Origin of the sequence: Novipirellula caenicola (assembly GCF_039545035.1) — a bacterium.
Lineage (GTDB): Bacteria > Planctomycetota > Planctomycetia > Pirellulales > Pirellulaceae > Novipirellula > Novipirellula caenicola.
This window is the reverse complement of record NZ_BAABRO010000015.1, coordinates 57,672-115,342: the sequence shown is the minus strand read 5'-3', so window position 1 is coordinate 115,342 and position 57,671 is coordinate 57,672. Positions and strand designations below refer to the sequence as shown.

The window sequence follows — 57,671 nt, the reverse complement described above, 5'->3', positions numbered from 1 at the left end:
CACCGACACCAACGCCAGCGGCGAAACGACCGCCATGGATGCTTTGTTGGTGATCAATTCGCTTGGTCGCCATGGTGGCGGCGAAGGTGAATCGATCATTCCCCGGTTCCTGGATGTCAATCGCGACAACAAAGTCACCGCACTCGATGCTCTGCGTGTGATCAATCAGCTTAACCGCACTAGCGTGAACACGACTGCGACCAGTGAAACGTCGCCATCGCTTCCTGCATTGTTGCCCTCGACGGCCACCGATGACAGCCCCGACTCGGTGACGAACGATGCTGCGGTCGACACGCTCTTTGGCGACACGCCGTCTGGCTCACTGCTCGTCCGATCCAATGCGGCGAACGATACGAGCGAGCCTCAGTCGACGGTTAATCTCGACGCAGTGGACAAAGCGATGGCAGAAAGCGAAGTAGCGACACCATCGCTGCTCGACGATTCCCTGCTCACGCTTCTGTCGTAGGCAACATCGCGAAAGCCCAAAGCGAGTTCCGATGGGATGCATCGAGACTCGCCACCGGAGCGAACGACGCAGAACTGCGTGTTCATCAACCATCATGAACGATGAACACGCAGTCGCGGTCGTGCTGAGTCAACGGTCTGTTGAGAATGCGAACAGGTTGACAATGGACAGCCTGCAAGTGGCGTGCGAGCTTGGTTTCGTGGCACGCAAAATGCGAAGTGTGCAAGGTGTGCTGATACCGTTTGGCGAAAACGGGCTGCGTCGGCACCACTCTCATTGCAACGACGTACAATTGAAGGTTAGTTCATGAATCACAAAGAGAAAAACGTGACGGACAGCGTTAAGGAATCCATTCATTCCGAAGATCAACCGCTTGGTAAAAAAGCACCCGGAGCCCCCTTTGCGGTGGTCGGTTTGACCTATCCACTCATTTTGATTGGGATTCTAGCGATCGCAGCCGCCTACTATTTTTTGACAAGGTAACCCCATCGTCGATCACGCGGACGATTCGATCGAATCGATTATTTGACGACATACTGCCGTTCGTTGGGAGTGAGCGGCTGACGTGATGCAAGTTGGTGTCGCAGCACCTCATGATCGGCATCCGATGCATCGCCGTTGCCACGAGCCCGATCCGCCACACGTTGATACAGCGTGTCGGTGTCGGCGGAACAATCCAAGATTGCAAAGGTCGCAGATTCGCGAGAGGCTAGCTCTCGAAAACAGGAACGCTGGGATTGCTGCAGAAACGTCGCGTCGACGACCACCGAATACCCCGCTCGCAGAATCAATTTTGCGAGGTGCTGCAATCGCTGGTATGTCGCGGCCGTGGCTTCGTCACTGTACAGATCACTTCGCGAGAAACGTTCCGTCGGCTGCATCCCATAGATGCGTTTGCGTTCGACATCGCTGCGAATCCGAAAACAGTCGTCTTGCTGAACGATGCGTTCGCTTTTGGTTGTTTTCCCACTACCGCTAACTCCGTGGGTGATCCAAAGGGTGGGCGTTTCCTCGGTCGTGAATCGATGGGCTAATGCGATATGGCCGCGGCAATCCGCTTCTGCATCTTCACGTTCGGCTGCGGACGCATCAGATTGTTTAGCACGGATCGACGCGACCAAACCGCGAACGATGGCGCGGTAAACAAGAAACCAGCGAAGGGTGCGTAGCGATTCGTAGTCTCCGGTGCGTTGGAGATAATCATTCATAAAACTGCGACCGAGTTCGAGGTGCCCGCGAGCGGCGAAATCCATCATCAAAAATGCAGCATCGCTCATCACATCGATCCAACGCATCCGCGAATTAAACTCGATCCCGTCAAATGGAATGAACCGGCCCTGCCAATTGACGACATTTTCCAAATGCAGATCGCCATGGCATTCACGAATGAACCCTGCTTTCGCACGCTGAGTGAACAGCTCTGCATGTTCTCGGATGAGCGATTCGGACCACTGCTCTACCGCGTAAATCGTTGTCACCGTCGGTGCCGAGCAAACCTGTTTTAATTGACGCAGCATGGATCTCATGTTGTCGAACACGAACTCAGGCCAACTGATTGCATCGGCTTCTTCGCATCGTGCGGCTGAGTGATGAAAATCGGCAATGGAATCGCTCAATTGCGACACCTCGCTCAATGTCACTCGGCCTGCCTTGACCCGTTCGCTTAGCAGGGCGTCACTGGGAAAGCGACGCATTTTGACCGCGTACTCCACCGGTTCGCCGTCACCTTCCACCCGAAGTTTTCCATCGACCTTACAAATGGGCACGACGTCTAAGTACAAATCGTCGGCAAAACGGCTGTCCAATCGCAGTTCTTCTTGGCACAGCCGTCGGCGTTTTTCGAGCGAGCTGTAATCGAGAAACTCGGTTTTCACCGGTTTTTTAATCTTGTATGCATAGTCGCCCACAAGGAAGACCCACGAGATGTGGGTCTCATGAAATTCAACGGTCGCATTGGAGTCGGGAAACGCATCGAGACGATGCAACGAGTCAACCAGATTCACCTCGGTAGTGTCCATCGATCCAACGGCGGGGTTACAAGCGTGCGGTAGACGGGGAAGACGCGAACTAGGTCGACGCCGTCTCCGCATGCGGCGTCTTTTTGGGGATTCCTTGAACCATTCGGTTTCGAGTAATCCAAACGCTGCAGGGCGCGTGCCGCAGAACGAATCGCGACGTGCTTCCCATCAAAACTCGCCCTAACCGTGTGCGAGGCGTCTCGCCGACCACCACGATATCACACTCGTTTTCTTCGAGATAACGGACCAATCCTTCGCCAATATGATCGTGCACAATCGACTCGACACGAACGTGGGCTGCGGTCTTGCGCAATCGATCGGCTGCTTTGTCAGCGGCACGTTCGGTCGATTTTCGTCTGACGGATTCGTCGATACCACCAGCGAACAACGCGGACACGACACGCAGATCGGGCTCGGCCCCCCAGCGAACCTCGGCGATTTCTTCGAGTGCGGCTTCGGCTGGCCCCGTCTCTTCGTACGCAATTGCGATCCGTATGGGATGATTCGCTTTGCGGACTCCGGTGGGCCGGACGACCAACACGCTACAGTTCGCATGCGTCGCAACGTAATCACTCGCGCTGCCCAAGATCAAACGTTCGACCTGGGAATGCCCCCGCGCCCCCATCACAAGAAAATCGGCCTGTTCACGTTTCGCGACCTCTACAATCGTCTCGCTGACATGCCCCTGTTGGATCCGATGCTTTAGCGTCACATTGGCGCCATCAAACATCAATTCAATCTTGGCAAAGGTATCGATGGCGCGTTCACGCTCTCGCTCCAAAATCGTATCCACCCAGTCACCCAGTCCGCTGACGCTACCCGCCGTGGGCACATGCAGTACCGACAACACCGTGATCTCCACTTTGTCTCCGTGAGGCAAATGAGCTAAGAACCGCGTCGCATCCTCTGCGTGAGGTGAACCGTCGGTAGCCAACAGAATCTTTTTCATCAGAATGTCTCCACGGGTGCAATCAGATGTGCTTGTGACCAAACACATCTCCGGTATCAGTCGTCACGACAGGGGTCGGGTTAAAATAGTGCTCCGAGCAAGTCAGTGGATCCCCTGAGGGAAGCCTCATCAAATGCTCGGGGCCCAATTTGACGTTCGCTCGGGCTTGCAGAAAATCGGCCAGCGATTCATAGGGTCCGGTGTCCAAGAATTTTGAAATGCCTTGGACGATGTTGCGGATCACGCCAGGCCCATCGCGGTAGATTGCGGACGTTACCATCACCACATCCGCACCGGCGATCATGGACTTGATCGCATCTTCGGCAGTTCGCACTCCACCGCTAGCCGCGATTTGTAGATCCAACTCGCCAGCACGGGTTCGCACAATTCCTTCGAGAATCGATCCGATCGAATTGACCGCGGATAATTCCCAGCGGATCGACCACTGCATACGATCGATCGAGACATCCCACTGGGGCAGATGCGTGAATAAAACCATGCCGTCAGCGCCGGCAATTTGTAGTTGACGAGCCATCGAGGCCAAATTTGTGAACCGCGGGCTCAATTTCACGGCGACCGGGATTGACACACTCGCACACAAATGGCGGACGATGACGCACACCCGCTCTTCAATCTCCTCGGCCGACTCGCTTGGACTGAAGACCGAAGGATGCCAATTGAACTCCAACGCACTGGCCCCGCTCGCCTCCATTTCTTTTGCATAGTCGATCCAATCACCGTCTTCGAGTCCATCCATACTGGCGATAATGGGAACCGACTCGGCGGCTCGCAAGGCCTCGATCGTCCGCAGGTATTTCTCGGTGCCACCGTTGTACTTGTCCTGCTGGGGTTGGTACCCGCTACGCTGAATCGCATGCTCAGGGCTGGTTTGCATCCACTTCCTGTGCTGAATTTGCTCCTGCAATATCGACGGCAACACGATCGCGCCGGCACCGGCATCGACCAATTGACGCACCGTCTCGTGTTCCATGGTCAGCGGGCAAGACCCAACCATCACAGGCGAGTCCAATTCCATTCCCAAATAGCTACACGCCAGTTCCGAGGCCATGATGGACAAATCCAAAAAAGAGGAGAGAAGAGAAATCGTGGGCCCCCGATTCGAATCAGAGGCAAACCTCGTGCCGGAGCCCCTCGGTTTCGAGAACCAAGGGTCTGCCATCCTCTGCGTTGTCCCCCTTGGACTTAGTCGACAATGACGTCGTCCAGCGGACGTCGCGGAGTCGGTCTGACTTGTTTGCCGTAGCCCAATCGCAACAGAATCTGCGGCACTCCCTGATTGCCGGTCAGTTCCATCAAACGCTTCCGTAGCGTCTCAACTTCAATCGCCTGGTTCAAATACGATGCGTCCACGGACCAGGACGCCGCTCGCAACAACATTTTTGCCAGTGCTTGCCCACACGCGATCCAAGCGTCCATCGTATCGGTGCGGGTCCCAATCACCGCCAACAACGGCGATCCTTCGGCGAGTTGACGATCGATTGCCGCCTTTCCGTCCCCCCAATCAAACGTGCGTACGAGAAAGCTCTCGAACGTCGACGCAAGATCGCCGGCGCCATGGGTGTAGCCGGGAAGCCCATCCCGACGCGAACTGTTGTTGGAATGGCCCCATTTGGCAAGCTCGCGGCGAAAATGGCGATCGCTCGCCTGAAGTCGATCCCCTTCGGAAACGAGATCCGCCACCGCATGCTTCTGTTGGTCCGTCTGAAAATAGTGGATCCAGGCATCTTCGGATCGAACATCATTCATCCATTCCACCTGTAGCTGTGGGTCGACTTCGCGAGGCTCAAACGCGAACCGATTTGTTCGTCGTTTCGCAGCAGCATCCAGAAGCGTCCGTTCATCGAGGGACGGAATGTGCGACCCCGCGACAAGCACGCGTGCCACCAAATCAGGATCCGAACGACATGGCAAGATCGTCACCAAGGTAGCCAACCCATCTGCCTTCATTGCCAACCGCAGATGGTACAGCGCCGCACCGCAACTGATGTACAACTCGCGATCCTGGGGATCGACGACAGGGCACGCTCGTCGCTTGTCGGCAATCACTTCGACTCCGTCATTGCGTATCCGAAATAACCAAGGCTGTGTGTTATGACTTGATGGTGCTTGAGTTGCTTGTTGGACCGCATGACGAAGCCGGGCGGTGAGCAGAGGTGGGGACAAGGTATTCGTAGTCATCGCATTACAACCTATTCGGACAAGAGAAGAGTATTTCGGTGAGTTACCGAGCACTCGAAATAGGGTGCAAACAATGGGCCGTCACGTCGTGGTGCGGTGCGACAGTTGGACATGCACTCGCAGGGGCAGCGTGGGGCTCAATGCCATCGAAGTGGTCGCCGACGTGGTGAGCGGGACGGGCTCACAGTACGGACTACAGTACGGGGCTAAACAACCGTGCGACAGCGGTCCCCATGCGTGCGAAAATGGGACGCAGCGATTCGCCCGCTGCGTTGCTGAGCGTCGATTCGGCGAAATCGTGCTCTAACATCTCCGCGACGTCGGCGATCAGCTTGGGGTCCGCAATCGCAACCATCAACTCGAAATTCAAGTACAGCGACCGATTGTCGAAATTGGTGGACCCGATCAAAACCAAGTCGTCATCGACAAGGACACATTTCTGATGCATAAAGCCTTTTGGAAAACGGTAAACCGGAATCCCGACTTCGGCCAATTGTTGTTCGTAGTAGTAGCCTGCTAGAAAGACCGCCCACTGGTCAGCGATCGAAGGAATCAACAAGCGAACATCGACTCCGCGTGCACGCGCCATTGACAACGCAACGATCAAAGCGTCATCGGGAACCAGATACGGAGTGCTGATCCACAAACGGCGTTTTGCCGTCGCGGCAGTGGACGCAAACATCATCGTCGCGCGGGGTCGTTGATCGGCTGGGCCCGTTGCACAAACCGCCGCGAAGCTCGAATCGATGGCCCGAGACTCGCCGTCGCTGCCCTCCGCTTCGAAATCCCCCTCCGCTTCGAAATGCCGATCTGCTTCAAAATGCCCCTCCAGTTCGACTTGCTCGTCCAGTTCGAAATGCCACTTTGCTTCGGGCAAATCGGTTCGAGCGGCCCAGTAATAGTCGCCGGCAAACACCGCTTGCACCTTGCGAGCCAACTCGCCCGCAATTTCGAGCCCCGTGTCTCGCCATCGTGTGCGGCCGGCACTGATCCCAAGGTACTCGTCGCCGACGTTCAACCCGCCAACGAAGGCGACCTTGCCATCAATCACTGCCAATTTGCGATGATTACGAAAGTTGATTTGAAATCGGTTTACAAACCCCTGCCGGGTATTAAACGCTCGCACGTCAATCCCCGCAGCGACCAATCGCCGGATGTACCGTCGTGATAATCGCAGGCATCCCACTTCGTCATACAGCAAACGCACCTTCACCTGACGCTCGACACATCGCAGTAACGCATCGGCAAGTTTTCTGCCGATCTCATCATCGCGAATAATGTAGAACTCTAAATATACATAATGTTCGGCAGCATCGATCCGCTTCAGCAGCGAGTCGAAAAACGAGGCTCCGTCAATCAGCAATTCATACGAATTGCCAGCACACAGCGGTGTATCCAAGACGTCGGCGAGATACTCGAGCGATGTGTTCAGCGTGGTGGTGCGAACATTAGCATCGGTGATCAATTCGCGACGAACCGAGGCTACGGATTGGACATGCCGCTCGCCCACCGCTCGGATCGCTTCCCGGTATCCCTCGAAACGATGCCGTGCGAACACCCAGTACATCGGCAACACCAGAAACGGAATCGTCACCAGACCAATCACCCACGCCACCGCCGCCTGCGACGTGCGAACATGCCGCAACGCATGGAACGCCGAGAAAATGGCCAATATCTCAATCGACACCACCAGGTGTGGAATGAAGGTGATGAACCAAGATGGTTGTGAGAGGGAATCGAAGATCTGCATGATCGATGATTCTACACCGCGAGCGGAGTTTAACGAAGTATCGGTGCATTTCTCTTTATCCCGGTGAATCTAAGTCGTGCTAAGCTGCAACCACTGTGGGCGAAATAGCATGACCAACCCAAGTAAAAGAATCACCAAACCGCTGATCAGTTTCAGCCATCGCCCCTCACGTTCTTGCAATTTACGATGCGACAACGTGGTGACCACGATCGCGACCAGCAGGGCATCGTCAAACATGTAGGCAACGATGTACAGCCCGAGGTACAAGTAATTTCCCCAAGCCGGAAGATTTTGCAGCGTCAAAATCTGCGTGTACAACGCGGGCAAGCCGGCGGTACAGAGCAATTCGATCATGTTGACGATCACCGCCAACGCGACGGCACCACTTAACGCCACCGTGAGGTATTTCGCGGCCACAATTTCACGCACACGTCGATACAGCCCCGGCTTGTGACGCTCGGGAATCGATAAGGAGATCCCTTTCTTGAATGCAAAAAAATCCTTCACATTGACGCCTCCAATGAATAACGCCAATCCCCCTAAGACGATCTGCACCGGACGGATAATGCCGACCAAAATGAACAGGTTCAACCATGCTGCCATAAACGCGAAGTAGGCCAATCCGCTTACCACCACAAAGGTCCCGGCAATGATCAGCATTTTTTTGCGGTCCTTGATGTTCACCAGCACGGACAACAAGAAAACCAAGATCCACATCGCGCATGGATTGAAACCATCAATCAATCCAATGACCAACGTGAACAACGGCAGACCTAGCTCATCGACTTGCAATCGTCCCCAGAATGGAACCTCGATCGCCTCCTCGACCGTCTCGCTGCCAAGGATCTCGGGCTCGGTTTCGATTTCGCCTACCTCGGAAACATCGGCCTCGCCCGGTAGCTCCAGTTCATCGAGCGTCTCGGCATCGCCGGAGGACTGCGGCGCCAGCAGAAGTGGGATCGTCATCGCAGGCTGCGGCGTGAACGAGACCAAGCTGACGACAGAACGTTGCCCCGAGTGCCAACGCGATTGATCCTCAGGCTGGGGACGTGATGATGAATCGCCAGAAACCTGCTGGATCAGCGATTCGAGTTGAGCTCCTGTGACATCATCTCCCTGGTAACCAATGATCACGCGACGGGCAAAATCGATCGTGGGCAACCCCGGCGGCACGCCGCTGCCACGACACAATGCTTCCCAGCGGCCACGAGCACTCGAGTCATCGTCCACTTCATAGATACGAAACCGGATGGCAGGCCACCGTTTTTGCAACCCCGGCAGAAATGCCTTTAGCTTTTGACAGCGGGAACACGTCGCTCGGGTGTAAACCTCCGCTGTAAACAACGCTTCAATTTCAGGGCCGCTGCGGTCTTCGGTGACAAAACCAAAATAAGTACGCTGACAGCAGTGAAAGGTGGGCAACACCGGCTGCGCTCGTCCGGCCGCTTTGCTGATTTCAACCAGATAGGGAAGTTGGCTGCGATCTTTGATCAGATCGTGAACGCGAATATCCAATCCGCTCACTCGCCGCTTTAACGAATCGACATAATCCAAAACACGTTTCGTCGATTGATGATCACTGCGGACAAACACATCGAATCGCACCTGGTGAACGATGTCGCGACGGGGATCCTCCGCCAAACTCACCGCTGCCGAAAGGAAACACAGTGCCAATGCGATCACACGGGTCAATCGGATCATCGAACCTTACCTCAGGCAAAAATCTCGAAGCGGGATGGAGCGTCGTGATTGCAAAGCAAAGAATGTTCCTTGCCACTTTTAGGGTGGGCGGAACCGATTTGCGTCGACATTCGGCCTTTGTCTGTGCAGATCGTCACGGGTCTAAGCTCGCCAGCGGTTTCATTTGTCACGCTTCGAGTGGTTGGGGCAGCGAGAACGCGACCATTTCGGCTCGGCCCAGCGTTTGCAAATACTCATTCATGCCGACTCGTCGAGACCGCGATCATCCTTCGGCGTTTCCATCCCCTTTCCATTGCAAATCATGGAGCCCACAACATGTCTGGACTAACCGCAAAACGGATCGTCGCGCCGGTCGATTTCAGTGACTTGTCATTTGATGCCGTTGACAAGGCACGGCAGATCGTTGACGAAGGGGGCTCGATTGACGTGATTCACGTGCTGCCTATTTTGCCGGTGATGGAGTACGGCAACCTGTATGGCACGGTCACGGACAAGTCGCGAATCGAACATGTCAAAAACAATCTTCGCGAACGATTGCCAGACGCCAAAGGGGCTACGATCACGATCCATGCCGTCGTCGGAGATGCGGGCCGCGAGATCACCCAGTTTGCCGAAAGCGAGGAAGCCGATTTGATCGTGATTCCCTCGCACGGCTATGGTTTTGTCAAACACATCCTTCTCGGCTCGGTTGCCGAACGCGTCGTCCGACTTGCTCATTGCCCCGTGCTGGTGCTGCGGAGCTAGTGGATGTCGTGGATCGCCCCTGCGATCTCGTCGTGTGGCGCAAGCCGCCCGGCAAATCTCGAACGTTTCACTCGCCGCCACCGGACGGACCCCGCGCCGCCCCGCGCCCCACAGTCGATGGCATTGGACTAAGCAGGTCGGTTCACACGATCGGAAGGTTTCTAGCTCGCTTGCAACCGTCGCTTGAGCGCCGTGCTGCACACGCCGACCGCGACCCGAGTGATCGGGCTGATCGATTGGATGGGCTCGAGCGTCTCGGCTCGCCCCAACCACAACACGACCTGGTCTGTCGACTTGCCGAGTGATTCCGCAATCAGCAACACCTCGTACAGATCGAGATTATGAGTTCCTTGAGCGGGGATCGTCTGGATTTGCGCACGATGATCCGGGTTAGCAAAATCGAGTCGCCACAGCGAAACGTTGGCGGGCAATCCCACAACGGCATCGACGATGTGAATGTCCGCGTCCACATCAAGCCATGTAACGATGTCGATGGGGCTGCGGATTTTGCGAAGCGAATCACTTGCGTCCCCCTGCATCAGTTCATCGATGACGGTCCATCCAAATTGATCGTCGCCATGGGAACTGCCTAACCCAAGCACCACTTGGCGACGCGGCTCGGCACCCTGCAAACGTTTTTTGTTAGTTCCGTACCACATGGACCGTCAAGAAGTGAGAAGAACAACTGATGCATGGGTCATAGGTGCGAATCAGTTTTTCGCATTCATTGGCAATCGTCTGATCCGATTCGCGGATCAATTGAGGCAGGTAACCACGCAAATCAAATTCGATCTGCCGTTGGTTCTGTGACGTCGGAGGCACAATCTTCGCACCGGCCACCCGTCCATCGTCGCTGATTTCATAATGGTGATACAGCAATCCACGTGGGGCTTCGGTCGCCGCACATCCAAATCCGGATTGCACCACATAGGGAACAAACGCTTGGTTCGCGGTTTCATAGGATTGGATTGTCGCGATCGATTCCTCCAGACAACTGACGACTTCAATCATGCGTGCCAGAATCGAAGCGAAGCGATTTTGGGTGACCGATACAGGACAGATTTTCTTGGCTAACGCAAACGCCTGAGGCGACAACTGATCCCGATTTAGTGCGACACGAGCCAGCGGTCCTAGCAAATAGGACGATGTTTGGCCGCGACGCGTCGATTGCAGCGCGGTACTGTGAGCCACCTGGTCTTCGGAAAAGTGCTGCTCGTACTTGTCGACATCGAAAGTCGGAAATTGGGTCGAGGCGATTTGGCCTTGGTTCATCGAGTATTCATCGGGATGATGCATCGCGATCAGTTCACAGGTTGCGTCGAAGGTTGGAAACGAGAACCCCGCGACCCAATCGGCCAACTCGATCGCTGCTGCAAGTGCCCACTCCAGCTCGGACAACAGCGGGGTCAATTCCTCGCGGGATGGCATCCGATGAAAACCACCGACGCGAACGTTCACCGGATGGATCGCTCGACCACCGAGGATCTCTAACAGGGCGTTCCCGACTTTTCGGACACGCAACCCATCATTGATCTGCTGTGGAAACTGCTTTGTCAACTCAATCCCGCTGGCACACCCGAAAAAATCGGGAGCACTGAGCAAGAAGACGTGCAAAGCATGACTTTCAATCCATTCGCCGCAGTACAGCAATCGCCGCAACGCCCTGATTTCAGGAGTCACGGTGATGTTCAAGGCCGATTCCAAGGCATGCACCGAGCTCATTTGATATGCCACCGGACAGATTCCACAAATCCGCGCCGTGATGTCCGGCACCTCCTCGATCGATCGCCCTCGCAACAAGGCCTCGAAAAACCGAGGTGGCTCATAGATCGACAATCGCACGTCGTCGATTTCGTCGCCATCGAGCCGAATATGCAGTGCCCCTTCTCCTTCGACGCGAGTCAATGCATTGACGATGATCTTGCGTTCTCGGCTCATTCGTGAGCCCTCGCCGCTGCGGGTTTCGCTTCAATTCGATTGCTCTCGATTTGAAACAACCGTGACGCTGCATTCACATTTCGTAGCTGATGAATCATCTGAAGCGGCGTTGTTCCGTCGGCAAGATAATGCTCGGACAACGATGGCGGATTGGCTTGAGCACAGGGACCGAAACAACCATAACATGCTCGATGATACGCAGGGCAAATCGCACCACACCCTGCTTGTGTGATCGGCCCAAGGCATGGTTTGCCTTCCGTCACCGCGATACAAATGGTACCGCGGCGTTTACACTCCAAACAAACACTGTGCGACGGGATTCGGGGGCGGCGACCGTGGATGAAGGCCATCACCACTTCGAGCAATTGATATTTATCGACCGGACAGCCACGCAATTCAAATTCGACTGTAACGTGATCGCTGATCGCGGTGCTGGTGGCGAGCGAATCGATGTAATCGGGATGCGGGTACACATAACGGAGGTATTCGTCGTGATCGGCCCAGTTTCGCAGCGATTGGATGCCGCCCGACGTCGCGCACGCACCGATCGTCACTAACGATCGCGATTGATGGCGAATCTCACGAATCCGTTCGATGTCTTCGCTGGTCGAAATCGAACCCTCAACAAGTGCCAAGTCAAAAGGCCCCGGCAGCGTAGCACTACTCGCCTCTAAAAAATGGGCAATCTCGACCTTCTCGGCCAACGCGAGCAATTCGTCTTCGCAGCTTAGTAGCGAAAGTTGGCATCCGTCGCACGAAGCAAACTTGAACACCCCCAAACGCTTTTTCTCGGTGCTAGGCAAATGGCTCATAGATCCGTCACCTCCATCAATGAGTGGACCTGATCAAACCGCAGCACCGGTCCGTCTTTGCACAGAAAATGAGGTCCAAATTGACAATGGCCGCAAGTGCCCACGGCGCAGTTCATATGGCGTTCGAGCGATAACCAGATATGGTCACGCGTCAAACCTCGCGAAATCGCAGTTTGAATCGTATACATCATCATCACCTCGGGGCCACACGTCATGAGCAAGGTCTGCGCCGGATCACGCAGTTTCAAACGCTCGAGTAACAAGATCACGACGCCGATGTTGCCGGTCCACATGGTGCTGGCCCGGTCCACGGTGGTGTGCACGTGGATGCCCTGTGAATTCCACTGCGAATACTCGTCTTGGTAGAGCAAATCCGAGGGGGTGCGGGCTCCAATCAATAGATTCAGTTCTCCGAATTGATTTCGGCGACGAATGAGCTCGTGTACCAACGTTCGCATCGGGGCGAGCCCAATGCCTCCACAAACCAGCACGACATCATGACCGACACAGTCATCCAGTGGCCAAGCGGAACCAAATGGGCCGCGCACTCCGATCGTATCGCCGACCGCCAAGCGAAACATGGCGCCGGTCACATTGCCAACCTCGCGGATGGTGTGCACGACCTGGTCCGATCGGATTTGCGAGTCGCTGACGGAGATGGCCACCTCGCCGACCCCCGGCAAATACAGCATGTTGAATTGGCCTGGTTGTGCCGCAACTCGCGAGGTCACGTGGTTGTCCACCCAAGCGAACCGAAACGTCGCCACGCCGGGTGTCTCTTCACGAATCTCAGTCAACCTTGCCGCATCGATTTGCCATGGATCGTTGCGGATTGCCGTAACCGGTGTCTGAGGGACAGCCTTGGCTTGCCGCTTGATTGCAGACACGTCGTCAGCCCCCGGTTCGTTCATCCGTCGTCCTCTTGTCGATTCGTTTCGATGCATCGACTCGTCGAATCGGGCGGACTTCGTTCGAGTCGTTTCAATCGAGTCGCTTTCAATCGCGTCGCATTCAATCGAGACGGTGCGATGATTGGCAACGATGTTACTGCATCTGCGATGCCAAAGCGATTTTGCGATGTCGATCGGCTCCGATGGAGTGAATCCATTGGCTCGAGCGCGCTGTCGTGCTCATCGCAAGTGTGCAGCCAGGAGCATTTAGGAGCGAAAGTGCTGGGGCAAGTGGACGGCAAAGGTCGTCCCCACCCCAAGCTGGCTCTCGACTTCCAAGTGACCATGGTTTTTATCAAGAATCGCCGCCGAGACGGCCAAGCCTAACCCCATGCCTTGTGCCTTGGTGGAAAACAAGGGTTCGGTGATCCGCCGGATATGCTCGTCTCCGATTCCAACTCCGGTATCAATCACTTCAACGATGATTTGGTCATCGCGGACATGGGACGCGAGGGTGACGGTGCCTCCTTCGGGCATCGCGTCGCCGGCATTTCGCAGCAGATTATGAAACACGATCGAAATTTGATTCGGATCGACCATCGCGACGGGCAGATCCGATGCGACTTGGTTTTCAATGTGCACGTTCTCGGGAAGCGAGACTTCCGAGATGACATCGTGAATCAAGTCGCTGACGTTGCATTTGCTTAGACTTGGCTCGGGCAGTCGGACAAAATCGGAAAGCGCTGTGATGACTTTTTCGATCAATAACACTTGACGATCGATACGTTCCAGGTGCTCGCTCGTCTTTTCCGGGGTCAATTTTTTGGCGTTGCGAAGGTAATAAGCCGACGTGCGTACGGCATTAAGCGGGTTGCGAATCTCGTGAGCGATCCCACCGGAAACCTGACCGAGCGTGGCCAGTTTACCGGCCTTTAGCAATTCCGCTTGTGTCGCGTGCAACTCGCTCGTCCGCTCGCGGACGCGTTGTTCAAGTTGATCATTGATTTCTTTTAATTGTTGTTGAGCATTCTTTAGGTCACTGATGTCGCGAACGATCCCGGCAAACAGTTTCTTGTCGCCTAGCGGCACTTCGCTGACGGCCAAGTGCATCGGAAAGGTGGTTTCATCTTTCCGCTTTCCCGTGACTTCCCGGCCAATGCCAATGATTTTGGCGCGTCCTGTTTCGTGGTAACTGCGGAGATAGCCGTCGTGTTCTTCGCGATAGGGCGACGGCATCAGCAATTTGACGTTTTCGCCCACCATCTCTGCTTCGCTATAGCCGAACAATTTGGTGGTGGCGGGATTGACCGACTGCATGATCCCTCGTTCATCGATCACAATGATCGCGTCGACGGCCGTCCTCAACAACGCGGCAAGGAGGACTTGGTCTTGGTTGTACATGGGTGAACGCCTGACATCGTTTATCGTCGAGAATCGAGCCACTGCGCAGCGAGGCACCACGCACATCAAAAAGGAATACGCAGCAACACGTCCCACCGCAGCGGCGCAGAGGTGCCACGTGCTTTATTCGAGCGACGCGAGTTGAGATGGGTGTGAGATGTCATTGCAGGCACGACGTGGCATCCGAATCACCACACATGCCCCCGATGTGCAGGGCTCAACCTCAATCGTGCCTCCATGGGCTTCGACGATGCGTTGGCAAATCGACATCCCCAGCCCCGTCCCGGTTCGCTTAGTTGTGTAGAACGGCTCGAACAACTTTTGCTGTTGTTCCACGTTAAAACCGGGGCCGTTGTCGGTAATTTTGACTTCGACCTCGTCGTCTTCGCTTCCCAACTCGATCTGGATTCGCACAGGATCCGTGCATGCGGCGAGCGAGTTTTCGAACAAGTTTCGAAACACCTGCTCCATACGGACCGTATCGATCTCGATCTCTAAATCTTCGGAATCACACGACACGATCAACTCGGCATCTCGTCCTTTGCGAGTGGCGGCGATATCCGCCCAGGCACGATTCCAAACATGGCCTAGCGAGGTGGTGTGATAATGCACGTGAATGGGTGCTGCGTAGGAACGCACCTCTTCGAGCAAGCATTGCAAATCGTTGGTCGCGCGTTGAATGGCATGCAGGTCGTCTTCGGCGTTTTTGTTTCCAGCCACTTCCAACGAAAGCACGTCGGATGCTGCTTTGATTCGCTGCAGTGCATTGCGACTTTCGTGGCTCAGCGCCGTCATCGTCTGGCCGATCGCGGCAAGTCGCTCCGACTGCAGCGCCCGTGATTGGGCTTCGACCAGATCACTGACGTCCACGCCGACCGCCAAGATGGCCTCTACCTGCCCCTCGGAATCTTTTAGGGTCGTATTGGACCATCGAATGCGGTGATTCCGCCCATCTTTGTCCATGACATCGTTCACCACGCCACGGGTAAACTCGTGATGCGACGTGGCAATGAAGACCTCTTTCACGCGATCCCGGTCGTGTTCAGGGATACAGTGCTCAAACCAATCCCGCCCCTTCAACTCGTCCTGCGTCCAACCGGTCAACTGGTGAAAGAAGGGGTTAAAGCGAATGACCTGACCGTCGAGATCCAGCACCAACACGATCGCTTCGACGGTCTTGAGCACCTCGTTGGTGAAATAATGCTCTTCGGCCAATTCTGCTTGCAACAGCTTCTTTTCCGCAATCCGCTTGACGATCGAGCGGATGTCATCGGGGATAATCGGTTTGATGACATAATCGGTCACGCCCAACCGCAGCGCCGCAATCGTGCTATGCATGTCGCCGAAACCCGTGACCACGATGATGTCGGCGTCGGCCGAGTTTTCTTTCACCTCAGGCAGAAACTCTTCGATCATTCCCTCGGGCAGCCGCCGGTCGGTGATCACCAACCCAATCTTGGCCGTCTTGGCGATTTCCCTGGATTCACTAAACGAAGCCGCTACCACCACCTCGTGCCCGTCGAGCTCAAGGATGTCACGCAGATTGGCCCGCGTATCGGGATTGTCCTCGATGATGAGGATTCGAAACGGATGGTCCATCAAACGACGATCAAACATAAACGAATGGGAGGCCGACACGCTGTCATTGCCCATGGCACAATCATACCGAATCGCTGAGACGACGGTCCAGCCATTCCCCCCACGCCAAGGGATTGGCAACCAAAATTCTCAATTTTTTGGGAGCCGGGATGATTTCGCCCCTCTTTGTTGCAGCTTTCGCCGTCGGTGCGGCCTCCGGTTGAACGTTCTGCAATCGGCTTGACGCGAATAAGTCGATGACTGCCGCGGTATTTGGGAAAAGAACTTTGTCCTGACATCGCAAATCGGCATCACGGTTGCTGGTGAATACGCTCGTCCATTCACGAGGCGAGCGCAAATGATGACGAAAACCATATCCCAGCTGCTGGCCGACGCACCGCTGGTTCGTCGGCTCTTACAGACATCACCTGTCGCTGCTGCGGTGATCGACTGCGACGGCACGGTCCTTTTTGCGAATGAAAAACTCACGCAATTACTGGGGTACCCCAACCATGCATTGGTGGGAAAGTCTGCAAAAATGCTCTTCGACGATGCGACCGATTGTCTGTCCCAGGCACAGTCGGCGCGCTGTGTGGCACAATCCGATCACGAAACTCAGCACCATGAGCAAGCGATCATGGTCAAACGCAAGAATAAGCAGAAACTAGCTGTGAAATTAACACTACAACCCATCACCGGTTCGGACGACACCCCTTTTCTCTCGCATTTTGTTCAAGCCAACGAAACGGCTCAGGCGGACGAACCAATTCAGGCAGAGAGGGCATCGGTATCTCCTGACTTGCTTCAATCCGAACGACTCGCGGCGATCGCTCAAATGGCGAGCGGATTGGCTCACGAGAGCCGGAATGCGTTGCAACGCGCGATGGCGTGCTTGGACCTGCTCGAACTCGACCTGAAAAACGATCCCGAACAAATGCACCTGTCCCAAGGGATCCGAAACTCACTTTCGGATCTGATGGGAAACTATGAAGAGGTCCGCCGCTACGCCGAACCGATCACGCTGAAACCGCAACGGGTTGGCTTGTTGCATCTGTGCCAAGTCGCATTTGATGAAATCGCGGTCCAACACGAATACTTTCCCCATCAACTTCGTTTCTCGCGTACGAGTGAAACGTCCGATCTCATCGACGTCGATCGCGAAAAGATGAAACTCGTTTGTCATCACGTGATCGAAAACGCACTCGATGCGTGCCACGATGTCGCGGAAATCGATGTCCACTGTGAACCGATTCAATGGCACGACCACGACGCAGTCCAATTGACGATCCGCGATCACGGCCATGGATTCGACCCGCAATCATTGCCGCTGGTATTTGAACCCTTTTTCACGACGAAACAGCATGGCACCGGACTAGGATTGGCGATTTGTCGACGTGTTGTCCAGGCGCATCGAGGCAAAATTGTCGCCACCAATCATGACGAAGGGGGAGCGGTGATCCAAATCACGATCCCAGCCGACATCCAGCCCGCCTCGTCACTCCACTGAATTCCCACTTTCTGGCTCGCAAAAAATCTCGCCAAAAGCACAAAAGCGCGACATATCGCACGCCCTTTTGCGTGACAGTTCGCACACAATGGGAGTTTGAACGCGGTTTTCTTCGTAAAACCGCAATTGGAACAATGTTCGCTTAGAGCTGGTGGACGGACGTAAGTTTTCCGCTCGTTTGGACCGCTCTCATTTGGGTTTGTCATGATGTCGCAACCACCGATCAAGTTGCTATTGGTTGATGATGAAGATGATTATCGCCACAGCTGTATGAAGTACATGGAGCGAAAGGGGCACATCGTTCAGGGTGCCGCCAGTGGGGCGCAGGCGATGATGCTGCTGGAGCGGGACACGTTTGATGTCGCGGTGTTGGACATCGACATGCCCGGCATGAACGGGCTGGAATTGATGCAGCGAATCTGCGAAGCGAAGCTGAATCTGGAAGTCGTCTTTCTGACAGGGCACGGCAGCATCGAAACGGCGGTTTCGGCAATGAAGCTTGGCGCCTGCGACTACCTGACCAAGCCCTGCTCGCTTGGCGATCTGGAGCACCGTTGTCTGCTAGCCCGCGATCGCAACCATCTTCGCAAAGAAAATATCCAGCTCAAAGAGCTGGTATCCCGCTCGACCCCCAAACAAACGTTGGTTGGCGAGTCGGCGGTGATGCGAGATGTGATGCGAATGATCGAGAAGGTCGCACCGACGGGCAAGCCGGTGTTGATCGAAGGCGAGAGCGGCACCGGCAAGGAGGTTGTGGCGCGTTCCATTCAAGAGCGCAGCTTGCTCGCGGACAAGCCGTTTGTCACGATCAACTGCGCGGCGTTGCCTGAGAATCTTGTCGAAAGCGAACTGTTCGGCCATCAAAAAGGCTCGTTTACCGGCGCATCAAGTGAAAAACTGGGCCTCTTTGAGATCGCCGATGGAGGCACGTTATTCATTGACGAAATCGGCGAACTGCCACTGTCGCTGCAACCCAAACTGCTACGGGTTCTCGAAGACGGTTCGCTGCGACGCATTGGATCGCATCGCGAGCGAAAGGTCAAAGTGCGAATCATTGCAGCGACGAATCGAGATCTAACACAGGCCGTCAAAGAGGGGACCTTTCGCGAGGATCTATTCTATCGCATCAACGTCTTCTCACTGATGCTGCCGCCGCTTCGCCAACGCGAGGGTGACGTCGGACTTCTTGTCGACCACTTGTTGCCGCAGGGGTGGTCGATCGAACCGGACGCGCGTGATGTCTTGATGCGTTATCCATGGCCGGGCAACGTGCGTCAGCTGATCAACGTGATCGAACGAGCCACGATCCTGGCGGATCATCATGAAATCACGCTCGACGATCTGCCCACCGAGATCGCACACCCGACGGGGCTGCACGACGTCGTCTGCGACGATCAACGTGGCGAGACAGACGGAACCGGCCACGCTCGTTTTGTCGTCGGCTCGCCTGATGTGAAAGTCGACGATCTGGTGAAAACGCATGTGCTGGAGGTGCTTTCCAAAGAGAAGGGGAACAAAGCACGTACCGCAAGAAAATTGGGGATCCACCGCCGAAAATTGTATCGATTGCTCGAACGTTACACCCAACCCTCGTGCGCCGACGAAACCCAAACGTCCGAAAGCGAATCCATTTTGAATTAAAGTCCAGCGACGCGGCTCGCGAACACCAGAATCGAGAGAAGGGCGACAGCGATCACGGCGGCCCAAAAGATTTTTTCGTGCGGAGTGTCTTTCCATTTGGTTCGGCGCATCGGTCTGTCTCCAGTGGATTGAACAACCGTCATTGTAAGTCCAACATCAAAATGCACGTTCTGTGCCAATGTATCCCGCATCCAGCGGTGCGTTCGGGGACAGGAGAAGATGCGACGGACGTTGGGGTAGCGCCGGCGGGCTAGATTGAGTTCTTGATCAAACAAAAGGAAAGTCAGATGCGAGTCTTAGCGGCAGTGGATCGATCCGCTTATTCAAGCTACGCGTTGGATTGCTTGAAGCGAATGCCCTGTCATGACGAAGTGGATCTGTTGCTTGTGACCGTCTCACCTCGGGTGCCTGAATACGATCTCAGCGGCACCATGTTTGCCATGGATGCGGCCAGCGTGATGCAGCGTGAAATCGAGGCCATTCAGGAATCGCTCAATGCAATGGCCGCGTTCGCACGCAATGAGTTTCGGTCCATTGAAACGCTGTCGCCAATCGGTCCCCCCGGACATGAAATCGTGCGATTGGCTCGAGAGAAACGAGTCGATTTGGTGTTGATGGGGGCGACCGGGCATTCCGCACTCGCCCGCGTGTTGTTGGGCAGTGTGTCGGATTACGTCGCGACCCACGCCGACTGTTCGACTTTGGTTGTACGTCCGCAGGGAAATCAGCTCCCCGATCCCAACATCGCCTCGCCAGCACCGTCGCGTATTTTGATTGCGATTAGCAATGCGGAATGCGACGTTGATTTAGCGGCATGGATTGCCCAGTTGGATTTGTCCCCGTCGACCGAAATCCATTTGGTTTATGTGCAACAGATCTTACATTTCTATGATCAGGAATTGTTTCATCAGGCATCGAAGTATCGTCAAGACCTGCGACCGATTGCCGTCGAAACGATTGAAACGATCAAGGAAGACCTGCAATCCAAAGGCTTTACGACTCATACAAAAACGATCGAGTCGAATCACATCGGGCATGGCATCGTGGAATATGCCGAACAGCAAAAATGTGATTTGATCATTACCGGCGACCAGCGTGAAACGTTAATCCAGCGACTGCTATTGGGCAGCAATTCACGCCATGTGCTGAGACATGCTCATTGCAGCGTGTTGATTTCACGGACGAGCGTCACCGCCGGCGTTGGCGACCAAGCGGACAAAGTCGCTAGCGGATAACATTCCCCGCAATTTGTTGTCTTTGGTTACGGCCAAGTGGTCGAAACCATCGTCGACCATCTGTTTGGCAGCATCATACATGGTGGTTTCTGGTTGTACCGACGCAACATTTTCGCTCATCACCTCGGTGACTTTGTCGGTGCCAAATCGTCGCTGGATCAATTCCACGGCCCACAAGCAGTCTTCGAAATGTGGGTAATCGCTGTCAAGCAATTGATCGGTCGAAAGGACCACGCCAGCGAGGTCGCTACGCGTGACGATCCCAACCACGTTGCCCGCGGCGTCGACCACGGGAATCGAAGAAAAGTTTCCGGTTTTCATTAACTCTAAAACATCGCGGACCGTCGAATCACGTTGGACGGACGAGATCGATTTGGACATCCAATCTCCTACCGCTTCGTCGCAACTTGCTAATTTGGTCATCGCACGCTCCTTTAGTCGAAAGGGCACTTTGGTCTAACGGCCTTGGTGTAAGACGGCCTGTCGAAAAGGCCTGTCTAAAAAGGCCTTGGCTGAACGTGAATTCAACCGAGTCTGTTTGATTGCACGGGCCTGGTTTCATTGCACGGGCCTGGTTTCATTGCACGGGCCTGGTTTCATTGCACGGGCCTGGTTTGATTGCACGGGCCCCCGGCGAGGTGAAATCCACGATCAAAGTCCCACCGCTAGCGTCATCATGTCACTAGGCAAAGTCCGTACCATTGCCGAAAAAGCCACTCGCGAATGAGTGTGTCATGACGCGGATTGAAAGATCCCGCGAGGCTCTTGGTCGCTGCAACGATGAACGCCCATTGATTGACACCTGGTGAGTAACATGTCCGGCATTGACGCCGCACGACGATCGACACGACCCAACCATGAGTTCTCGTGCACAACAACCAAGCATGACGATCTGGCACGACGTTGTGACGAAATGCACACTCACCGCACCGAGTATGCAGTCCAGAATCCCACGGGATCGATTGAATGAGTCGATCTGCCGGGCCGGCTTGTCGGCGTGTAATACCTCTATTGTACCGTGTGGTGATCGCGAGCGTTTGCATTTTGCGTTTGCTTGGCGTAAGCGATCTGACTTGGCATTTGCTTTGCGTTAACCCGACGTGTTGCGTTCCAATTCGCAGATCGCCTATTCGCGGGGGTCTTTTTTCGATGAGCCAGAAAAACCTCGACACGATCGGACTCGATAGCGAAGGCTCTCCGTTTTTGATTCAGCCGTTGGCGGATTTAGCGTCGCTAGAGACTTACCCTGCTCAGCGGTTACTGTTTCGTGAAGGCGAAGTCCACGCCAAGATCTACTGGATCAAAGAAGGCCGAGTGCGGTTAGAGATGTCGTCGGCGCGAGCCGGAGCCAAGGCGATGTTAACGGCCGGCCCCGGCGATTTGTTGGGGTGGTCCGCCGTGCTGGGCGATCAACGCATGACCGCCACCGCGGTTGCCACGCTCGAAACGACCTTGATTGCATTTGATGCGGCTGCGCTTTCACAGCTTTGTGAACAAAACCACGACATTGGTTACAAGGTGATGTACACGATCGCCAAATCACTTTCGAAGCGATTGGTGGCGACTCGCTTGCAACTACTCGATTTGTTCTACCAACCGCAGGGTACGATGGAATGAACCAGCCCGCCGAACGCGAAATGTGGTGGTTGCCGCGAACGCAGTTACAACAACTGATCGATGCAATGCATCGCCGGGGATACCGGGTGGTCGGTCCGGTGGTGCGAAGCGGCGCGATCATCTACGACACGCTTGACCACGTGGACCAGTTGCCGACGGGATGGACCGACACGCAGTCGCCCGCCACCTACCAAATTCAAAACACACATCACCAGCGGCAATTCGAATTCAATTCGAGCCCCGATTCGTGGAAAAAGTATCTATTCCCCGCGTGGCAAGAACTCAGCGGTGCGAAGCTGACCAATGACGGATGGCAGTTTTCGAGCAAGATCGACCCTCCTGAAAAGCTTGCGTTGTTCGGCGTCCGCGGCTGTGATCTCGCCGCAATCAAAATCCAAGACCGGGTATTTTTGAATGACGATTTTGTCGACCCCGTTTATTCGCGACGGCGAGAATCTGCCCTGATCGTCGCGGTTCAATGCTCTACCGCCGCAGCCACCTGCTTTTGCACGTCGATGAACACTGGTCCCCACTGTGAAGCGGGGTTCGACATTGCATTGACCGAAACGGACGAAGGTTTTTGTGTCGAGTCTCAGAGCGACGAAGGGCAAACCATCATTGCCGAACTCGAATTGAGTCTTGCAGATGGGGACCAAAGGCAAGCGGCCGCAAACGAGTTAGAAAAAGCAAAACAGGCGATCCGCAAGCAGATGGATACGCGGAATATTCACGACGATTTGCTTGACAATCTTGAACATCCGCACTGGGACGAGGTTGCCGCCCGTTGCTTGTCGTGCACCAATTGCACAATGGTTTGCCCCACCTGTTTTTGCTCGACCGTCAACGAGGTCAGCGATTTGGACCAGCACGACGTCACCCGCGTTCGCCAATGGGACTCGTGCTTCAACCTTGACTTTAGTTACACCGCCGGCGGCACCGTTCGCAACGATATCCGCAGTCGATATCGCCAATGGCTGACGCACAAGTTAGCGACATGGCAGGACCAATTCGACACGATCGGCTGCACGGGTTGTGGGCGGTGCATCACATGGTGTCCGGTCGGCATCGATTTGACCGAAGAAGTGGATGCGATTCGCAAGCCGTCAACTCAGAACGCACCAACGAAGCAGACTACGGCTGTCGAAAACAAGTCGTAAATGCAAACGAACGCGTCCCCATGTTGTGCATGATGAGTTCGCTCGCCGCGGGTCCTCCGTTACCGCCGGTGTTGTGATCCCTTCGCGCTTTGGCAATCGTGTTTCCAACATTGATGAGGGTTATTCACCGAATGCGTTGGGACGAACGACACTGAGCCGTGCCGAAAGCGCAGCGACGTAATGAACACGTGCTTCCTCGTCCGCAAACTCGATCGGACGATTGAGTTGAAGATCATTGATCGAATTGAATTGATGTTGCTTCATAAACTCAACCAGACCGTCGATGAGTTTTCCGATCACGTCGGGCCCGGAGCGATACAACTCGCTGGTCACCATCGCCACATCGGCTCCCGCCAACAGCACCTTGATCACATCTTCGCTGCTGGCAATTCCTCCGCTGGCGGCAATCGACATCGCAGGACAATTTGAATGGATTCGCATGATTGGATCGATCAATTGGATTGCCGATCCCGGCGACGTCAGACTCCACATCGATTTCAATTTCAAATTCTCGAGACAGATATCGGTGTCGGGTCCCCTACCGTACACCACAAAACCGCTGGCGCCCGAACAGACACGTCGGGCCAGATGAGGCAAACTAACGCCGATACGCTCGATTTTGACAAACAGCGGGATGGCGATGGCTTGATCAATTTCTTCGATAGCCGCCACAATCGACTCTTCGATTTGCCCTGATCCGGAGTATTCATTGACGGGCGGATGATGCACATTCAATTCGATGGCCGCCGCATCGGCTTCTTGTAACTCGCCCGCGTAATCGAGCCAGCCGTTTGCCGCGTATCCATTCATACTGGCGATCACCGGAATGTCCAATTGCGAAGTCGCTCGTTTGACTAACGCTAGGTAGCCGTCGGCATCGGTACAGGTCGATCGAATTTTCAGACGCTCACTTCGCGCGAGCAGCTTTCTTTCACGGTAGGTGATGGGACGTCCCACTTTCTTTGTCCAATCAATCACCTGTTCCTCAAAAATTGAGGGCAAGACAATTGCACCGGCCCCGGCGGCTTGCAACCTTGCTCGCATGTGATCATCGGTCGATAGCGGACATGCTCCGACGACAATGGGTGAACGCAGCGTTAGACCGCCGTAGTGGGTCGCTAGATCAATACTCATCGAAGCACTCAAAAGTGGAACAACGGAAGTGAAAACAAGGGGAAACCGTCTGACGCCATCCGCCCCACCAGAAAGGAGGTCGTGCGGGAGCAGGGCAAGGCGTCAAACACGAGCGGCAATCTGGACGGGGGAAAGGAATCCCGCGGGCTTGATGGCAAGCATCGAGCAGCTAAGTTCTGAGAAAATGGTATCGGCGGTATTTCCCACCAACGCGCCGGACACACCGGTGCGACAGACGGTGCCCATCACCATCAAATCGGCTTCGATCGTATCGGCAACACTGCGAATGACTTCCGATGGATCGCCTTGATGCAAGTGAATTTGAATCCGATGGTCGTCGTACCTTCCGTGGGGGATCAATTCGTCGAGCGAACGACGCACCTTCATTTGCTGCAGCGTCACCATTTGGTCCACCGTTTCGTCGCCCATCCGTTTTCGCAGCGGACCTTCCATCCACAATCCCCAAGCGGCGACAAGATGCAGTTGAGCCTGTTCGGATTGTGCGATTGACAACGCGAGTTCGAGAATGTCTTGATTGAGTTTCTGGTGGTCCGGCTCATCCGCGTCCAAATCGATCGCGGCGAGGACCCGGTCAAATTGGCCGTGAATTTCAGGTTTAAGCAACCAAACCGGGCACGGACACATCCGCAGTAGCGACCGTGCCACGCTTCCGAACATCCCCCCAAGAGCCGAAGCACCATCGGCATTTTTGATCACCAAATCAATCTCAGCCATGATCACTTGGCGGATGATTTCGGTCGCGGGATCGCCGGTACCGACCACCAATTCGATTGGAACAGCAGTATCCGCATACTCCGCCATTCGTGCCAACAACGCTTGTTCGTGGTCATGGACCATGATTCGCTGCAGTTCATCCGCCTCGGTCTCGTGATCCACCATCGCGATCCCTTTGGGAACGGGTTTGATCACGTCCATGATCGTCAACGACGCTTCATTTTGGATCGCCAAACTCACCGCTCTGGAGAGGGCCGCTTCGTTAACGTCCGTTCCGATGTAGCATAAAATTCGTTTGAAACGTTTCATGAAGCCCCGGCTCCGATCGATTGCGATTCACGATAATGATGTCACGGCGATAATGTCACGGCGATGCCGGCTGCCATTCCGCCGACACTTCTTCCTCGGTCTGCGTCAGTGGTTTTCGAGCAATCCAGACACTGCAGTTGGCGTGACGCAACACATAGCGAGAGGTGCTGCCCAGCAAAAAACGGCTCATCCCACTGCGTGGCTTTTCGCCAACGACCAACATGTCGATGGCATTGCGTTCGGCAAACGTCACAATCCCTTCGCCCACATGCTCGTTTTCGACCAAGTGAGTTTTTGTTTCCGAGGATACCGCGAGCAATTGATCATGCGCGTGACTTAAATTCTCGCGATATTGCCGAACGATTTGTGAATCCTCGGGCAAGACTCCGAAAAAGTCATGCAGGTACGAAGCGATCGACAACACATGGAATACCGTATCGCTACGCCAAGCAATTTCGGTCATTTCACGCAGTGCCGTTTTCGCCGGAGCGTCGATACCAAAAGCCAAGCAGACTCGAAACCCATTCTGGTATTCGTGTCGCCCCGCGGCTCGCACCACCAAAACGCTGCAATGAGCATGCGTCGCCACGTGGTCACTGACGCTGCCCAACAACATACGACTGATCTGCGAGCGGCCTTTGGCGCCGACGACAATCAAATCCGCCGCAATGGCTTTGGCGGTCTCGACAATCGTTTCATCCGGAGATCCTGATTCGATGCGATGAGAAACCGAGACGCTTTGGTCATCGAACATCGCCGCAATTTTGCCGTAGTGGTCCACGGCATCTTGGCGGTCTTGAGCACACGCCTTTTCGTACGCGTCCAAAAGCGGATCGTCGTCATGCACCATCGGATGCTGAACCACACTTAGAATCGTCAAATCCCAGTGATTGCGATGTGGTAGTGTGGATACCCAACGGGCAGCTTCGTCGGAAATGTCCGAACCATCTACAGCGAGCAGGACCTTACGCATCGGCGGTCTCCTTGGCGGCTTGGCTCCATTTTAGCAAGCAACTCTGGTGCCAATGCCCTACTCGCCCGCCAGAGACGGCTGCGCAGGGCGTCTAAGCCTCGGTCGTTTCCCCCGAAGCGTGCTGATGGTCGCAATCGAGCGAGACATATCGCACGCTATCAAGCGTTTGGCACGGGTGCCGCGTCGCCTGCCGCAGTGACATCGCTCGCAGTGAAATCGCTTGCAGTGACATCGGCCGCAGCGCCGCGGGTGTGACCCACGGGTTCAAGCGAGGGTTCATTTTGGACGAACCGATTCGCTGAAATTGCCTTTGCGAGACTTGCAACGCTGCAGGGAAACGTGTGAACCGCGCGATGGGCCGACGGGCGAACCGCTTGGCCGCTGCGTACCAACATCACCCCACGCCGAGGCTCGCGTGCAGCGGGATGTTTGGCGAATTGGCGCCGCGTGACATCCATCGCGTTGATCACCATCGCTGCGTTTTCTTGCGAATCGGTCTCCGCGGGCGTGAACCCAACCGCTGGTAACATCCACTGAAGGATATCCCAATCACGTTCTCCCACACAGTGATAGAGACAGGGTGTTTGATCCGATGATGATTCGCACAGACCACCGGAATCGCCAAACTCGGCCATCATCTCGAGCAGTGCTTCGCGGGTTCGTTTGACGAGCTCCGAGACGGGGCGGCAACCATGTTGACGCAGAACACTTACTGGCGGAATCTCAACCAGATCCCATGGTTCCCAATGACCGACGGCAAGCCATCCAATCAAAACGGCGACTTTGACCAACTCGGCGTCTTCACGATCCGCAGGATCGAGGTCCTCGAGTTGCCGATACGATTTATCGATGTATTGGAGCGGCCCGATGATGTCTTTGGGAATTTGACACTTGTTCAACAAGCGGGCGAGCATCTCGGACTGAGTCGCTGACAATGCCCGCTGTTCCAGCACCGTCAAAGCCTCACCCGAGTCGTTGGCGTGTTGGATCATCGTCGCCATATCATCGGGAAACGCCTTGGCGAGCACAAGTCGCCCGAGCGAGTGCATCGCAGCACTGAGCAAGATCCCTGCGTTTGAACTGGAGTTTTTTCGCAGCGAAATCAGAATCTTTGCTGCGGCGCGGGCCGCTAGGCTGCGTTGCCACGCCAGCGGGACATTCATCGAGGTCACCGCCATCTCACGTATCGATGAACTCGCGTTCAACGCTAACGCCAACTCACCGACATGGCGTCGTCCTATTCGCACGACCACCTCTTCCAATCGCAGATTGGATCCCGACCGATTATAAAAACTGCTATTCCCCAAACGAGTCAGCTCCGCGCTCAAACCGGGCTCGCGGCGAATCGCAGCACTGATGTCATGGACTTCGGAATTGGGATTACAGGCCAGTCGGCATGCTTCGATCACACCGTCGGAAAATGGCAGCGATTCGCCGCCCAGCGTATTGACCGAACGTGCGGTCAGCGGCTTGACGGTCTTCGCTTGTCGCCGAGACATGCGATTCCGCTCACCTTCGTCTGCCGCGCCGGCCAAACCTGCGAGGGTCCCGCTGGACGCTTCATCCGTTGCGACCATCATGTCGGTCGTCCCGCTGCGATTTCGTCGCTCGACCAGAGCCACCATTTTGGCAGCGAAGGCAGCGTAGTGGGTCGGTTTGTAGACGATGTCATCCACCCCGCGATTCATCAAATCTTTGACAATCCGCGGCTCGACCACCGATGTGTGAATGGCAATGGTCGGACGCTTTTCGAGTTTCAACAATTCAACGGCGAGTGCGTGTCCATTTTTGTGCGGCATCGCCAAGTCCGTGACAACCAATTGGTAGTCGCCGGATGTGATCTTTTGCATCGCCTCGTGCCCATCGCTTGCCTGATCACACTGAAAACCTTCATGCTGAAGAGCAAACATCAACATTTTTCGAGCGATCGCTTCGTCATCAACGACAATGGCCAACCGCTTCGGCTTTTGCTCACTCACCACACTGTCCTTGTCACAATCAATTTGTTAGCGAAACTAGTCAAAAAATGGGGATCAAACCGGTTCGTGTTTCAGCCACCGCTGGGTGCGTTTTTTCATGATCGGGACGTAGCTGAGGCATTCGTCCACGACGTTCTTCAGATCGCCCACCAATTGATGCATCACCTCGATTTCGCCCGCCTTGCCCGCCGATTCGATGCGGGCAGAGATGAACTGGACCTCCTGCGCCGCAACAATGCCAGCGATCCCCTTTAGCGAGTGAGCCACCTTGGAAGCAGCCAACACATCCCCCTGGTCGGTCAATCGGATGATCTGATTCATTCGATCGCGTCCGTCTTCGGCAAACGAATCAAGCAGCGACGTAGCAAAGCTGACATCGCCCATACAGCGATCATAGAGTGAATCAAAATCGATCGGCGGAAGATCCGATTGGTTCTCGTCGGCCGACGGCGACGCTTCAGCAGCGGCGTTCACGAACGAGACCGACTCTCCCTCTAGCAAAGCTCGAATCATGGCCACAAGCTGGCTGGGATCGAACGGCTTGGACAAATACTCATCCATCCCCGCGTCCAAGCACAGCTCACGATCTCCTTTGATCGCGTTGGCCGTCAGCGCGACAATCGTTCGATGCCCCGCCAGCCGGCCATCGGATTCCTGTTTTCGTATTTGGCGTGTGGCCTCATAGCCATCGACCTCGGGCATTTGGCAATCCATCAGAATCAAATCATAGTTTGATTTCCCAACCGCCTCGACTGCTTCGCGTCCATTGTTGGCGATATCGCACTGCCATCCTTCTCGCAGCAAAATTTCTGCGGCATAAAGTTGGTTTGTGGGGTTGTCTTCGGCCACCAAGATCCGCACATCGCTTTGCAGTTGGACCTGTTCCAATGTCTCCGCTAACGTCTCTGGCACTACGTCTTGTCGCTTTCTGCAGCAGGAATCGACAATCGTATCCAACAGCAGCGATTGACCGATCGGCTTGGTCAGAAACCGATCGAACACGAGATTGGACGGAGGAAAATCGGCGTCCATCGGAGCCATCAAGAACAGCAGCAGATCATCAAAGGCAAAATCCTCGCGCAATCGGCGTCCCAATTCGATCCCATCCTGGCCCGGCAACGTCTTGTTGATCAAGGCGATGTCAAAGGGTGATCCTTTTGCACGAGCTTGTTTTAACCGCTGCACGGCGTCCTCGGCGTTTCGAACGCACTGAACCTTGATTTTCCAACCTTGCAGCATACTGTGAAGCGTTCGCCGGCATTCGTCGTTGTCTTCGACCACCAGCACTTTCAAATCATGAACTTGTTCGTTGCTGACCCGTTCGGCTGCAATCCGCTCGCGGGATTTAACAACGTGCAACCGTTTGAACGTCAACGTAAACCAAAAACGCGACCCCACTCCTTCCTCGCTCTGGACCCCGATACTTCCGCCCATCAGATCGACAAGCCCTTTGCTGATCGATAGTCCCAGCCCCGTGCCGCCATATTGGCGACTGGTTGAGCTGTCCATTTGTGAGAACGCTTGGAACAACCGGTTGATTCGATCTTGCGGGATCCCGATGCCGGTATCGGTAATCGAAAACCGGATCGTCGCCTCGCTCTCGGTCAACCGTTGCGGTTCGGCCAGTAGCGTGACTTCGCCTCGATCGGTGAATTTGATCGCGTTTCCGATCAGATTAAACAACACTTGGCGTAGTCGGTGGCTGTCACCAACCAAGGTCAACGTCGCAGGGTGGTCTAGATGGTAAAGCAACTCGATCTGTTTGCCCTCCAAACGAACGGGCATCGACGTCATCACATCATCGAGCAACTCCAGCAAATCGAAACGATGCTGGTCCAGTTCGAGATGACCTGCTTCGATTTTCGAAAAGTCGAGAATGTCATTGATCAGCGTCATCAATGCCTTGCCACTTGTTTGACAAGCGTTAACAAATCGTTGTTGCCGCGCATCGAGTCCCGTTTCCGCCAGCAATTCCGTCATTCCAATCACTCCGTTGAGCGGCGTGCGTAGCTCGTGACTCATCGCAGCAAGAAATTCACTCTTGGCCAAATTCGCTTTTTCGGCCACACGTTTTGCGGACTGCAATTTTGCTTTGGTTTCTTTCTGCGACGTTGCATCCAATACAAAGCAGAGTGTCAGATCGTCTTCGTCATCAAGATGGGTGGCGCCGATCACAATGGGCACCCGCGATCCATCGAGACGAATAAGTTCTTTTTCGTAGGGTTTGACCGCGCCCGAGGCTAACAATTCCGTCATCGCCTGTTCGTCACGAGCGTAATATTCGTCGGGGGTCATTGCTCGCCAATTGACGAGTTGGTTGTCGAGTTCCCCGCGAGTATATCCAACGATGCGAAGCATTTCGTCGTTGGCTTGAACCACCTCGCCACTTAAACGAACGATGGCAATACCGACAATGTCGGATTGCAAGAACCGCTGAAAGCGTTTTTGCTGTTGTCGCATCGCGATTTCGGCGTTCTTACGCTCGGTAATGTTGACTTGCGTGCCGATGAACTGCGTCAATTCACCTTGTTCATCAAAAACCGGATCGATCTTCAAATCAATCCAATACTCATCACCTGATTTGCTGTAGTTGAGGATCTCGACCGCAATGCTCTCGCCACGTTGCACGGCTTCGTTGATCGCGTTTATCGTTTCTGGATCCGTATCGGGGCCCTGCAACAAACGAGTTGGGTAGCCCCCAATCGCCTCATCCAACGTGTAACCGGTCAACTGCGTGAACGCATCGTTTGTCCATTCGATCCGCCCCTGTGCGTCACAAATCACAACCGAATGTTTGGTCTTGCTTGCCACAAGCGAGAGTTTGCGAATTTGCGACGTGTATTCACGAAGTTTTGCTTCGGCGTCTTTGCGTTGTTGGATATCTTCGATGACGGCGATAAAGTGCTTAGGGTTGCCGATCACGTCACGCACCAGCGAAACTGTCAGCTTTCCCCAAACCAAGCTTCCGTCTTTTCGAATATAGCGTTTCTCCATCGAATAGGACTCGATGCGTCCATCGAGCAAAAACTGCACGTTATCCATATCCGCATTTAGATCATCCGGGTGCGTCAGATCTTGGAACGTCGACTGCAGCAATTCCTCTTCGCTGTAGCCCAGGATGTCACGAAGCCCTTTGTTGACTCGCAACCATTTACCGATCGGAGAGACGTGGGCGATGCCCATCGCGACCTGCTCGAACGTGCTCTGAAAATTGTTCTGACTCTCCCACACCGCGTCCTCCTGAAGCTGTTGCTGTGTGAAGTCCAGACAGACACCGAGAAATCGTTCGGGCTTCGCGTTGGTGCCATAGATGACGTTGCCCTTGGCTCGAACGTAGTGAAGGGTTCCGTCTTGGTGCACCACTCGGTACTGGGTGTCATAACGACATCCGCTGCGCAGACTATTGTTGACGAGCTGCGTGACCCGGTCACGATCGTCCGGGTGAACCGCCGCTGCAAACAGATCGAAGTCGATTTCAACATCGGCATCGATCCCTAGGATCTCGCGAGTGGTACTGTCCCAAATGAAGGTGTCGGTATTGAGATCCCATTCCCAAACGCCGACATGGCCAGCTTCCAAGGCCAAGTTGAGCCGCTCTTTGCCCTCTTGCAACTGCTTCGAAAGCAGCGCTGCCGAGGGAATCTTCAGTGCCGCCGGCGTGACGCGAATCAGCATGACGACCGTTGCCCAAGAAATGATTGCGGAACACGCCTTCATCACCCCGGACAACCGATACACCGGCCACCAAAACAAGCCTGCCTCGATCAGATGCGTGATTCCACACGACAGGATGAACGCGGCGAACAACCAAATCACCCGCGGAAATGGCAAGTCGCGGCGATGCAGCACGAACCCCATCAACACGAGAGGGATGGCGAAGTAGGCGGCAAAAATCGCAATGTCTGAAATGATGTGCAACCAACCCACATCCAACGACCATGTGCCGCAGTACCAACGTGCTGGAAAATCGCGGGTGTCAACCAATTTCGAGAAAAACGTCGCCAACCCTTCGGCGTGGAATTCACGCTCGCTGCCTGCAGCGATAGCGACCGTCGAACAATCACCACCGCTGCAGCAACTCGCGAGTGAACCAGAGGTATCCGTACGCAAGGTGGTGTCCGCGGCATCCGCTTGCGTGACAAGCAAAAACAGAACGCAGATCGCTCCGATCACGACGTTCTTATTCGACTTGCAGCAATCTCGATTTGATTTGACGACACCAAACCTCCAACACGAACTCACAGCTTGCCCCCCGCGAGAATTCTTAGGATTTTTTTTAAGGACGCTCCTCCGTGCCGCTCGGCTCGAAGACGCTAAAAAACCTTAGGTTGCGGTTTGCGAGGACTAGTCAAACTGGCGGGTTTCCGCACAAAAACAAAGTAAAAACCAGGGTATTTAGTGCCACCCCCATTCGGTTTTACGCAGAGGATTGCGGTTGAGGATATACCTTAGCCAACCCGACGGTGCTCAGGATGTCTTGGGGGTTCTGGGGCAACCTGTGCTTGCATGGTCGAGTCGGCCAGTCTGGTTGGGGGCAAACTCGCGGACAAATTGCACTCCCCCCGACAAAGATGCTTGTGTCCCCCTTTGATCTGTTTTCTTTACAAAAAATTCATCATCCTCGCCTTTGACACCTAGCCAGAAAGTATGATTTTTTCGATCACGTACCCCACCGGCATTTTTTCGAAAGCTTCGCGACCGTTATCGACGACAAGACGGGAACGAACGCCCCCCAACATCGAGAAAGTGGACATCTCGGCCTGCTGCCCCGCCGTCAAGCTTGTCTTGCACGACAACACCCCTTACTGTGGTTGCCCCTTTATTTGCCGCGTGGTTCAATAATGAAATCACTTCCCTAGGCGGAGGACTTCAAGCCACTGCAGCCATGTCGTTGTTCCGACGAACGCGAGTACAGGTTGGTTTTACGGTGTCAGATGTAGTGAAATTTCGCGTGAATTTTTAACAACATGTTTATTGCCAGGAGTTTTATTGCGTGACCTCCGAATCATCCGCCTCTGACTCAGATCATGATTTCAACTTCGCCTTTTCGATCGCCAAAAAAGCCCTGCAATTCATCGGCCGATTCAAGACACCTCCCACTCCGAATATTTACGAGGTGTGGTACCGATACGCCGAAGGACGAAGCCCCGAGATTTCGGATCATTTGAGCGGCGCCATCGACGAGGCCCAGACGGTTTCCGCAGCGCAGCTCGAAGCATTGCATCAGCGGTTTTGCCAACCGACCGATGCGAAGCTCAGCACGCAAATCAGCAGCAAACTAGAAGAGGAACTTCAAGAACTAGTCAACGCCATCGAGCGTCAGATGCATGCCGGAGAACAACTCGGCGATTCCATCGATCATGCTAATCGCGATTTGACGGCAGCGAATGTTACGCCCGAGAAAATCAAAGCCTGTGTCGCGAAAATCATCGCCAGCAATGCCACGATGCAGTCTCAATTGGATTCGATGCAGGTTCAATTGAAACAGTCGCAAGGGCAAATCAGTCAGTTGCAAGAGGAGCTCATCGCGTCTCGGCGGTCGACGATGACCGACGCGTTAACCGGCGTGGGCAATCGTCGGTGTTTTGACGCGTTGATGGAAACCGCGATCCGCAACCGCCGTACGGATACCGCGGGAGACGCCGTGTTGATGCTGGTCGACCTCGACGGATTTAAATACGTCAATGACCATCTTGGGCATACCGTCGGCGACACGCTTTTGAAGTTCATTGCGGCAAAAATCCAATCAGCGATTGGGGATGCCACGGTAACACGCTACGGTGGCGACGAGTTTGGTGTGTTCCTGCGTGTCGCCTCGGCAGACGAAGCGTTGCAATTCGCGGAAACGATACGCAATTCGCTGGCAAACCACCGTTTCAAACATCAAGCCAGCGGACAATCGTTGCCTCAGGTCACGGCCTCGATCGGCGTCGCCATCCTGCGAAGTGATGACACACAGAAGAGCTGGTTTGACCGCGCCGACAAACTGCTTTACTGCGCCAAAGAAAATGGCCGCAATTGCATTCGCGCCGAGCGTCAACTGCACCGTGTTCCGTTGGCAAAGCACGATGCGTAATGTCCGAGGTGGAAATCGTTCGAGCATTGCCACTGCACGATGAAAACCACCACGGCCATGCAAACCGATCGTGACAAGGGGCAAAGAGCAAGAGGCAAGGGGCAACGAAGCGTCAGCTTACCGGCACGGTTTCGTCGACGTTGTCCTCCGTATCCGGAATCAACACTTCGGCCTCTGCTTCCATTTCTTGGACCGGCCGCTTTTTTCGAAAGCGGCATGCAACGATGGTCAAGTTGTCGCTGCCGCCCGCGTCGTTGGCCTCCTGAATCGCTTGATTGCATGCCTCTTCTAAAGGACGGTCACTCAATATCAGTTCGGCAATCCGTTTGCGGCAGAGATGTTTGGTCAAGCCATCGGTGCACAACACTAGCGCATCGCCAAGCTGCAAATGATAGGACGCTGCATCGGGATGCGGCTGGTCTTTTCCGCCCAGCACATTCCACAACAAATTCGTCAACGGCCCTTCGCGATCCGGTTCGGATTCGTCGGTTTCATGGTGTCCCAAGACCGCCTCGGCCATCGTGTGGTCTCGCGTTAATTGTTTGATCGTGCCATCACGCAGCAAATAGCACCGGCTATCGCCAACGTGGACGACAAACATCCGCGGCCAAGCGATGTAAGCCATCGTCAGCGTCGACCCCATCCCTTCTCGCTGTGGCGCCGAGGCGATGTCACGCTCGATCAACTGTTGGCAATTTAACAACCCCGCCTTCAAGTGTTTTTGAAAATCCTCGTCCTCGTGGATGTCGTCGTGCAACAGATACCAGCTGAGCGTATTGAGCACGTAATCGACAATCCCGTCCAGTGCCAATTGACTCGCTCGCTCGCCCGATTCGTGTCCTCCCATGCCATCGGCAACCAATAACAATCGCCCCTGCGTTTCGCCAAACAAACGGGTGCGATGGTCAAGCGCCAAGCTAGTCGAATGGACTCGCATCGATTTGCAGAGGTCGGCGATCATGAAGTGATCTTCGTTGGTTTTGCGGTGGCGACCGATATCACTCGTGCCAAAGATTTCCATTTGTCCATGCATGAAGCGGCTCCATTTCGCCAGCGAGGTCAGGGCGATGAAAAACGGGTAGCAGTAAAAAAAATTCGCGAGATCTATCTAGCGGCCAGTAGCGTTGCAAGCGGCCAGATTCGCAAACGGGCAAGTTGGCAAACGGGCAAGTTGGCAAACGGGACGCAAAATCCGTGCCAGCTTGTCGCTGCGTCGGCATGACAATTGCAACCACTGGCAATGGCCCCGCGCGGCAACGGCCCTGTAAGGCAATGACGTGCGAGGCAACCGGCTCTGGATTCGCTGAAAACGCAAATCGCCGGAGCGGGAAAGTCAATAAGTTCGATATACAGGAGAGGGCGTAATGCGTGTTGTGATTGTGGTAGCCGTGTTGGTGTTGATCATGGTTTTGGTGGGCTGGTTACGGCTAAGCTCCCCTGAGGGTAACCCGACGATCCAGGTCGACACCGAGCGAGTAAAAGAGGACACGTCCACGCTTGTTGAGAAGTCGAAACAAGTGGTCGACCAAGCGGCCGAGAAAGTCGACGCAAGCATTGAGCGTGAACCGGCCGAGCTTGAACCCGTTCAAGAATAATAAGCAGTGGCTCACACCATTTTGCGTACGTCCGACGCGAAGGTGGGAAAGGCAAACAAGGTCGACTTGACGTCATTCGCGGTCAACCCAAACTTCATCGCCATGGCAAACAGATTGATCGTTTCTTCGGCGGCGGGCCCAAGCAAATGAGCGCCGAGAATCAAGTTGGTCTGTTTATCAATCAGGACTTTGTAGCCCGCACACCGCTGGCCTGTTTTACGCACCGAGCCCCATGTCGACGTGTCTTCGTGATGCACATCAACGTCATGGGACTTTCGTGCCTCGGCCTCGGACATTCCCACGGCCGCGATCGAAGGAACCGTGAACGCAACTCGCGGGATCACGCCGTAATCGGGCTGCTGCATTGATTGCGAGGCAAACAGATTCTTCACCACGACGCGTGCCTCTTCATTGGCCGTGGGCGTCAAGCGTGGTTTACCGGTGTCCGCACAATCGCCGGCGGCGAAGACTCGCGGGTTCGTAACACTTCTCAGAAACGCATCTACCTTGATTCCCTGTTCGCCAAATTCGACTTCTCCCGCCTGCAAATCAAGGTCATCCACGTTTGGAACGCGGCCGGCACCGTGAATCACCAAATCGGCTTCGATTGATTCCATTTGGTCGGCTTTTTTGTAGTTCACAACCAACGATTGATCGCTGCGCTGCTGCACGGCGGTCACTTCGGATCGAGTTTGAATTTCGATCTGGTGCTCTGCGCAATAATCACTCAGCTGCGTAACAAGGTCCTTATCAAAGGAGCTCAAGATTTGATCACCGTGCTGCAATACCGTAACGTGGGCACCATAGCGGGCGACAACGCAAGCAAACTCCATCGAGATGTATCCGCCTCCGATGAACACGACGCGTTTGGGGATTTCAGAGAGTTCGAGAAAATCGCCGCTATGCAGCACCAATGACTCGCCTGGGATACCGAGAGGGCGTGGCCGCGCACCGGTGCCTACAAAGAACCGTTCCGATGTCAGCGCTTGCGATCCAACACGAACCGTGTCGGCAGCCGCAAACGAAGCCGTTCCTGAAAAGGTTTCAATTCCCTTTTTTCGGTACGAAGCTTCACTTTTCTCAATCACCGGATCGGTGAATGTTTTCTTGAATTGCAGCAGTTGCTGCCAATCAATCCGGAGCTGCTCGTAATCGACAAGCTTCCCGCGGCCGCCGACGACACGATCGATCAAATCGGCCGCGTTGACGTAGACCTTTTTGGGGTTACAGCCCCGTAGGGCACACGTGCCACCGAATTCTCGCTCTTCAATCACGGCCACTCGCTTTCCTTCGGCACGCGTTTTCTTAGCAACGGTCGAAGCGGAAGGGCCGGTGCCGATGACGATCAAGTCGAAGTGGGCGGAGCTCATGGCAACTGAATATCCAATGCATGATTGATACGATTGGTGAAGTTCGCTAGCGCCACGGTCGCAGCGAGCGTGACCAATTGCTTCTCATCCAAGAACTCTTTCAATTTTGCAACGGTGGCCGGATCGACCTGAGCCGTCTTGGTCAATTGCTCGGCATACATCAGCACCGCCTTTTCTTGCTCATCAAACGCATCGCTAGTGTCATAGTTGTCGATGTCCTTGATCTGAGCATCCGATGCCCCCGCCTTCTTCGCCGCTTGCTTATGATAATGCGAACAGTACTCGCATCCATTGACTTGCGATGCTTTGAAATAGGCGAGTTCGCGTAGTTTGCCAGGCAGATCGTTTTGGATGCCATCGTTGATTTGCGTCACTCCGCCGAGCACGTCTGGTTGATAGGCCAGCGTGTTGAAAATATTCAGTGATTGACCGAACTTTTTCTCGATCGCGTTCAAGATGGGTTGGGAATCCTCGGGCGCGTTGGAGGAATCAAGCGGTTTGACATGTGGCATGGTTGGTCCCCAGGAATTAGCAATTTGGACAAAGGAGCCGAGGGAACGAGCCCCCGTTTTCATCGCTAGCGAAGGGGCAATTGATGTGCCAAGTTTTAACGCGGATCACGTTCCACGCTTGATCGGATAAACCTCGGACAACTGCTCGCTTAGGCACCACGGTGAACCGCAAACGGCCAACCCGAGGACGCCGTGCTGCGCAAACACTACCGCAGACGAAGGTCAATTGGAGCCCCATCAGGCAAAACCACCTAGGCAAGCGTGATTGCCAAACTAGCGGTTATTGGATTAACAGCTGACTGTTTCCAGACGTCGACGCCAACTCATGTCGACGCCGAGGCGGACGCCGCTCGGTGAGCTTCCAAACATTGCAGCCACTGCTGCATGCCGGCGCCCGACTTGGCAGACAATTCCAGAATCTCCATCTCGGGTCGAACCGCATGAATATTCCTGTGGGCAGCTTCGGCATCAAACTCGACCACTTCGGCCAAATCCATTTTGGTGATCACCGCCATGTCGGCGGTGTTAAAGATGGTCGGATATTTCAGCGGTTTGTCTTCGCCTTCGGTTGTAGAGAACAACACCAAACGCAGATCTTCTCCCAAGTCATACGTCGCAGGACAAACGAGGTTTCCAACGTTCTCAACGAACAAGTAATCAAGTTCGTTGAGTTGCCAGCCCGCCAGCGTCTTTTCCAGCATTTCGGCTTCCAAATGGCAAACGGTACCGGTGGTAATTTGCCGCACGGGCACTTCGGCACGCTTGAGTCTTGCAGCGTCGTTTTCGGTCGCAAGGTCACCGACTAACGCCGCCACGCGGTGCCCACGTTGCCGCATCATGGTTAGGGTCTGTTCGAGCAACATGGTTTTCCCCGAACCTGGACTCGATACCAAACTGACAACATACACGCCATTCTGGTGAAAACATTGTCGCAGACGGCGAGCCACGACGTCGTTTTGCTTCAGTATTTTGGTGCGAACTTGAACCAGCCTTGTTGCGACACCGGCCGTCGATCGATGCAGGGCTGGATCGGTCATTGCACTGTCTCCAGAGGTTCCAATTCCACCGCGACCACCTCCAATTCACGGCCCTGGGTGATTTCGGGCGAGAGCGTTCGACAAACACTGCAACACAAACACTGAATCGAATCTGCCAATTGCTCGCAATCACACTTTGGACAGCGCACTTTCACCGGCAACGCTTCGATTTTCAGTTCCGCGTGGGCCAGCAGCGTCTCTTCTCTCGCGATCTCGAACGCCGACAACAACGCCTCGATCACCACTCCGGACATGCAGCCGATTTTTAGGTGCACCGCCATCACGCAGGCGTCGTCGTGTTTCCGCGACTCTTCCTCCGCGATGTCGATGATACGGATGGCGATCGATAATTCGTGCATGGATCCTGCCTTTCACCCGTGCCGTTTTGCGTGTGCCCCTGTCACGCAGCGGCTTAACTGGGATCCAAAGGCTCCACTTCCTCGAGATGGTAAAAGAAGCGGTGCCCAGGCTGACGTTTCACGCCAGAATCACGTCCCGGTTTATCCTCCATCACGACGGCAAGATGCACTTTGTTTTCATTGTCTTGCTCAATATCATCAATGATGGCAATTTTTCCGGCCATGATCAGGCCTTTGGAGTCGTCTTCTTTTTTTGGCCACACACGAACGCGGTCGCCCACACGCAGGTCGCGTCCACAAAAGCTAACACACTTAGGATGGGGCCGGCCTTCGAGTCGGTTCCAATCTTCTTCTTTCATCACATCTTCCTTTTGATAAACGGGTGAGATAATGATCCAATGGGTCGCTAATCTATTTTAGAACAACGGCCATCTCTGTCGGCGGCGAATTCGATTCACTTTGGACGATCCTCGTAAATTTCACCTTCGCATTGACGCCATTGATTCGGGTTACTTCGAGATCGATCTTGCTCGTGGAGCACTGCTGCAGATTTTCAATTTCTTGTGATCGTTCCTCGTCCTGATTCTTTGCGGCGAGGTTTCGTCACCCTTGGCTTCCGCCAAAATCTCGCTGGGGCTTGGTGAGTCGATTTGTGGGTAGTCGCGCAGCACGATCGGAGCTGCTAGCATCCAGTCGCGATCCGGCAGATCCCCAACCAAAACAGGCCACAATCCCTGGTTCTGACACGTTGCCGCCGAAGTTGCCCATTTCGATGGCGGGTTGATCGCCGAGACAAACTCGCCGTGTTCGACACCAAGAATCAGATGTGCCGAGACGAAAATACAATCCAATCGATCTTCGCGTTGGCGAATGGGATGCCCCGACCACTGGGTGGTGTTTTGTAGCGTGACAGTCAATTTGAAAACATGCTCCGCGACCGCTTCGCACGTCATTTCGATATCGCCCGTGATGCTCGATTGGCTGCGATGCAGAACCGCAACGCACTTCCCGTGACTTTCAAGCGACTGAACATCCATGCCCAAACTAAACGAAAATGCATCGTGCCTGGCATAACCGACCATTTCCTGCAGCGACTGTGTCGATAGACGGATCTCGCGTTTGATCGCCTCATGAGCAGTCTGATAAAGCGTTTCACCAACTCGAATGGAAGCGACTGGCGTGACTTGCTGCGGCCAATCCCGAGGAAGGGTGTCCGCAGGAGCATCAAGTTCAAAGAGGTCACGATTCAGCAGATGCAAAAATCGCGCAGCAATGCTAACCCTCGGTGCCTCGCCGACCACCAAACACTGCGTCCGCATCCAATCGGGTTTCCCCGCCGAGTTGCCCGCCGGATGAAGTGTGCCAATACGGCACGGCGTGGTGTGCTTGATCGCCGAGCCCTGACAAGGATACAGCATGTAACCCTTGTACAATTTGGCGTCCGCAATCTCCGTCACTTGCTCATAATTCATTTCGTGCCCCCCTGGGGTCATCTCGCCTGCAACCGCGTTCTCGTCGGCCCAAACGTCGCAGTGCCGGTCTCTCGTTTATAACGATGCGATCACTCGAATGCATCTCTTTGCAAACCGATTCTCACCGAATTTGGATAATAATATTTCCCGATTCATTCCAGCCCAAACCGGAACGCTGTAACGCACTTCCTGAAGCGGAACGACATCAGCAAATCCTCGGTAATTGCTCTCCGGCCAACATCGTCACGACGCGTTGACCACCGACCAGAGTTCGCATCACCACCATTCCCGCATGATCGGCGGTCACGTTTCCAATCACCGCGGCATCTCGGCCCAGCGGATGTTGCTTCATCACCTTCATCAGTGACTGGCAATCTTGTTCAGCGACCACCACAATCAATTTGCCTTCATTGGCCACATACATCGGATCCAATCCAAGCATCTCACATGCCGAATGAACCTCGGGACGCACCGGAATCGAAGCTTCGTCAAGTAAAATCCCTACATTCGAAGCCGTCGCCAATTCGTTCAACGTGCTCGAGACGCCGCCCCGCGTTGGATCACGCATGACGCGGATCGAGGGGCACGCGTCCAACATCGCTCGCGTTAAATCATTCAGCGGCGCCGTGTCACTCTGCAGCGCCGTTTCAAATTCAATCCCTTCGCGGGTCGACATGATCGTCATCCCGTGATCTCCGATGGTTCCCGAAACAATGATCTGATCCCCGGGCCGAGCATTGCGAATCGATAACGCGTGGTTGGCTGCGTGCAGTCCGATTCCCGTCGTCGTAATGAACACCTCGTCGCCTTTGCCACGGTCGACCACTTTGGTATCGCCGGTGACCAACGTCACTCCGGCTTGATCACACGCATGTCGCATCGAAATCACAATCCGCCGCAACAATTCGATCTCAAATCCTTCTTCGAGGATGAACGCTGCTGAAAGGTACAATGGAGTCGCGCCGACGACCGCTAAATCGTTGACCGTTCCGAAAACCGCCAGCTTGCCGATATCACCGCCGGGAAAGAACAGCGGTTTGACCACAAACGAATCGGTGGTGAAGGCAATTCGCGGTCCTGACCGAGCATCGTCCACCGCAGGCTCTAGCGATCCCAACGCCAATGTTGCGGAATCTTCAAGCGACGAGAGCACGTCGTTGCCGAGTTCCTTCAGAAAGACACGCTGGATCAGATCCGCACTCAACTTGCCGCCGCTGCCGTGTCCGAGAAGCACACGCTCGTGTTGACGACGCGGGGTGGGACAACTCATTTGATCAAAGTCGGCAATCGGGGGCATGGCTTGTTAATCTGTCGGAAGTGGAACGATTGCGGGTTTCCCGGCCAACGTTGAGGAACACGAGGGTTGGTGAGATTCCAGCAACCGTCCGTAGTTGTAGTAGGCCGCGCAGGCTCCTTCGGACGACACCATCGTTGCCCCCAAAGGATGCTCGGGCGTACATTCCTTGCCGAACGCCGGACATTCGTGTGGTTTATGAATGCCTTGTAAAACCATTCCGCTGATGCATTTGCTCGATTCCCGCACTTGCACGTCGCCGACAGCAAATCGCTGTTCGGCGTCAAAGCGTTCGTATTCGGATCGCAACCGAAATCCGCTGTGGGGGATCGTGCCGATACCGCGCCACTTGCGATCAGTCACCTCGAACACTTCTTTGATCAAGCCTTGCGCGACGCGACTTCCCTCGCGTTTGACCGCTCGTGCGTATTGATTGTCGACACCGATTTTGCCTTGCTCGAGCATCCGCACACAGCGGTAAATCCCTTCGAGCAAATCGACAGGCTCAAACCCGGTGACGACGATGGGAACTTGATAACGCGTGGCCAACGGCTCGTAATCTTCGTATCCCATCACCGAACAGACGTGTCCAGCGCCGAGGAAACCTTGAACCCGATGATTCGGTGACGACAAAATTGATTCCATCGCCGGTGGGACCAACACGTGGGAAACGAGCACGGCAAAGTTGTCGATCCTCCGCTTTTTGGCCTGCCACACGGCCATTGCATTGGCAGGGGCCGTCGTTTCGAATCCGACTGCGAAAAAGACAACCGTTCGGTCGGGATTTTGCTCGGCAACTTTCAAACAATCCAGCGGCGAATAGACGATCCGCACGTCGCCGCCGCTGGCTTTGATCTCAAACAGATCATGCCGGCTGCCAGGAACTCGCAACATGTCACCAAACGAACAAAAGATAACGTCATCGCAGGATGCAATTTCGATAGCCTTGTCAATCAATTCCAGCGGAGTGACACAAACCGGACATCCAGGGCCGTGCACCAATTCAACTTCATCCGGCAGCAGTTCATCGATACCGTAGCGAACGATCGTATGCGTTTGACCGCCGCAGACCTCCATAATCGTCCACGGCTGGGTGACGATTTCGCCGATCGCCCGCTGAAGTTTTTTTGCCGCAACGAGGTCGCGATATTCCGCTTGGAATTTCACGGCGCCCCCTCCACGTTCGCGTCCTCTTCGCCTGCCCGTAACTCCTGCAAATCATCCATGTGCTGCAGAAACTCAAAAACCTTTTCCGCTTCCGATTCATCGATCACTTGCAAGGCAAATCCGACGTGCACAATCACATACTTGCCAACTTCCGCATCCGGAGTCAGATTCAGACAGACCTGTTTGAAGACGCCGCCGAAATCAACCTTTCCCATCATGACATCATGCTCGATGAAGGTTTCGACGACCCTTCCAGGGATCCCAAGACACATCGACTCGCTCTCGCTCAGTGATTGTGGGGTGACGAAGCAACGTCTAACGTATCACTATCGAGTCGGAATTGCGTGAGGCTAAAATCGGATTTCGCTACATTTTCAGTGCGATTTCCACCACCGTTTCAGCACTGCCCATGATGGGCTGCGACCGCGAGTTGCCCCAAACTGATGCCGCCATCGTTTGCAGGCACACGCTCATGAAGAAAAACACGAAGTCCTTTGGCTTCTAATGCTTCGGCAACAAGGGTGGTCAAGAGCGTGTTCATAAAAACGCCTCCACTGAGAACCACTCGGTCTAGCGAAGCCGAGTTCGCAAGTTGGATGCATGTTTGAACCGTCATCGCCGCCAGCGAGTTGTGGAATCGACGCGCAATCAGTCGCTTGTCGACTTGGTTTTTCGCATCGGCAAATACGCCGCGAATCAGTGGTCGCGTATCGAGTGAAGGATGCCAATCATCCTGCGCATCGATCGCATTGGTCATGTTCCACCGGTACGTTTTTTCACAGTCGACGTCGAGCGCGAGCGATTCGAGTTCGATCGCGGCTTGCCCCTCGAAATGAACCGTCTGGCGGACGCCCGCGATCGCCGCGACCGCGTCAAACAATCGGCCGGCACTCGATGTCCAGGGCGAGTTGAATCCACGATCGATCATTTGCTGGACGACGCTTACTACGCGAGGACGAATCACCGTGTCGATTTCGCTCAGCCATCCTTCGACGTCACACTCGGCCATCGTCAAATAGCTGAGCGCCACTCGCCACGGTTCCTTGGTCGCTTTGTCGCCACCGGGAAGCCGAATGGGACGCAAATAAGCGGCACGGCGGAACGATCGGTAACCCCCAATCAAAAACTCACCGCCCCAAATCGTCCCATCGTTACCGTAACCGCTGCCGTCAAAGATCACGCCAATCACCTCACCGTCAATCCCATGCTCGGCCATGCAACTTGCCAAGTGCGAATGATGATGCTGAACTGCGAATGCTAGCGTCGCATCACGCTCGGCGCGTTCGATCGCGTACCGCGTTGACGCGTAATCGGGATGCAAATCGTGGACAATCACCCGTGGCGTGATTCCGAACAATTGCTCGTACATCCCCACATCACGCTGAAACGTGTCCACGGCGGACAAGTGATTTAGATCGCCAATGTGGTGACTCAAAAATGCATTGGAACCGCTGCCAAGTGCAAACACATTTTTGAGCTGCCCACCCACTGCCAACATCGGTTGCGAGCAATCAAAAGGCAGTTTGATCGGCATCGGCGCATCCCCTCGCGAACGTCGAATCGGCGATTCACGGCCTGCGATGATGTGGGTGACCGAGTCGTCACAACGGACGTGAATCGGTCGATTGTGAATCAAAAACCGATCCGCGATCCCACGCAGCCGCACGGCCGCATCGGCATCTTCGTAGGCGATCGGCTCGTCGCTACGATTCCCGCTGGTCATTACCAGGGGCTCGTCCCCGACGCGATCCAGCAACAATTCGTGAAGCGGGCTGTAAGGCAGCATCACACCGAGAAACGCATTCCCAGGAGCCACCGCGTCGCTAATTCCAGCGACATCCTTGCGTCTTCGCAGGCAAACGCGTTTTCGCAGGCAAACGATCGGCCGCCGCGATGACTGCAGCAGTTGCAGTTCCGCTTCGTCGATCACACACCACTTCGCTGCCTGCGTCCAATCACGAACCATCACGGCAAACGGTTTCTGCTCGCGACATTTACGTTGCCGAAGCCGATTGACGACTGCATCATCACCGGCCTGACAAACCAGATGGTACCCGCCGATCCCTTTGAGAGCGCCGATGTTGCCTTGTTTGATTTCTGCAACAAAACTTTCTAAAGGATCCGCCTCATCGAGCGGCATGGCCATCTCGTCGAGCAGCTGCAGGGTGGGTCCACAATCCGGGCACGCGATCGGCTGGGCGTGGAAACGGCGGTCCGTGGGCCGTTCATACTCGGCACGACAAGCCGCGCACATTTCGAATGCGGCCATCGTCGTATTCACACGATCGTACGGTGCGCGATGAATGATCGTTAGCCGGGGACCGCACTGGGTGCAGTTCAGAAACGGATAGCGATAACGCCGATCCGCCGGATCAAACAGTTCACGGCGGCAATCGAGACACGTCGCCACGTCCGGCGAGACAAAGACCTGAGCAAGCTCGGCCCGATCGCTGTCGATCATCCGGAACCCCGCATCGTTGACGATCGGGATCGACTGCCACGTCAGGTCGTCGATCCGCGACAGCCCAGGAGCTTGGCAGCGGAGCTGCTCGGCGAATTGATCCAACGCGGTGTCATTTCCCTCGGCTTCGATATAGACGACGCCCGACCGGTTCTGGACAAAACCAACCAGTCGCAGCTTGGTCGCGAGGGAATAAACAAAGGGACGAAACCCCACCGCTTGGACAATGCCCGAGACGGTGATCGCGCGCCGCTGCATGGGAGCCTCAGTGACTTCGACGTATTAGTGCGGGGTGGTGTCCATAGGCAGATTGCGTTCGCCGAGCATGTTGTCGAAATCCAAGATCGCTGCGGGATCATTGGCCACCATCTTGATGCGAGCAAGATTGGCTCGAGCCGACTGCTCCTCTTCGACTTGTTCGGTGATGAACCACTGTAATTCCACCAACGACGCAAACGCTTTCTGTTCCATGGCAAGTTGGAACAGGGCGTCGATGCGCTGCGTGTTTTCTTTCTCTTGCTTGAGCGCCCACTCAAAAATCTCGACGATATTGGCAAATTCTTGTCGTGGCGGATCAACTTGAGTCAACTTCACCTCGACATCGCGGACGAGCAGGAAGTCGTAGATCTTCATGGCATGGGTGTACTCTTCTTGGGCTTGAGCCCGAAGCCAACCGGCGCATCCGGTCAATTGTTGGCGATCACACCAAGCGCTCATGGCCAGATAGGCATACCATGAACCCAATTCGCAGGAGAGTTGTTCATTCAGGGCGTCGGTGACTTGATGATGAGACATGAGACTTTTTCTTCGTATTTTTCTTCAAGGATAAACAGGGATCGGCTCGGACGCTGCCGATTTCAATCCGCATCCTAACGCGCGACCTCGTAATTGGACTAGCTGGCTAACGCCAATGGGGGCTCAATCGATTGGTCGAGCTATTCGCCGAGCTATTCGTCAAGCTATTCGTCAAGGGTGAACCCGACCTTGATGGTCACTTGCCAATGCGAGACTTTGCCATTGGCGATGTCACCTCGCGTCTCGATCACTTCGAACCAGCGAAGTTCCTTGAGCGTCTTGGCGGCTCGACTGATGGCGTTGTTCACAGCGTCTTCGATCGAGGTGGTCGAGGTCCCGGTGAGTTCGATCTTTTTGTAGATGTGATTGGACATGTCGTTTGCTCGGGTTGAGATGATGAAACCAGCACGTGGATTTGACGATCACGGGTTAGAAAGCACCGGTGTCCAGGGCCCGTGCTCAAGACACCGATGCGATGATCCCGGTGACGATACCTTGGCGGCCCTACCACGCCGGTGCCTCGGCGGCCCTACCGCGGCGATGACGTTCAGTATAACGCCGCCCCCCCAACCGAGCGAATCAAAGCGTGCTCGAAATAGGATCAGAAAAGGGGGGGAACTAAGCGTCGGTCGCCGAACTGATATTGGCCGGCTTGGCTGGCGAAGCGTCACTCGGAGTTCTCGATTCCCAGCGAGCGAGATCGGCGAATTTCTTGCTGAGTTTTTCGGAAATCGATGACAACGCTCCCCCGCGATGCATGGCGCAATCGCGGCACTGGTCCTTGACTCGGTTTTCCAAGTCGACCTGGAACGAGCGGTGCTTTTTACCGACATACCCACTCATCAAAAGCGACTTCAACAAATTTTCGACGCGGTCCATCTCGGCGTCACTTTCCCCCGCCAACGATTGACAACAGATTTTGGCCAGTTCGTTCAGATGCGCTTCAATTTCGGGGTTCGTTTCTTCGTTGGTTTTTGTCTCATTCATTTTGTTTCTCGCAGCGAGCTTGGTGGTGGTTTCGTTTTCGAGGGGCGACGCGTTGGCAGGACTTTGGGTGTCATCCCATTGCAAACCTTGTCCCCTTCTCCGTTTGTCATCTTCGTCGTTGTCACAGTTCCGTTGTCACATTTCCATGGTCTCCCACAGACGCTCCTTCGCGATCAGGCCCATTCCGGGGGAATGGCCCAAACCGAGGGAGCGTCGCACTCGCTTGACTCGATCACGTTTTAGCAGTTGCACGAGGATTCAAACTCTTGCACTTGGCGTTCCGCCTCTTCTCGAGCGACACCATATCGCTCTTGAACGCGGCCGACCAATTCTTCGCGTTTACCATCGACGCGATCCAGATCATCATCGGTAAGATCGCCCCAACGCTGTTTGACCTGTCCTTTGGCCTGTTTCCATTTTCCTTGGATTTGGTCCCAATTCATATCAAGATCTCCCATTTTTGAGTTGAAGGATAAACGGCCCTCATTCGGGCTCCTCTACACAGCACCACTCCTGCATTTGCCGCGCCAAAACGCTTACGCCGGAGATGGTCCAGTGACGAACTCAAAAACGATATCAAAAGCCTCATTCAATTACGCCGAACTGCGATAAAACCACCGGCTTCGCGCGAAAGCGGATGGCATTAAGCGGGATCCGCACGGGAATGCGACCATGTAAAAAGGCAGCATCCCTTGGCGAGGAATGCTGCCTATGAACGACTTGTTGATTTAATCCAAATGCAAATTGCAACAGTGAGCCGTGGGCCGTGGGGCACCGGGTAACACGTGGGACCCGGCCGCTGACGCGTCACGGCTCATTAAAACAACAAGCCGTTACGCTGCTTTTCAATGGATTACAGCGGATCACAGCGGCGATTTCGATGGATCGCTATTCATCCACGTCGACCGTCACCTCTCCGGTGTCCAACGACCGCTCGACCTCGACGCCACCATCGGGTGTATCGACGTCCAACAGCGTTTCTTTGTTATCACAGCCGACGATTGCGAAACCGGCAAGCAGTGTTCCGACGACAAACAACGACCGCATCGATTGAGTAATTGATTTCATGATTGACCTAGCCAGTGGTGATTCAAAAGAAGTGAAACTTGATTGAGGCAGCCGTGAAAGGCCCCGTAATGACAGGGCATGATCACGGTGCCTGGACTTACGGGCCTTATAGATACCCCATCAACAGCAGCACCAAGACGACGATGACAATCAACGTCAGTGCTCCACTCGGGGCGTACCCCCAACTTCTCGAGTGCGGCCACGTCGGCAACGCCCCTACGAGCAACAAGATCAACAGGATCAGCAAAATGGTGTACATCACGATTCTCCGCTTGGCACTTCAGCCAAGACGCTAAACAGCGGGCTCTGCTGTTCCTAAAACAAGGTGCGAGGAAATTACAGACCGGACAACAGAGCCGTTAATCCAGTGGGCGAGATCGCCTACTTGTTCTTGTACGCGTCACGAAGATCACGGACTTTGTCATGTCCCGCTTTGACTACCGCGTATTGCGACAACAACACATCGTTCATTGCGCTGCCCGCGGTGTCCTTGAGCACTTCTTCGTAGGCATTCTTGATATGATCTTCGCCACGCTCGGCTTCGATCAGAATTACATAGGGATCGCCCCCATTGAGCTTGCTGCGAACGTTGATCCACGCACGGTGCACACCAGCTGTGGCGGAACCATCATCCTCGGCCTCTTCGCCGTTCCATTCGACGTAATTCTGCAACTCCGTTGCTAGCGCCGATCGCTCATTGGCAATCTCGCGGAACAGGGTCGCCAGCTTTTTGTCGCTCAATTCTTCTGCCGATTCACGAAACCCGTCATAGGAGTCAATGTTGGCGCGGATTAGCTTTTGAAGTTTCTTGACGGTGGCTTCGCTAAGGCTTTGCTTTGTTTCTAGACTCATGGCAGGCTCCGATTAAAGTTCGTTTCTTATGAAAAGGACGCCTCGTAAAAAACGAGTCGTCACGGTTGCCAAACCACGGTTTTGCGTGTCGACAACCCAACCTCTCTGGATAAGGCAAACGGTGTGCCGAGCCAGCATTTCGTCTTAAAAACACCCAACCAACGTCGCGTTCTGAACGCAAAGCCGCCAACTTGATGCCGCAGCGGGCAGCGGAGCAAACGCGAACGTCATCTGCGATAGCGATAGCGAGTCGAGCTCGATTCCACACCAGCCACGAATCAACAAGTTGATTCTGAGTGGTACAGCATTTGCCTTTTCGTTCTTGCGAACCTTTCGTTATCGCGAAGGCCTGCTTCGGCCTCGTTTGCTGTTTTCACATTCCTCGTCCATCGAAGGGAGATCCCCCTGTGGCACTTCACCCTCATTGCATCTTCCAGCGAGGAACGAGCCCTATTATTGCGGCGGCGATTCACAATGGGCATGACACCCGCCGCAGCGTCGAGCAGCGATTGGCAATTGACGAAGACGAACAGCAGCGAGAGGAAGATCCGATCACCGGGGAATGGACGCAGATTGCCAAAACGCAAATTGTCGGTCTGCGATCGCGTTTCGAAGTGGATCTGAACCGTCCGCGTGACAAGGCCGTCTACGAGACGCCAGCCGATGCGTGGGGAATGGAGGTTTGGGATACGCCACCGGATCCGAAAATGATCGAAGCGTCGCTGCGAGAATACGACGAATTCTACGCCGATGTTGAAGCGCTACTGCGTGAGCTGATCGAAGAACATGGCCGCATCGTTGTCTACGATTTGCACACCTACAACCACCGTCGCGAAGGAGCCGATGCTCCGCCCGCCGACCCGAAACACAACCCCGAGGTCAACATTGGCACCGGAACGATGGACCGCCAATTTTGGGCGCCGGTCGTCGATCGCTTTATCGCCGAGTTGCGAGCGTATGACTTTCATGGTCGCAAATTGGACGTCCGCGAAAACGTCAAATTCCAAGGCGGCTATTTTGGTGAATGGATTCACTCGACCTTTCCTGAGCAGGCCTGTGCAATTGCGATCGAGTTCAAAAAGTTCTTTATGGATGAATGGGAAGGCGAAGCCGACCCCGATGAGGTGGAGTGTATCTACAAAGCGTTAGAGTCCACTTTGCCAGGCGTTCAAACTGCATTGAGACAACTGTGAAACCCACTAGCACGCCACCGCAAACGAGACTCGACCGGATCGAATCAGAATTTGATGCGATTACCGATGCCGTATGCGCTCGGCTGTCGAAAAACGATCGGGTGCGGCGGACGCTACCTGGGGATGGCCGATTAAAATTTGATCGGCAACTTCCCTTCCTGTGCGTCTATCGCTCGCCAGTCGGTCGCGAGGACGTGGGCACCCGCGAATTGGTGACCACCGAGGCGGCCTATTTATTTTCGTCCGCCGACCCAAAGTACCATTCGGGGCTGGTGACGTTGACGACGGGAATTGGCGGCATTATGCAAGAACACTTTGGCACGTTCTTGTTCGTCGAAATCTGGAGTTCGGACGCATCACACAGCGTGACTTCGATTCGTCCGAGTTTCGAAATTGTCTCGCCCGACTTGGATGCGTTGCCGTCGACGATGGAAGTGTTGGAAAATTCACTCAAGGAGATTTCGATTCACGGCCGTCGCGGCACCGTCACCAAGCGAAGCGATGGGATCATCGGGCCGCCGGACACCGCGTCGCTTGCGGCCCAATGCAATCGCGAGGCCAACGCAGGCTGTTGCACCATCGGCATCGCGGTCAAACCAGTGTATCGCGACGCCCGCAACGGATCCCTTTACCCAGTTGTCTTGCAATCGTTTCGTCGCCAACTCGCCACCGCGCTTCGCAAAACGATTGCCGAGTTCACAGGCAGCCATGACCCGTCGGCGAAAGTCCACTTCGAATCGCTTGGCCCCTCGTCGCTTGTCAAAGCGACACGTTTAATCGACCAACAACTCTGTAACGTTTCGGAATCGTTTGACTTTTTGCTACAAGTCACGCCGACCAATGCCGACGAGGCTTGGCAACAGTTTCATGACAACGGCTATTGTGAATTGCCACCACTTTACTATCGGCCGCTGCCGTATCACCCCAACGTCCTGAAGCGTCGTCTGTTCGATATCGAAATTGAACGCGTCGAAGACCCCACGCTTGCTCATCTGTTCTGGGAGAAACAAAACGAACTCGATCGCCAACTGACCGCCCTGCGTGATCTCGACCAACCGGAAAAATCAAAGCCGTTTACGCATCCATCGCCATTTTTGAGCACGAGTTTGCAGCTGTACGGTCGCCCTGAGCAGTCACTGTTGACGTTGGCCAAAGACATTCTGCAAACGATCCATCCAACCGCAAAACCCAAATCCAAATCGGCTCGCTGCATGGTCAGCGAACAGATCGTTCAGCGAGCGCATGATGAAATCGACTATTACCACACCAAGATGAATGAGTTCACTGCGGTCGTGGAGGTCTCGGATGCCATCGCCTCAGGCATCATGGTCTCGCAAGACCGATTGTTGATTTCGAGCAAAATCAAACTTGCTAAAAAGCGAGTGGAATCGTTGCTGCATCACGAGATCGGCACCCATTTGCTGACCTATTTCAACGGCCGCTGCCAACCCTTCCAACAACTCTACGCTGGCCTGGCTGGTTACGAGGAATTGCAAGAGGGGCTTGCCGTGCTGGCGGAATATTTGTGTGGCGGTTTAACGAAACGGCGTCTGCGAACCTTGGCTGCGCGGGTGATCGCGGTTGATTCGATGGTCACCGGCAAATCGTTTGTCGAAACGTTTCGCTTGCTGCACAAAAAATATCGTTTTGCTCCACATACTTCCTTTACCACCACGCTTCGGGTGTACCGCGGTGGCGGCTATACCAAGGATTTGATTTATCTGCGGGGGTTGCGTGATTTGCTCGACTATCTCGGGGCGGGGCACGAGATCGAACCGCTGTACGTGGGCAAAATTGGTCTGCAACACGTGCCGTATGTGCAAGAACTGCGGCGACGTGGAATCATTACCCCATCACGTATCTTACCTCGTTTCTGGAACGACGCTCGCATCCGTGATCGGCTTGAAGCCTGTCGGGGCAAGTCGGTCCTTGATCTTATGGAGACCGACCGATGAAGATTGGCTTTGTTGTTAATGATGTAATGACCGAACAAGCGGCGTACACCACCACGCGGTTGGCAATGACCGCAGTGAATATGGGACATCATGTCTACACGCTCGGCGTGGGCGATTTTGTGTACGCGCCTGATGGAGCCGTTCACGCGACCGCGCGAACGGTCAATGGCGAGCACTACGAATCCTTGGAAAACTTCATGGGCGAACTTCAAGACAAGGAATCCGATGGCGTTCGGATTTCACTTGACGACCTCGACGTCCTGCTGCTTCGCAACGATCCGTCGGACGATGCTGCCGAGCGTCCCTGGGCTCAAACCAGCGGCATCTTGTTCGGGCAACTCGCTGCATCACGAGGCGTGATCGTGCTGAACGATCCTGAAAATCTAGCCAATGCGATCAACAAAACCTATTTTCAGCACTTCCCCGAAGAAGTCCGCCCTAAAACTTGTATCAGCCGCGACATCAAACAGATCAATGCGTTCATCGAATCGCAAAATGGCAAAGTGGTAATCAAACCGCTGCAGGGTTCCGGCGGCCAAAGTGTGTTTCTGATCCATGAGGACGAGAAAGCAAACCGCAACCAAATGATCGAAGCGGTGCTGCGTGATGGATACTGTATCGTGCAAGAGTATTTGCCAGCCGCGGTCGATGGCGATGTCCGATTGTTTGTCATGAATGGACGCCCGCTGTGGCATGACGGCGCGTATGCCGCGTTTCGCCGCGTCAATAAAACGGGCGATGCGAGAAGCAACATGCATTCGGGCGGCAAAAGCGAGGCGGCCGAAGTGACCAACCAAATGCTCGAGTTGGTCGAGATGGTGCGTCCGAAACTCGTCCGCGACGGGATGTTCTTGGTGGGGCTGGATATCGTCGATGACAAACTGATGGAGATCAACGTGTTTAGCCCCGGCGGTCTCGGCAGCAGCCAACAATTGACGGGAGTCGATTTCACCGCCGCGATCATTCGCGATTTACAACGCAAGGTTCGGTACAAGAAGTACTACGGCTCTCGCATCCGCAACGTGGACCTTGCCACGCTGTAGAACTGGGATTTGTCCCCAGAGAGATTTGTCCCCAGAGAGATTTGTCCCCAGCGAGATTTGTCCTCGGGGAGATTTGTCCCCGAGGAATTGTTCGCAGCGAGCTCACGCCCAAAACATGGGGGGAATTGACCAAAACGCCTTCACCGTATTCAATTTGACATCGTCTCAACGTTTGTAAGGTTTGGAAGGTGCTGCGATGGGTGTCAAATCGATGGTGGGAAAGCTCGATGGAATGCTTCGGGTTGGCGAAGCGGCAGAATATTTGAGCGTGACTGCCGAAACTTTGCGGAACTGGGATAAATCAGGGCGATTGGTTCCAACGCGTCATCCGGTGACCGGCTATCGCTATTACCGGCAAGAAGACCTTGACGCGTTTCTCGCAGCGATCGTCGCAAAACGCGAGCACGAGTGAATTTCATCAACAAGTGCGACCTCGATGCGGCCTGCGACGGCGGAGTTGCAAAAACGCGAGCGAGACCATGTGGGGTAATCCGACGAGCTGCGGTGGCACGATGTGCCCGATGGCAAGGTAAAAGCCTATGAATCCTAAGAATAAAACGGAGCGAAATCGCGTCGACGATAAGTTGCCATTGATTGTCGGCGTGGGCGCTTCGGCCGGAGGACTCGAAGCATTCCAGGAATTATTGACGGCACTCGGAGACGCTCCGGGGATGGCCATCGTGTTCGTCCAACATCTCGATCCGCAAAGCAAATCGCTATTGGTCGACTTGCTATCGAAATCCACCTCGATGCAAGTGTTGGAACTGACCGATGGCACTGAGTTAAGGGTGAACACGGTCTACGTTTGCCCGCCGCACAAATTGCTTGACATCAACCGCGGTTCGGTTCGCGTCCGTCCATCCGAAGAGGAGGTGCACCGCACCGCGACCATCGATCATTTTCTCCATTCGCTTGCCGAGGACCAGCAACACCGAGGTCTCGGCGTGATCCTCTCGGGCACTGGCAGCGATGGCACGCTCGGTTTGAAAGCGATCAGCGATCGAGGCGGTTTGACGTTTGCACAAGACCCTGTATCCGCCAAATTCGACTCGATGCCTCGTAGTGCCGCCGTCACGGGCGTGGCGGATCACGTGATCCCGCCTCGCGAAATTGCAGGGGAACTGCGGCGTTATGCCAACCATATCTCGACGGAAGTCGCGACGGTTTCCGTGGACCAATTGCAGCAGCAGATTGAAGCAGCGATTCCGGTGATCGCCGAAAGTCTAAAGAAGGTCACTTCGCATAATTTCCAGCACTACAAATCCAGTACACTGCAGCGTCGTATCCAGCGACGAATGCAATTGCGAAAGATCGCATCGGTGGATCAATACGTTGATTATCTGCAACACCATCACGACGAGATCCATGCACTGTTTCGAGACTTGTTGATTGGTGTCACCGCGTTTTTCCGCGATCCCGAAGCCTTTGAAACGCTCCGCCACCAAGTCTTGCCGAAACTCTTTGAAAACCGTGACCCAAACGACAGCGTGCGCATTTGGGTGGCCGGATGCGCCAACGGTGCGGAAGCGTACACGATGGCGATCTTGTGCCGCGAAGTGATGGACGAATTAGCGGATCCGCCCAAGCTGCAAATCTTTGCTACCGACATTGACGAGCGTTCGTTAGCCATTGCCCGCCGCGGCACGTACCCGGCTGGGATCCGCGACCAGATCACCCCCGCGCGACTGAAACGTTTTTTCGTCAAACAGGGCACCCAGTATCACGTTTCCAAAGAGATTCGCGAGCTGGTGCTGTTTTCAATTCACAATCTGATCAGCGATCCTCCGTTTTCGCGCCTCGATCTGATCTCGTGTCGCAATCTGCTGATCTACCTTGGACCGCATCTGCAGAAGAAACTGATCCCGCTATTTCACTATGCGCTGCGGCCGTCGGGTTTTCTGTTCCTCGGTCCCAGCGAAAGCATCGCCTCGCATGGCGAATTGTTTCGCCCAATCGACGCCAAATCTCGCATTTCCCAGCGGAAAGGGACGGCCATTGGATCGGCCACCGCCACCGGGTTCTTGCCGCGGGCGACGACCGCTTCGCCATCGCCGATGACACCCGATTCCTCGGTCGATTTGACCGACATGATGCAGCGAATTGTGCTCGATGAGTTCACGCCGAAATCGGCGGTCATTGACGAATCGGGAAAAGTGTTGACCACGTCGCCCAATATTAAAAAATACCTGAATCTGACTGCGGGGCCGTTTGAAAACAACATTGTCAAAATGGCGGCAAGTGGATTGCAAATCGGTTTGCGCGCCGCGATATCGGAAGCCAAACGAACCAGCCGCCGAGTCCAGCACGAAAATTTGTCGCTACGTGAGGGCGATCAAGTTCAACGTGTGATGTTGACCGTCCAACCGATGCCACGCCTGGGCGAAGACACTCCGCTATTCTTGGTCGTCTTTCATGATGTTGGCCTGCCCATTCGGCGTGACGAGAGCGAGGACCGGCTTCCCCCTGAACTTCATCCCGACACCGACTCGCTGCTTGTTCAAATTGAACGCGAACTCGAGACCACTCGCAGTGATCTTGAACAGACGATGCAGGATATGGAGGCGACCAACGAAGAGCTGAAGTCGTCTAACGAAGAATTGTTGTCGATGAACGAAGAGTTGCATTCGGCAAACGAAGAACTGGAAACGTCGCGTGAAGAGATTCGTGCCAGCCGAGATGCCATCGCCAACATCAATAGCGATCTCGAGAACCTGTTCCGCAGCACCCAAATTGCAACGATCTGTTTAGATGCCAAGCAAAACACGATTTGGTACTCGCCAGCAGCCGCTCAGATTTATCGTCTAATCGACAGCGATATTGGACGGCCGCTCGATGACATTTCGCATGTCGCGGTCGAGATGCCCGCCATCCCCGATGCCAAGGATCTGTCGGCCAATGGTGGACGAATCGAAGACGAGATCGAAACGTATGACGGACGGTGGTTCCTGCGACGCGTGCTGCCATACATGCGTGGCGAAACCGCCGACGGGTTGATCCTGACCTTCATCGACATCACGCTGCAAAAGCAGGCGTCGATTCGCATGACCACCGAACACAACGTCATCCGTTTGCTGGCCGAAGCAAAGTCGTTTGACACTGCGGTTCCCAAGGTGCTCAAAGCGATTCGTGAATCATTGAGGGCCGATATCTGTGCGGTCTGGCTACCGGACGCTCAGCACCAAACACTGCATTGCACGGATGTCTCGGTAGGACCACATGACGCCGAGATGGAGCAAGTTGCCGCTAAAAACCAAGCGTTTCAGTTCAGCAAAGGCCAGGGGTTGCCCGGCCGTGTTTGGCAATCGATGAGCGTCCATTCGATTGAAAAGTTGTCGGCCGATACGAATTTCTCTCGCACGCACGCGATCGAGGCGGGATTGACGCATGCGATGGCGATGCCGATCGTGGTGGGCAGCGATTTCTTTGGCGTGATCGAAATTTTTTCCCGCCGCTCTCGACGATTCGAACCACCGTTTTTGGCGATGTTGCAATCGATTGGGATCGAATTGGGACAATTCATTCGCCACAGCCAAGCCGATGTGAACCTGCGTGACGAAGAGGCTCGCAAATCGGCCATCTTGGCATCGGCCCTGGATTCGATCATCACCATGGACGTCGATGGCCGGATCGTGGATTTCAATCCGGCTGCCGAGCAAACCTTCGGTTACAAACAACACGACGTGAAAGGACGTTTGTTAGCCG

At 54.7% G+C, this 57,671-nt stretch carries 51 protein-coding genes (2 of these 51 cut by a window edge); 15 read left to right on the top strand and 36 right to left on the bottom strand.

Annotated features, from left to right (window positions below):
* Nucleotides 1-466, top strand: the 3' portion of a protein-coding gene (locus ABEA92_RS23775; RefSeq protein ID WP_345686926.1) for a choice-of-anchor Q domain-containing protein. Its footprint begins 6,617 nt before the window's first position; the window shows 466 of its 7,083 coding nt (coding positions 6,618-7,083); its start codon lies off the left edge, out of view; it ends in the stop codon at nucleotides 464-466.
* A gap of 306 nt (nucleotides 467-772) precedes the next feature.
* The gene (locus tag ABEA92_RS23770) at nucleotides 773-949 is read left to right on the top strand and encodes a hypothetical protein (RefSeq protein ID WP_345686924.1); all 177 of its coding nucleotides are present in this window, start codon (nucleotides 773-775) and stop codon (nucleotides 947-949) included.
* Between the two features lie 38 nt (nucleotides 950-987).
* Here ABEA92_RS23770 and ABEA92_RS23765 read toward each other — a convergent pair whose 3' ends face one another.
* From ABEA92_RS23765 to ABEA92_RS23740, 6 genes are all read right to left on the bottom strand, one after another.
* Complete coding sequence (locus ABEA92_RS23765; RefSeq protein WP_345686922.1) at nucleotides 988-2,484, bottom strand: bifunctional aminoglycoside phosphotransferase/ATP-binding protein; 1,497 nt, start codon at nucleotides 2,482-2,484, stop codon at nucleotides 988-990.
* A gap of 49 nt (nucleotides 2,485-2,533) precedes the next feature.
* Nucleotides 2,534-3,433, bottom strand: coding sequence for a universal stress protein (locus ABEA92_RS23760; protein ID WP_345686921.1), 900 nt, complete (start codon nucleotides 3,431-3,433; stop codon nucleotides 2,534-2,536).
* Nucleotides 3,434-3,455: 22 nt separating this feature from the next.
* The gene (locus tag ABEA92_RS23755) at nucleotides 3,456-4,502 is read right to left on the bottom strand and encodes a dihydroorotate dehydrogenase-like protein (RefSeq protein WP_345686919.1); all 1,047 of its coding nucleotides are present in this window, start codon (nucleotides 4,500-4,502) and stop codon (nucleotides 3,456-3,458) included.
* 134 nt (nucleotides 4,503-4,636) lie between these two features.
* Nucleotides 4,637-5,632 (bottom strand): Acg family FMN-binding oxidoreductase, encoded by a 996-nt coding sequence (locus ABEA92_RS23750; RefSeq protein ID WP_345686917.1) that lies wholly within the window; start codon nucleotides 5,630-5,632, stop codon nucleotides 4,637-4,639.
* A gap of 193 nt (nucleotides 5,633-5,825) precedes the next feature.
* A complete protein-coding gene (gene cls, locus ABEA92_RS23745; protein WP_345686915.1) occupies nucleotides 5,826-7,382 on the bottom strand; it encodes a cardiolipin synthase in 1,557 nt (518 codons plus the stop codon).
* A gap of 69 nt (nucleotides 7,383-7,451) precedes the next feature.
* Entirely contained in the window at nucleotides 7,452-9,083 is a 1,632-nt protein-coding gene (locus ABEA92_RS23740; RefSeq protein ID WP_345686913.1) for a hypothetical protein, read from the bottom strand.
* A 315-nt stretch (nucleotides 9,084-9,398) separates the two neighbouring features.
* Between ABEA92_RS23740 and ABEA92_RS23735 the strand changes: the two genes are divergently transcribed.
* Nucleotides 9,399-9,827 (top strand): universal stress protein, encoded by a 429-nt coding sequence (locus tag ABEA92_RS23735; protein ID WP_345686911.1) that lies wholly within the window; start codon nucleotides 9,399-9,401, stop codon nucleotides 9,825-9,827.
* A 161-nt stretch (nucleotides 9,828-9,988) separates the two neighbouring features.
* Here ABEA92_RS23735 and ABEA92_RS23730 read toward each other — a convergent pair whose 3' ends face one another.
* The 6 genes from ABEA92_RS23730 to ABEA92_RS23705 form a co-directional block, all read right to left on the bottom strand.
* Entirely contained in the window at nucleotides 9,989-10,486 is a 498-nt protein-coding gene (locus ABEA92_RS23730) for a hypothetical protein (RefSeq protein WP_345686909.1), read from the bottom strand.
* Complete coding sequence (locus ABEA92_RS23725; RefSeq protein WP_345686907.1) at nucleotides 10,470-11,765, bottom strand: Ni/Fe hydrogenase subunit alpha; 1,296 nt, start codon at nucleotides 11,763-11,765, stop codon at nucleotides 10,470-10,472. Before ABEA92_RS23725 ends, ABEA92_RS23730 begins: the two co-directional genes overlap by 17 nt.
* Complete coding sequence (locus ABEA92_RS23720; RefSeq protein WP_345686905.1) at nucleotides 11,762-12,577, bottom strand: NADH-quinone oxidoreductase subunit B family protein; 816 nt, start codon at nucleotides 12,575-12,577, stop codon at nucleotides 11,762-11,764. The genes ABEA92_RS23725 and ABEA92_RS23720 overlap by 4 nt, the downstream gene beginning before the upstream one ends.
* Nucleotides 12,574-13,488, bottom strand: a complete 915-nt coding sequence (locus ABEA92_RS23715; protein ID WP_345686903.1) for an FAD/NAD(P)-binding protein — start codon at nucleotides 13,486-13,488, stop codon at nucleotides 12,574-12,576. The genes ABEA92_RS23720 and ABEA92_RS23715 overlap by 4 nt, the downstream gene beginning before the upstream one ends.
* Before the next feature lie 246 nt (nucleotides 13,489-13,734).
* Nucleotides 13,735-14,868 (bottom strand): two-component system sensor histidine kinase NtrB, encoded by a 1,134-nt coding sequence (locus tag ABEA92_RS23710; protein WP_345686901.1) that lies wholly within the window; start codon nucleotides 14,866-14,868, stop codon nucleotides 13,735-13,737.
* A gap of 123 nt (nucleotides 14,869-14,991) precedes the next feature.
* On the bottom strand, nucleotides 14,992-16,521 hold the full coding sequence (locus ABEA92_RS23705) for an ATP-binding protein (protein ID WP_345686899.1): 1,530 nt from the start codon (nucleotides 16,519-16,521) through the stop codon (nucleotides 14,992-14,994).
* Nucleotides 16,522-16,804: 283 nt separating this feature from the next.
* On the opposite strand from ABEA92_RS23705, the gene ABEA92_RS23700 reads away from it, so the two are divergent.
* The 3 genes from ABEA92_RS23700 (at nucleotide 16,805) to ABEA92_RS23690 (ending at nucleotide 20,829) form a co-directional block, all read left to right on the top strand.
* Nucleotides 16,805-17,953, top strand: a complete 1,149-nt coding sequence (locus ABEA92_RS23700; RefSeq protein WP_345686897.1) for a sensor histidine kinase — start codon at nucleotides 16,805-16,807, stop codon at nucleotides 17,951-17,953.
* A gap of 207 nt (nucleotides 17,954-18,160) precedes the next feature.
* Entirely contained in the window at nucleotides 18,161-19,594 is a 1,434-nt protein-coding gene (locus ABEA92_RS23695; RefSeq protein WP_345687000.1) for a sigma-54-dependent transcriptional regulator, read from the top strand.
* A gap of 287 nt (nucleotides 19,595-19,881) precedes the next feature.
* Nucleotides 19,882-20,829 (top strand): universal stress protein, encoded by a 948-nt coding sequence (locus ABEA92_RS23690; protein WP_345686895.1) that lies wholly within the window; start codon nucleotides 19,882-19,884, stop codon nucleotides 20,827-20,829.
* Here ABEA92_RS23690 and ABEA92_RS23685 read toward each other — a convergent pair.
* Nucleotides 20,770-21,252 (bottom strand): CBS domain-containing protein, encoded by a 483-nt coding sequence (locus ABEA92_RS23685; RefSeq protein ID WP_345686893.1) that lies wholly within the window; start codon nucleotides 21,250-21,252, stop codon nucleotides 20,770-20,772. The genes ABEA92_RS23690 and ABEA92_RS23685 overlap by 60 nt on opposite strands.
* A gap of 726 nt (nucleotides 21,253-21,978) precedes the next feature.
* Between ABEA92_RS23685 and ABEA92_RS23680 the strand changes: the two genes are divergently transcribed.
* Nucleotides 21,979-22,446 carry a Crp/Fnr family transcriptional regulator gene (locus tag ABEA92_RS23680; RefSeq protein ID WP_345686891.1) on the top strand — a complete coding sequence of 156 codons (468 nt, stop codon included), beginning with the start codon at nucleotides 21,979-21,981 and terminating at the stop codon, nucleotides 22,444-22,446.
* The gene (locus ABEA92_RS23675) at nucleotides 22,443-23,603 is read left to right on the top strand and encodes a 4Fe-4S dicluster domain-containing protein (protein ID WP_345686889.1); all 1,161 of its coding nucleotides are present in this window, start codon (nucleotides 22,443-22,445) and stop codon (nucleotides 23,601-23,603) included. Before ABEA92_RS23680 ends, ABEA92_RS23675 begins: the two co-directional genes overlap by 4 nt.
* 120 nt (nucleotides 23,604-23,723) lie before the next feature.
* Here the strand turns inward: ABEA92_RS23675 and ABEA92_RS23670 are convergent, their stop codons facing one another.
* The 5 genes from ABEA92_RS23670 to ABEA92_RS23650 form a co-directional block, all read right to left on the bottom strand.
* Nucleotides 23,724-24,737: a beta/alpha barrel domain-containing protein gene (locus ABEA92_RS23670; protein WP_345686887.1), complete on the bottom strand. Its 1,014-nt coding sequence runs from the start codon at nucleotides 24,735-24,737 to the stop codon at nucleotides 23,724-23,726.
* A gap of 102 nt (nucleotides 24,738-24,839) precedes the next feature.
* A complete protein-coding gene (locus ABEA92_RS23665) occupies nucleotides 24,840-25,781 on the bottom strand; it encodes a universal stress protein (protein WP_345686885.1) in 942 nt (313 codons plus the stop codon).
* 55 nt (nucleotides 25,782-25,836) lie between these two features.
* On the bottom strand, nucleotides 25,837-26,754 hold the full coding sequence (locus tag ABEA92_RS23660; protein WP_345686883.1) for a universal stress protein: 918 nt from the start codon (nucleotides 26,752-26,754) through the stop codon (nucleotides 25,837-25,839).
* 158 nt (nucleotides 26,755-26,912) lie between these two features.
* Complete coding sequence (locus ABEA92_RS23655) at nucleotides 26,913-28,733, bottom strand: HDOD domain-containing protein (RefSeq protein WP_345686881.1); 1,821 nt, start codon at nucleotides 28,731-28,733, stop codon at nucleotides 26,913-26,915.
* 54 nt (nucleotides 28,734-28,787) lie between these two features.
* Entirely contained in the window at nucleotides 28,788-32,906 is a 4,119-nt protein-coding gene (locus ABEA92_RS23650; RefSeq protein WP_345686879.1) for a PAS domain S-box protein, read from the bottom strand.
* A gap of 820 nt (nucleotides 32,907-33,726) precedes the next feature.
* Here ABEA92_RS23650 and ABEA92_RS23645 point away from each other — a divergent pair.
* On the top strand, nucleotides 33,727-34,809 hold the full coding sequence (locus ABEA92_RS23645; RefSeq protein ID WP_345686877.1) for a GGDEF domain-containing protein: 1,083 nt from the start codon (nucleotides 33,727-33,729) through the stop codon (nucleotides 34,807-34,809).
* Nucleotides 34,810-34,921: 112 nt separating this feature from the next.
* On the opposite strand, the gene ABEA92_RS23640 is transcribed toward ABEA92_RS23645, so the two are convergent.
* Nucleotides 34,922-35,842, bottom strand: coding sequence for a PP2C family protein-serine/threonine phosphatase (locus ABEA92_RS23640; protein ID WP_345686875.1), 921 nt, complete (start codon nucleotides 35,840-35,842; stop codon nucleotides 34,922-34,924).
* 331 nt (nucleotides 35,843-36,173) lie between these two features.
* Between ABEA92_RS23640 and ABEA92_RS23635 the strand changes: the two genes are divergently transcribed.
* A complete protein-coding gene (locus ABEA92_RS23635) occupies nucleotides 36,174-36,404 on the top strand; it encodes a hypothetical protein (RefSeq protein ID WP_345686873.1) in 231 nt (76 codons plus the stop codon).
* 11 nt (nucleotides 36,405-36,415) lie between these two features.
* Here the strand turns inward: ABEA92_RS23635 and ABEA92_RS23630 are convergent, their stop codons facing one another.
* From ABEA92_RS23630 to ABEA92_RS23550, 17 genes are all read right to left on the bottom strand, one after another.
* Nucleotides 36,416-37,774 (bottom strand): dihydrolipoyl dehydrogenase family protein, encoded by a 1,359-nt coding sequence (locus ABEA92_RS23630; protein ID WP_345686871.1) that lies wholly within the window; start codon nucleotides 37,772-37,774, stop codon nucleotides 36,416-36,418.
* A complete protein-coding gene (locus ABEA92_RS23625; protein ID WP_345686869.1) occupies nucleotides 37,771-38,286 on the bottom strand; it encodes a carboxymuconolactone decarboxylase family protein in 516 nt (171 codons plus the stop codon). The genes ABEA92_RS23630 and ABEA92_RS23625 overlap by 4 nt, the downstream gene beginning before the upstream one ends.
* 323 nt (nucleotides 38,287-38,609) lie before the next feature.
* The gene (hypB, locus tag ABEA92_RS23620) at nucleotides 38,610-39,323 is read right to left on the bottom strand and encodes a hydrogenase nickel incorporation protein HypB (protein ID WP_345686867.1); all 714 of its coding nucleotides are present in this window, start codon (nucleotides 39,321-39,323) and stop codon (nucleotides 38,610-38,612) included.
* Complete coding sequence (locus ABEA92_RS23615; protein WP_345686865.1) at nucleotides 39,320-39,682, bottom strand: hydrogenase maturation nickel metallochaperone HypA/HybF; 363 nt, start codon at nucleotides 39,680-39,682, stop codon at nucleotides 39,320-39,322. Before ABEA92_RS23615 ends, hypB begins: the two co-directional genes overlap by 4 nt.
* Before the next feature lie 53 nt (nucleotides 39,683-39,735).
* On the bottom strand, nucleotides 39,736-40,041 hold the full coding sequence (locus tag ABEA92_RS23610) for a hypothetical protein (RefSeq protein ID WP_345686863.1): 306 nt from the start codon (nucleotides 40,039-40,041) through the stop codon (nucleotides 39,736-39,738).
* A 150-nt stretch (nucleotides 40,042-40,191) separates the two neighbouring features.
* Entirely contained in the window at nucleotides 40,192-41,154 is a 963-nt protein-coding gene (locus tag ABEA92_RS23605; RefSeq protein ID WP_345686861.1) for a hypothetical protein, read from the bottom strand.
* A gap of 205 nt (nucleotides 41,155-41,359) precedes the next feature.
* Nucleotides 41,360-42,451 carry a hydrogenase expression/formation protein HypE gene (hypE, locus tag ABEA92_RS23600; protein WP_345686859.1) on the bottom strand — a complete coding sequence of 364 codons (1,092 nt, stop codon included), beginning with the start codon at nucleotides 42,449-42,451 and terminating at the stop codon, nucleotides 41,360-41,362.
* Between the two features lie 6 nt (nucleotides 42,452-42,457).
* On the bottom strand, nucleotides 42,458-43,615 hold the full coding sequence (gene hypD, locus ABEA92_RS23595) for a hydrogenase formation protein HypD (RefSeq protein ID WP_345686857.1): 1,158 nt from the start codon (nucleotides 43,613-43,615) through the stop codon (nucleotides 42,458-42,460).
* On the bottom strand, nucleotides 43,612-43,887 hold the full coding sequence (locus tag ABEA92_RS23590) for a HypC/HybG/HupF family hydrogenase formation chaperone (protein ID WP_345686855.1): 276 nt from the start codon (nucleotides 43,885-43,887) through the stop codon (nucleotides 43,612-43,614). Before ABEA92_RS23590 ends, hypD begins: the two co-directional genes overlap by 4 nt.
* A gap of 125 nt (nucleotides 43,888-44,012) precedes the next feature.
* A complete protein-coding gene (gene hypF / locus ABEA92_RS23585; RefSeq protein ID WP_345686853.1) occupies nucleotides 44,013-46,334 on the bottom strand; it encodes a carbamoyltransferase HypF in 2,322 nt (773 codons plus the stop codon).
* Between the two features lie 24 nt (nucleotides 46,335-46,358).
* Entirely contained in the window at nucleotides 46,359-46,871 is a 513-nt protein-coding gene (locus ABEA92_RS23580; RefSeq protein WP_345686851.1) for a ferritin, read from the bottom strand.
* Nucleotides 46,872-47,035: 164 nt separating this feature from the next.
* A complete protein-coding gene (locus ABEA92_RS23575) occupies nucleotides 47,036-47,245 on the bottom strand; it encodes a dodecin (RefSeq protein WP_345686849.1) in 210 nt (69 codons plus the stop codon).
* A gap of 244 nt (nucleotides 47,246-47,489) precedes the next feature.
* Nucleotides 47,490-47,858: a hypothetical protein gene (locus tag ABEA92_RS23570; RefSeq protein ID WP_345686847.1), complete on the bottom strand. Its 369-nt coding sequence runs from the start codon at nucleotides 47,856-47,858 to the stop codon at nucleotides 47,490-47,492.
* Between the two features lie 239 nt (nucleotides 47,859-48,097).
* Nucleotides 48,098-48,301: a CsbD family protein gene (locus ABEA92_RS23565; RefSeq protein WP_345686845.1), complete on the bottom strand. Its 204-nt coding sequence runs from the start codon at nucleotides 48,299-48,301 to the stop codon at nucleotides 48,098-48,100.
* Between the two features lie 445 nt (nucleotides 48,302-48,746).
* Entirely contained in the window at nucleotides 48,747-48,926 is a 180-nt protein-coding gene (locus ABEA92_RS23560) for a hypothetical protein (RefSeq protein WP_345686843.1), read from the bottom strand.
* Between the two features lie 106 nt (nucleotides 48,927-49,032).
* Nucleotides 49,033-49,185 carry a DUF3309 family protein gene (locus tag ABEA92_RS23555; RefSeq protein WP_345686841.1) on the bottom strand — a complete coding sequence of 51 codons (153 nt, stop codon included), beginning with the start codon at nucleotides 49,183-49,185 and terminating at the stop codon, nucleotides 49,033-49,035.
* Between the two features lie 122 nt (nucleotides 49,186-49,307).
* Nucleotides 49,308-49,778: a PA2169 family four-helix-bundle protein gene (locus ABEA92_RS23550; protein ID WP_345686839.1), complete on the bottom strand. Its 471-nt coding sequence runs from the start codon at nucleotides 49,776-49,778 to the stop codon at nucleotides 49,308-49,310.
* Between the two features lie 407 nt (nucleotides 49,779-50,185).
* Here ABEA92_RS23550 and ABEA92_RS23545 point away from each other — a divergent pair, with 407 nt between their 5' ends.
* The 5 genes from ABEA92_RS23545 to ABEA92_RS23525 form a co-directional block, all read left to right on the top strand.
* Nucleotides 50,186-50,971 carry an N-formylglutamate amidohydrolase gene (locus ABEA92_RS23545; RefSeq protein ID WP_345686837.1) on the top strand — a complete coding sequence of 262 codons (786 nt, stop codon included), beginning with the start codon at nucleotides 50,186-50,188 and terminating at the stop codon, nucleotides 50,969-50,971.
* The gene (locus ABEA92_RS23540; RefSeq protein WP_345686835.1) at nucleotides 50,968-52,926 is read left to right on the top strand and encodes a flavohemoglobin expression-modulating QEGLA motif protein; all 1,959 of its coding nucleotides are present in this window, start codon (nucleotides 50,968-50,970) and stop codon (nucleotides 52,924-52,926) included. Before ABEA92_RS23545 ends, ABEA92_RS23540 begins: the two co-directional genes overlap by 4 nt.
* Nucleotides 52,923-53,969 carry a glutathione synthetase gene (locus ABEA92_RS23535; protein WP_345686833.1) on the top strand — a complete coding sequence of 349 codons (1,047 nt, stop codon included), beginning with the start codon at nucleotides 52,923-52,925 and terminating at the stop codon, nucleotides 53,967-53,969. The genes ABEA92_RS23540 and ABEA92_RS23535 overlap by 4 nt, the downstream gene beginning before the upstream one ends.
* 196 nt (nucleotides 53,970-54,165) lie before the next feature.
* The gene (locus ABEA92_RS23530) at nucleotides 54,166-54,381 is read left to right on the top strand and encodes a MerR family transcriptional regulator (RefSeq protein ID WP_345686831.1); all 216 of its coding nucleotides are present in this window, start codon (nucleotides 54,166-54,168) and stop codon (nucleotides 54,379-54,381) included.
* Nucleotides 54,382-54,508: 127 nt separating this feature from the next.
* Nucleotides 54,509-57,671 carry the start of a PAS domain S-box protein gene (locus tag ABEA92_RS23525; protein WP_345686829.1) on the top strand. Its footprint extends 5,441 nt past the window's final position, so 3,163 of the gene's 8,604 nt are visible here — the first part of the coding sequence; its start codon is at nucleotides 54,509-54,511; its stop codon lies beyond the right edge, outside the window.

Bases quoted from the DNA above. Each gene is read 5' to 3' on its own strand.
- ABEA92_RS23770 (WP_345686924.1), top strand. From the start codon at position 773: ATGAATCACAAAGAGAAAAACGTGACGGACAGCGTTAAGGAATCCATT.
- ABEA92_RS23765 (WP_345686922.1), bottom strand. From the start codon at position 2,484: ATGGACACTACCGAGGTGAATCTGGTTGACTCGTTGCATCGTCTCGAT.
- ABEA92_RS23760 (WP_345686921.1), bottom strand. From the start codon at position 3,433: ATGAAAAAGATTCTGTTGGCTACCGACGGTTCACCTCACGCAGAGGAT.
- ABEA92_RS23755 (WP_345686919.1), bottom strand. From the start codon at position 4,502: ATGGCCTCGGAACTGGCGTGTAGCTATTTGGGAATGGAATTGGACTCG.
- ABEA92_RS23750 (WP_345686917.1), bottom strand. From the start codon at position 5,632: ATGACTACGAATACCTTGTCCCCACCTCTGCTCACCGCCCGGCTTCGT.
- cls (WP_345686915.1), bottom strand. From the start codon at position 7,382: ATGCAGATCTTCGATTCCCTCTCACAACCATCTTGGTTCATCACCTTC.
- ABEA92_RS23740 (WP_345686913.1), bottom strand. From the start codon at position 9,083: ATGATCCGATTGACCCGTGTGATCGCATTGGCACTGTGTTTCCTTTCG.
- ABEA92_RS23735 (WP_345686911.1), top strand. From the start codon at position 9,399: ATGTCTGGACTAACCGCAAAACGGATCGTCGCGCCGGTCGATTTCAGT.
- ABEA92_RS23730 (WP_345686909.1), bottom strand. From the start codon at position 10,486: ATGTGGTACGGAACTAACAAAAAACGTTTGCAGGGTGCCGAGCCGCGT.
- ABEA92_RS23725 (WP_345686907.1), bottom strand. From the start codon at position 11,765: ATGAGCCGAGAACGCAAGATCATCGTCAATGCATTGACTCGCGTCGAA.
- ABEA92_RS23720 (WP_345686905.1), bottom strand. From the start codon at position 12,577: ATGAGCCATTTGCCTAGCACCGAGAAAAAGCGTTTGGGGGTGTTCAAG.
- ABEA92_RS23715 (WP_345686903.1), bottom strand. From the start codon at position 13,488: ATGAACGAACCGGGGGCTGACGACGTGTCTGCAATCAAGCGGCAAGCC.
- ABEA92_RS23710 (WP_345686901.1), bottom strand. From the start codon at position 14,868: ATGTACAACCAAGACCAAGTCCTCCTTGCCGCGTTGTTGAGGACGGCC.
- ABEA92_RS23705 (WP_345686899.1), bottom strand. From the start codon at position 16,521: ATGGGCAATGACAGCGTGTCGGCCTCCCATTCGTTTATGTTTGATCGT.
- ABEA92_RS23700 (WP_345686897.1), top strand. From the start codon at position 16,805: ATGATGACGAAAACCATATCCCAGCTGCTGGCCGACGCACCGCTGGTT.
- ABEA92_RS23695 (WP_345687000.1), top strand. From the start codon at position 18,161: ATGTCGCAACCACCGATCAAGTTGCTATTGGTTGATGATGAAGATGAT.
- ABEA92_RS23690 (WP_345686895.1), top strand. From the start codon at position 19,882: ATGCGAGTCTTAGCGGCAGTGGATCGATCCGCTTATTCAAGCTACGCG.
- ABEA92_RS23685 (WP_345686893.1), bottom strand. From the start codon at position 21,252: ATGACCAAATTAGCAAGTTGCGACGAAGCGGTAGGAGATTGGATGTCC.
- ABEA92_RS23680 (WP_345686891.1), top strand. From the start codon at position 21,979: ATGAGCCAGAAAAACCTCGACACGATCGGACTCGATAGCGAAGGCTCT.
- ABEA92_RS23675 (WP_345686889.1), top strand. From the start codon at position 22,443: ATGAACCAGCCCGCCGAACGCGAAATGTGGTGGTTGCCGCGAACGCAG.
- ABEA92_RS23670 (WP_345686887.1), bottom strand. From the start codon at position 24,737: ATGAGTATTGATCTAGCGACCCACTACGGCGGTCTAACGCTGCGTTCA.
- ABEA92_RS23665 (WP_345686885.1), bottom strand. From the start codon at position 25,781: ATGAAACGTTTCAAACGAATTTTATGCTACATCGGAACGGACGTTAAC.
- ABEA92_RS23660 (WP_345686883.1), bottom strand. From the start codon at position 26,754: ATGCGTAAGGTCCTGCTCGCTGTAGATGGTTCGGACATTTCCGACGAA.
- ABEA92_RS23640 (WP_345686875.1), bottom strand. From the start codon at position 35,842: ATGCATGGACAAATGGAAATCTTTGGCACGAGTGATATCGGTCGCCAC.
- ABEA92_RS23635 (WP_345686873.1), top strand. From the start codon at position 36,174: ATGCGTGTTGTGATTGTGGTAGCCGTGTTGGTGTTGATCATGGTTTTG.
- ABEA92_RS23630 (WP_345686871.1), bottom strand. From the start codon at position 37,774: ATGAGCTCCGCCCACTTCGACTTGATCGTCATCGGCACCGGCCCTTCC.
- ABEA92_RS23625 (WP_345686869.1), bottom strand. From the start codon at position 38,286: ATGCCACATGTCAAACCGCTTGATTCCTCCAACGCGCCCGAGGATTCC.
- hypB (WP_345686867.1), bottom strand. From the start codon at position 39,323: ATGACCGATCCAGCCCTGCATCGATCGACGGCCGGTGTCGCAACAAGG.
- ABEA92_RS23615 (WP_345686865.1), bottom strand. From the start codon at position 39,682: ATGCACGAATTATCGATCGCCATCCGTATCATCGACATCGCGGAGGAA.
- ABEA92_RS23610 (WP_345686863.1), bottom strand. From the start codon at position 40,041: ATGAAAGAAGAAGATTGGAACCGACTCGAAGGCCGGCCCCATCCTAAG.
- ABEA92_RS23605 (WP_345686861.1), bottom strand. From the start codon at position 41,154: ATGAATTATGAGCAAGTGACGGAGATTGCGGACGCCAAATTGTACAAG.
- hypE (WP_345686859.1), bottom strand. From the start codon at position 42,451: ATGCCCCCGATTGCCGACTTTGATCAAATGAGTTGTCCCACCCCGCGT.
- ABEA92_RS23590 (WP_345686855.1), bottom strand. From the start codon at position 43,887: ATGTGTCTTGGGATCCCTGGAAGGGTCGTCGAAACCTTCATCGAGCAT.
- hypF (WP_345686853.1), bottom strand. From the start codon at position 46,334: ATGCAGCGGCGCGCGATCACCGTCTCGGGCATTGTCCAAGCGGTGGGG.
- ABEA92_RS23580 (WP_345686851.1), bottom strand. From the start codon at position 46,871: ATGTCTCATCATCAAGTCACCGACGCCCTGAATGAACAACTCTCCTGC.
- ABEA92_RS23575 (WP_345686849.1), bottom strand. From the start codon at position 47,245: ATGTCCAATCACATCTACAAAAAGATCGAACTCACCGGGACCTCGACC.
- ABEA92_RS23570 (WP_345686847.1), bottom strand. From the start codon at position 47,858: ATGAATGAGACAAAAACCAACGAAGAAACGAACCCCGAAATTGAAGCG.
- ABEA92_RS23565 (WP_345686845.1), bottom strand. From the start codon at position 48,301: ATGAATTGGGACCAAATCCAAGGAAAATGGAAACAGGCCAAAGGACAG.
- ABEA92_RS23560 (WP_345686843.1), bottom strand. From the start codon at position 48,926: ATGAAATCAATTACTCAATCGATGCGGTCGTTGTTTGTCGTCGGAACA.
- ABEA92_RS23555 (WP_345686841.1), bottom strand. From the start codon at position 49,185: ATGTACACCATTTTGCTGATCCTGTTGATCTTGTTGCTCGTAGGGGCG.
- ABEA92_RS23550 (WP_345686839.1), bottom strand. From the start codon at position 49,778: ATGAGTCTAGAAACAAAGCAAAGCCTTAGCGAAGCCACCGTCAAGAAA.
- ABEA92_RS23535 (WP_345686833.1), top strand. From the start codon at position 52,923: ATGAAGATTGGCTTTGTTGTTAATGATGTAATGACCGAACAAGCGGCG.
- ABEA92_RS23530 (WP_345686831.1), top strand. From the start codon at position 54,166: ATGGGTGTCAAATCGATGGTGGGAAAGCTCGATGGAATGCTTCGGGTT.